The following is a 54852-nucleotide window of genomic DNA, read 5'->3' as shown; positions in this document are numbered from 1 at the left end:
TGACCGCGATCGGCATGCTGGTCGTCGACTGGATGCGACGGGAGCACGAGCGCCTGTACACGCCGCTGGTGGTCGTCGCCGTCCTGGCCTTCGGGGGACTCCTGCTGGGGGCGGCGGTGCCGGGCCTGCTCGACGTGCCGGGCTTCGAGGCACCCGGCCGGCTCGCGAACGAGCTCAGGACGTGGTGGCCTGCCGTCGCGGTCGGCGCGGCCCTCTTCACCGCCGTCGCGGTCGGCGCCGCGGTCCTCCTCGCCCACCTGGTGTTCCTGGGCGCCTACTCGCTGATCGCCGACCCCAAGGCGTGGCTGAGTCCCCGCTACCGCCCGGGCGTCCCGGCGCACTACGACTTCATCAGCGAGGCGGATGCGACCGCCATCATCGAGGCCGAGCAGGAGGAGACGGGTGGCCTATCAGCAGTGATCGAGGGCGTCGACTGGCGGACCAGACGTCGGGCGCAGATCGCCTTCCCCGGCCTTAACCCGCCCTTCGGGCCGATCCAGCGGTTCGTCTCCGAGATCTACTCCCTGGACGAGCCGCCGTTCTTCAAGCACTTCCTCGAGTTCGAGACCTCAGCCACCGAGGTCGTGGTGAAGATCCACCGGGTCCGAGGCGACCAGCCGGTCGAGATCGAAGAGGTGGCGAGGATCGGTCTTCCGGGCGTGGCCGCCGCACGCGACTGATCGCATCGGTCAGTCAGGAAGCCGCTTCCACGTTCCTTCCGACACTACGTCGACAGATCCGTCCACGACCGCGATCGCGGTCTCGTCGTCGATCACGTACTTCGTGGCTGCCACACTAGCCAGAATCGCCGCCACGATGAGGCCTCGAGCGTGATGACGATGAGGTAGACCGACGTTGTCAGGGCGCCGGCGATGGCGCTGGCAAGACTCCAGGCGCGCGGTCCCTTCATTCCGCAACGGTACGCCGAGCCCGCCCGTGGACGGGCTCGGTCGGTGTCGTCGTCCTCAAGCCATCTCGGGGACGTGCAGGTGTGCGTACGCGAGGTCGAACTCGTGCACGTCGACGATCTCGCCGCCGGCGTCGCTGGCGGTCCGGCTGCGCATCTCGTCAGCCGCCGCGCGGCTGGCCTCCATCGCCTCGCGGGTCTCCCAGGTCGTGGTCGCGCAGCCGAGGCCGGTCGACCGGTTCACGAGCAGGCTGGCGCTGCAGAATCCGGGAGTCTGCTCGAGCTGGGGGAGGATCGCGACGCGGAAGGTCTCGGTCATGGTGTCGAGGTCACCCTGCAGCCAGCTGGCTCGGCAGCACTCGCCGTGGTGGGTGCGGTGCATGACCTCGATCTCCCACTCGTCGACCTGCATGGAGCCGCCCAGGATGTCGCGCCCGCGGTCGCGGATCGGGCGAAGCTGGTCATCGCTGGCGCGCATGGCCTCCTCGTTCTCCCAAGAAGTCGTTGCGATGCACTGCCCGGTCTCGCGGTCGACCAGCATCGAGAGACCGCGACAGCCCTCGATCTGGTCGAGCATGGGCCCGACCTCGGTGTTGACGAATGCGATGCCCGCGTCGACGTTGGCGGGCCTGCCTTGGAATGTGGTGGAGCGTGCGTACACGGCCCACTCCTCTCGGGACGGGGCAGTGCCCGGTCCGGCACCGCCGGTTGATTCCCTGCCTACGCCTTTCGGCGCGAGGATGCAATAGCCCGCTCGTCGGTCCCCGGCCCCACTTCGGGCCAGCGCGCACCGGCCCATCTCGGTAGACGTCGCTCGGCACGTACCTATGGGGAAGAAGGGGTCACGCTCGGATGAAGTCTGCGATGACCCGGCCCAACTCTTCTCCAGCGTCCTCCTGCAGGAAGTGGCCGGCATTCTGGATGGTCGGGTGGCTGAGGCCTCGGGTGCCGGGGATGAGCTTTCGCAGAACCGGTGCCATCGCGCCGGTGATCGGGTCGCTGTCGCTGAACGCGACCAGGAACGGCAGCTCGCTGGCCGACAGGACTTCCCATGCGGCGCGGTTGGCCTCGCTGGCCGGATCGTCGGGTCGGGTCGGCACCAGGCCGGGCATGGCTCGGGCCCCGGCCTTGGCGCGCTCCTCGGGGAAGGGCGCGTCGTACGCGGCGCGGACCTCATCGGACATCGGGCGCGCGCAGCCGGAGGCGACCAGGCGGGCGACGTCGAGCACCTCGGCCTTCTCGACCGCGCGGCGGAACTGCCACCACACCTCGGGCATGTCGAAGTCGCCGGTCGGAAGCCCGGTGTTCGCCGCGACCACGCGAGCGAATCGGCCCGGGTGCTCGGCGACCAGGCGGAGCCCGATCAGGCCACCCCAGTCCTGGCCGACCAAGGTGACCTCGCGCAGGTCGAGGTGGTCGAAGACCAGCTCACGGGTCCACTCGACCAGCCGGGCGTAGGAGTAGTCGGCCTGGTGCACCGGCTTGTCGGAGCGCCCGAAGCCGACCAGGTCCGGCAGCACGCACCGAATGCCGTCCTCGGCGAGCACCCTGGCCACGTGTCGATACAGGAACGACCAGGAGGGCTCACCGTGCAGCAGCAGCGCGACCGGTCCGTCGGCCGGTCCCACCTCGACATAGGCCATGCGCAGGGTGCCGCCGTCGGGGTCAGCGACCTCGGCATACGCCGGCTCCCACGGGAAGTCGGGCAGGTTCTCGAAGGCGGCATCCGGGGTGCGGTAGACCTCCATGCCGGCCAGTCTGGCACAGGCTCTTTGCGTGACGTCGCGAACAGCTGATGTCTATGCCTGGAGGGCGCGGCCGGCAGCACGGGGACTGATGTGGCCGGCCTCGACGAGCCAACGAACGGTGTCCCGCATGGATTCAGCCAGAGATCGTCCGCTGACCCCGAGTTCGTCGGACGTCGCCGAGTAGTCGACACGGGTGTGGAGCGCGATGAGCCGGGAACCCTCCAACGCGTGCGGGAGGAACGACCAGTCGGTGCTGTAGCCGAGCTGCAGCACCGGAACCGCGGCCCAGAGCGGCAGGCGTACGGCGGGGAGTCGGCGTCCCGTCACAGTGCGGAGTGTCTCGTGCGGGGTCGTGACGTTCTCACCGGGAACGAGGTAGCGCCGTCCGGGCCGGGTGAGTGCGGCGACCACCACCTCGGCGGTGTCTCGCACGTCGACCCACTGCATTTCGCCTCGCGGCCAGGTGGGAAGTCGGCCGCAGAGGATGTCACGGACGACCTGGTCGCTCTCGCCGAGGTAAGGGTCGTAGGGGCCCAGGATGCCGCCCGGGTAGACGATGGCGACGGGAGCGCCATCCTGCTGTCGCTCCCGGGCCGCTCGCTCGGACTCCACCTTGCTCTGGGTGTATGGGCCGAGGATGACACCCAAAGGGCTCTGCTGGTCCAGAGTCGCGCCGGGTCGCAGTAGCGCAGCGATCGAGGACACGTGGACGATGCTGCTGCAACCGGCGTCGATCGCCGCGTCCAGGACCGTGGTCGTGCCGAAGTGGTTCTCGCGGATCATCCGGTCGGCGTCTGCGCGCCGGTAGGAGAACGTGGCGGCTGCATGGATGGTGTGGTCGCAGCCGCTGACCGCTTCCTTCACGGCTCCGGCGTCGGTCATGTCTCCGTGGACCACCTGGATGCGGGGATCGTCCGGGTCCACGCCGAGCGGCGCAAGGTTCTGGCGCAGCTTCGAGGGGGTCCGTACGAATGCACGGACCTCTTGGCCCTGGTCGAGGAGGCGTTGGAGGATGTGGATACCGAGGAACCCTGATGCGCCGGTCAGCATGACAACGCTCATGAACCGCAGCCTAGGACCGTCCTGGCCGCGCCAGCATCGCTCATCCGGGGGATCAACAGAGTCGCACAAGACCTCGTCGAGCGTGCGCTTCAGCCGTCGAAGCCTTCGGCCAGATCGGCTGGGGCAGCGGCCAGCCAGGCGTCCACAGGTAGAGGCGAGCGGTCATGGTCGGCGGCGGGTGCGGCTGTCCAATCGCGTCGTTCAGTGCAGAAGTCGAGGGGCAGAGCGCTCGCTCCTCGGCTTCGGCGCGTGTCCATTGCCGTCCTCTTCTGCGCCGGCCGCGGAAGGCACCTGCAAATTCACCGCGGGAGGTATCACGCCCCGATTCGGCCGACTCATCTATCCAAAGGCTCTGTCTCGGTCGGGGTGGGGCGCATACGGAGCTGATCGGAGTGGAAACATGCCGCAGACCGTGCGGAAGTACTGGGGTCCTTTCCAAGGGCGGGTGACCCTGAATCTCAACTGGGACGCGATCAACCATGACTCCGTCGTGCTCGTCACGGCGTCGGAGTACCAGGTCACCACGCCGGTGACCTCCGAGCATCGCTTCATCGGTGCCGCGAACATCACCGTCGACAACATCGCGCCGCACGGACCGCCGTACGACAACAACCACGGCGTCACCTTCGTGGTCAACGTCAACTGGGGCAGCCCGTTGAACATCGTCACGGACATCACCGTCCTGGACGCTGCTCCCATCGAGGTCCAGGTCTAGGACGGGGCGCCCTGATGCAGACGATTCGGAAGGTCTGGGGTCCTTTCCAGGGCCGCGTGAGCCTCAACTTCAACTGGGACGCGATCGACCAGGACTCGGCCGTGATCGTCACGGTCTCCGAGTGCACCCCAGACGGTGTTCGCTTCATCGGCGCGGCGAACATCTCTGCAGACAACATCGCGCCGCACGGACCGCCGTACGACAACAACCACGGCGTCACCTTCGTGGTCAACGTCGACTGGCCCGAGCCGCTCCACTTCGCCACAGACATCACGGTCCTTGACGCAAAGCCGGTCGACGTCCAGTTCTACGAACCCGACGTCAGCCACAACCTGGGCATGCGCACCCAGTACCAACAGAGCGGACTGTGGTGCTGGATCGCGACCGCGGTCAGCGTCGACCGCTTCTACGACCCGGCGAGCACGTGGACACAGTGCCAGGTCATGACGCAGATCGGGCAGGAGATCAACGGGTACCCGACGGACACCAGCGCCTGTCCCACGGACGCAGCGCTGCGGGCCAACCCTGGCCTGGCGACACGGCTCGCCGATCCGTACGACATCGCCGCCCGGTACGTCATGGATGACCCCGCCCTCGGCGTCGACCGGCGCTACCTCAAGTCCGGCGGCGTCACCGACGCCCTGAAGAAGACCAACAACCTCGCCGGTTGGCGCGGCCCGGACGTGACCCTGGACCAGCTGGCCCAAGAGGTCAACGCCGGGCGGCCCGTCATCGCCGGGATCACCTGGAAGTCCGGCGGCAGCCACTACGTGACCATCGCCGGCGTCCAGGGTGAAGGCCTGCTCATCCTGGACCCGGTCAACGGCCAGTCGCTGACCGAGCTCGGGGAGTTCCCAGGCACCTATTTCGGCGGCGCGACCCTCGACGGATATGCCTTCACACGACCCTGAGAAGCCTTTCGGGCGGAGGGCCGCGGGATGAACCGACTGGTCAGGTCGATCGCGACGGCACAACCACGCGAGCGCTGATCCGCCACCCATCCGCCGTCCGCACGACGTTGTCCTCGTACACGACGGTTCCCGCTCGCCCGTCCGCCATGATGGAGAGTCCCTTCGAGCGCACCTGGGCGCGGTCGTCGAGATCGGGATCCGCGGTGACGATCACGTTCGTCACATGGTGTCCGATCGGTTGGTCACCGGGCGCGGAGGAGAACAGCTCGATCAGCGCCGGCAGCCCCTGGACGACCCCCAGTCCGTAGGCGGACACGTCATACGACGCGTCGGGCGTCAGCAGTAGGTCGAGGTCCTTGGACCGCCGGTCGTCGGCCAGGTGCCCGTGCAAAGAGACCAGCTCATGAATGGCCAGCCGGTCCGTGGTGGTGAGTGGCATCGGGGTTCCCTGCGATCGGTGGAATGATGCGGATGATGAGTGATCCTAAGCGGGGCGTGCGCCCCGTTTCAACCAGACCGCGACGGGCGGACGCTGTCGCCAACCGTGCCAAGGTCGTGGCCGCGGCCCGTGAAGCGTTCGCGACTGCTGGGCTCGAGGTGTCCCTCGACGAGATCGCCCGGCGCGCGGGTGTCGGCGCCGGCACCGTCCATCGGCACTTCGCGACGAAGGCTGAGCTGGTCGACACCGTGCTTGCCGCGGCAGTCGAGGATCTGGTGGTCACGGCGGAGTCGTACGCCGCGTCCGAGGACGCGGGTGGAGCCCTGCGGGCGTTTCTCCGGCATCTGGTTACCGAGGGAGCCGCGGCCCACGAGCTCGCCGCCCGGCTACACGCTGGCGCGGGCGATGTCGACGCCGCGGTGTCCAGGCCTGTGGCGGAGCTCAACCGCGCGTTGGGTGTCCTGCTGTCCCGCGCTCGCGACGCCGGCGCTGTCCGTGACGACGTCGATAGGCGCGACCTGGCTGCGATCGTGGCGGCTGCGCACGCGGCGTACGTCCATCCTGCCGGCGGCGACCGCGCGGTGGCGTTGGTCCTGCGAGCGCTCGACTGATGTGCAGGGGGCCTTGTCAAGGGGCATGGTGAGGCGCCCGTCGCTCCGGATGAGGCCCCGAAGTTCCCTTGCGCGTTGAACGGGATCACCAACTTGGGCGATCGGGCACGCGGCTCTCCGGACCTCGGCACGATGGACGTGATCATGGGGCTGGCGGCGGCGCAACGATTCGGCGGCGCGAACGAGCTGCTCGGAGCACACATCCTGCCCTCAGCACTTGAGAGTGCTACGGGCGATCCTGACCCACGCGGCCGTGACCAAAGGAGCTGGGCGATGAATCTCTCTGAAGTCGTGCTGACGTCGTTGCTGGGGCTCCTCGCGGGGTCGGTCACCGCTTGGCTAGGAGCCAGGTGGTCGTACCGCCGGAAGTTGCAGGAGCTCAAGTTCCAAGCGGCGCACGAAGCCAGGCGCGGGACGTACGAGGCCACCCTGCAGTGGGTTCGAGCCGCGTCTCTGGCTTCCCGACTGCAGGCGGAGCAAGGTCGGCACGGAGGCGCCGAGGAAGTCGACTACGAGAACTGGCCGCAACCCAGGCCGGAGCAATGGGAGCTATACGTGTCCGATCGCGTGAAGGACCTTCATCAGAGATTCCTTGCGGCCGCCGGACGCGTGCACACGACCGCGGGACGTCTTCGTGCGACGCGCGAACTTCTCGAGGTCGCCTCGGGTGTCGATACCCCTGATCCGACGCCACTCGCAGACGTGGTCACCGGACGCGACTCGCTCGACGCCGAACTGACCGAGAGGTTGGTAGAGCTCGACGACTCGCAATCGGCTCTGCTGAAGGCGATGAGGTCAGAAGTGATCGGCGACAACTAGGCTTCGATGCCGGGAGCCGTCAGTGGGTTGCGAGCCCGAGATCAGTCGATCGTCGTTCGACAGTGCCTCAGCCGTCGAACGCTTCGGCCAGATCGGGTGGGGCGGCGGCCAGCCAGGCGTCCACGAGGAGGTCGCGGAGGTCGCCTGAGGCGATGACGTCGAGCTCGATGAGCACGGCGGGGTAGTTGTTGAAGTGCTCGATGGTGAAGACCCCGTCGATGCCGGCGGCGAGCACGCCTTCCTTCTCGTGCAGGTCGGCGGTGTTGACCGCGAGGATCGGTTGGGCGGGTGGGGTCTGGTCGCCGAAGCGCTTGAGGTCGGCCTTGCTGAACGGGCGTAGCCAGGCGATGCTCTTGCCGCGTACGGACCACGTCGGGTGTCCGTGGCGCTCGCCCTCGGTGACCTCGGGCAGCTCGCCGATGATCCGCGCGAGGTCTTGCAGCGTTGCCATTCCACGAGCGTAGTTGTTGGCGCTGCTCGCTCGACCCGGATCGACCAAGTCGGTCGATAAGGTCCGTAGGGTGTCGTCCAGGATCGATTCGGCACACCGACGACTCATAGGAGACCGAGATGCGTCGCAAGTGGCTGTGGTTGCTGAAGAACACGCTCAACCGGGTGACGACCCGAGCGGCCCGCTCGGGTCGCGGCCCGTTCTCGCTCGTGCGGCACGTGGGCCGGAAGTCAGGGAAGACGTACGAGACGCCGATCGTGGTCGCGCGGGTGCCGGAGGGGTTCATCGCGGAGCTGACGTACGGCGAGGACGTCAACTGGTATCGCAACATCGTCGCCGCCGGTGGCTGTGAGCTGATGGTCGACGGGCAGTGGCACCAGGTGTCCGCAATCGAGCCCTATCCGTCCGAGGCCGGCCGGGACGCCTTCGGCTATCCGGCCAAGCTGGTGCTTCAGGTGCTGCAGCGGCACGAGTTCAGGCTGCTGCGTACGGCCTGATCAACCGGTTACGGCCCGCCCTTGCCGACCGGCGGGCACGAAACCCAGCTCGGGTGAGGCACGCACACCATCTATAGTCGCGGCCTGCGACGGGTGAGGACCGTCGGACGCCGAGGGCTAGGAAGTGGGTTGATGTGACCACGGGAGTCGATCTGCTGCAGCAGGTTCGTGGCGTCCAGGCGGATTCCTGGTCGTCGTTGCTTGGGCCAGGAGTCTCCGAGTCGGTCGAGTCGGTGGTCAGGCCGGCGGTCGTCGCCACGTTGCTCACTGAGCGGGACGCGAGTGATGTCGACCTGCTTCGTGCGGTCACCGCGTACGAGACGGCTTCACGCGCCGAGGCAGGCGACGGCTGTGGGGATGTCCTGCTGGCCTGTTGCTGGATGCTCTTCTGCGATGGACATCTCGACGATGTTCCGTTGATCTGGCAGGCGAAGAAGGCCAACTTCGACGCGTACTGCTACATCGACGGTGTCTTCCTCATGCCTCATGGTCTCGACGCCTCTCTGGCCCTCGCTACGCAGACAGGACACGGAGACCTGCTTGCCTATCTGCAGCAAGCGGGGCTCGGCGATTCGGCCGACGAGATCGAGGCGTGGCGTACGTCCACGTTCTTCGCTGCGTGCCCTGCGCCGACATCGCCCATCGACGACCTGGCCGCGTGGTTGCGCGGATGAGCGTTCCCGGTCTGAGCAATGGTTGCGGTGAGATCGACCAACAATCCGCGCAGCTATGTTGCAGGAGCGCTGAGAGTACGTAGGTGGCTGCGGAACTCGGCGCCGTCGGCAGGGGAGCGGTACTCGAGCTCGTGAGCAACCTCGCTGGCGACGAGCAGAAGGCTGGGTTGAGACCGTCGCGCTTGGTTCAGGGCGGCGCCTGCGAGCTCGAGCGCGGTGACCGGGCTGCCGTCGCGGGCGGCGATTACGAGCGGTGGACCGTTGGGATCAACGGTGATGCTCCCCATGGTCGACTCGGCAATTTCACCGCATCGCCGCGATCGAGCCCTATCCCTTCAAAGCCGGCCGGGCGGCTTGATCATCTCAACTAGGCTTCCGCGGGTGTCCAGCATGCTGAGCAGTGCCCGCAGCGAGGCGCGTCGGCTGGTGGAGCCCCTGGGGCGTCGCTGGTTGCACGTGCAGATGGTGGCGGCCTCGGCTGTTGACGTAGCGGCCAAGCTGGGGTTGGACTCGGAGACGCTGGTTGCCGCGGCGTGGCTTCATGACATCGGCTATGCCGACGAGCTGCGAGAAACGGGCTTCCATCCCGTTGACGGCGCCCGTTTCTTGAGGCGCAGGGGGTGGAGCGAGGAGGTCGTACGCCTCGTGGCCCACCATTCGTGCAGCAGATTCGAGGCTGGGCTGCGCGGGATGGGCGACACGCTCAGCGAGTTCCCGCGCCCCTCTCCTGAGCTCGAGGATGCGTTGTGCTTCTGCGACATGACCACGGGGCCAGGTGGAGAGCGTGTGACGGTCGTGGATCGGCTGGCCGAGATCAAAGCGCGCTACGGGGAGGACGGCGTCGTCGGGCGTTTCGTGGAGGCAGCACGTGACGAGCTCGTCGGGACGGTATCCCGGGTCGAGGACCGTCTTCTGACCGTCGGGTGATCAGGGGTTGGGATCCAGGTGTGGATAGCTGCGGTTGAGCGCCCAGTCAATCCTGATGCGCTGGCTGCGGTCCATCTGAAGACTCGGCACTCTGTCCGGGGAGACCCACTCGACGTGAGTGCTCTCCGCCGACGGGGTGGGTTCGCCCGTGAGGTAGCGGCCGGCGTAGATGATGGTGAACTCCTGACGGACCTCGCCGTCGGAGGTGTACTCGATGCGATGGCGAGGATCGGTCCAGATCCCGACGAGGCCCGTCACCTCGATGCTGATGCCGGTCTCCTCGAGGGTCTCGCGAACCGCGCAGGCCGTCAGCGACTCACCCGGGTCCATCGCCCCGCCCGGCATGGACCAGTTGCCGTTGTCGTCGCGGCGGATCAACAGGATCCGGCCAGGGTCGTCGCGTACGAAGGCGCCGGCGCTGGGTTTGATGCTGTTGACCTCGGGAGCGGAGGGGTCGTCGTACCAGTCGATTCTGCGGCCCATGTCGATTCACCCTATGGGGGCCGGGGGAGTGGCCGTCTCCCAGACACGGTCGAACGCCTTCTCGTAGTAGCCGAAGAGCCCGCCGGACCCGACCCGTTCGTAGTGAAACACCGGTGAGTCCTTGGCACCGATCCCGTGGGTGTGCGGATTGACGAGCATGTGGTCGTCGAAACGGTAGAGCGAGACGTACAGCGGCACGTCATGGACCCGGATCTCTACTCCAGGAAGGTCGCGTACGTCCCGGAGATAGTCGAGGGTCGAGGCTGCGCGCGCGGGAAGGGTCGGGAGGCCCTCGGCCACACCTCGCCGCCGGACCTCTTCCGAGTCGGCATCCCCGAGCAAGATCCGGACGCTGCCGTCGTCGGCGGCCATCCGTCTGATCTCGCGAGGTAGCCCGAATGCCTCGACGACGAACCCGCCGGAGTAGACGAGCACTTCGAGTCTCTTGCTGACTCGTGAGGAAAGGGACCGCCACACGTCGCCCGGGACGCTGTCCCGCGTGGGCCACATGCTGACCAGCTCCGACGCGGTCGCCGCCGTCGCGCCCAGCCCGTCCCGGAGGCTCGGCCAGAGGTACGTCTCTTCGTGGCCGAGCACAGTCGCAACGCGGGCGCGGGTGCCTCGGTGTGGGACGCGGTCCTGAGTGAGCCAGCGCTCCACGCTCTTCGGATCGACTCCGACGGTGGCGGCCAATCCTGCGGTGGTCATGTCGCGAGCGGCGAGCGCGGATCGGAGCCTGTGATTCGGCATGCCGCCAACGTACCGGACAAACGTCCCCATATGTCCCTAACGGGAGGTGCAAACGTCCCGTGCTTCGAGGTGATGGTGGTTCACGCCCCCGGCGCGCCGGGCTGCGAACGGCGTCGGAGCGCTGGGGGCTTCCAGCCAGACATGACTCTCTGCGAAGGAACCCGATGAGCACGTACGCGCTTGCAGGCGCTGCACCTCCCGGCCGGCCCCGTGTGATCCCTCGTGCGGCGAACGGGGCCGCGCCTCGCGATGAAATCCTTCAGGCTGCGGCGCAGCTCTTCGTCAACCGCGGGTTCGCGGCGACGTCGACCCGGGACATCGCGGAGAAGGTCGGGATCCGGCAGGCGTCGCTCTACTACCACTTCGCGGGCAAGCCCGGCATCCTCGCTGAGCTCCTCGAGCTCTCGGTGCGGCCGAGCCTGGAGAAGGTCGAGAGGATCGAGCTGGAGTGCCCGGCCGACGTCCCGGAGGCAGCGCTCTACCTGCTCGCGCTGATCGACGCGGACACCCTCGCGACGGTCCCGCACAACATCGGCAGGCTCTGCCGGATGCCGGATGTCAGGAGCAGCGAGGTCTTCGCGGAGTTCGAGCCGGCGCTTCAAGAGCTGGTGGCTGCGTACGGTCGGCTGGGTGCCGGGGTCGTCAGCGGCCCGGTCGCCGCGACCGTGGGAGTGGACCAGTTGGGTGGGCTACTGGTACAGGCAGTCGAGGTGGTGATCCGGATCCGTTCTCGTGGCGAGGAGGTCACCCGTGGTCAGGCACAGGCGATCGCAGCCACCTGCCTGCGGATGTGCGGCGTGTCCGAGAAGAGGATTGCCCGCGCGGCGTCGTCTGCCGAGGACCGGTGGGCGTGACAAGGCCTTTCGACCGGGCCGAGGGAGGCGCTTGGCCCTGCTGCGCCGAAGGCGGGCTTCCTAGCGTGGAGGCAACCGAGGAGGTCGCATGAAGTACGACGTCACGATCGAGCACGAGAACGGTCGGTTCCTGGCCGTGCATGCCTTCGATGGCCGGCTGGACGAGATGGCCGAGAAGCAGGGACAGGCCTTCGGGACAGTTGCTGCTCACCTGGCAGCCATCGGTGTCCCGATCGAAGGGGCGGCAGTGTCCTGCTACGAGATGTCCGACGACACCTTCCACGTGTCCTCGGGATTCGTCGTGGGCGGGCCCATCGCATCCGGTGACGGCGTCGAGTCGCTCCAGCTCCCTGACGTCGATGTCGCCAGTACGACGCACATCGGTCCCTACAACCAGTTGGGCATGGCCTATGAGGCGTTGAAGGAAGGCGCCGAGGCGAAGGAGCGCCACGTCGACGCGTCCGCGATGATGTGGGAGGAGTACCTCACCGGTCCCGACTCCCCACCCGATGAGATCACCACGGTGGTGCACTGGCCGCTCGAACCTGCCGGGGTCTGAGTCGGCGGTGCGTCGAGCCGGGACCAGGCACCGCCGTGAACCCGCGCTGAGGAAGCGAAGCAGATGGACCCTGCAACCGTGGGAGACAACCGGCGCCGTGCCGTCGAATGGCTTCTTGCCGGCGACCCTGCGATCCGCTGGCAGACCTTGGATTCCCTGGTCGACGCGCCTGCAGCCGATGTGGACACGGCACGGGCCGCTGTGACCACGGAAGGTTGGGGAGCCCGCCTTCTGGCTCACCAGGATCCCGAGGGCACCTGGGCACAGGGCCTCTATTCGCCCAAGTGGGTGTCGACCACCTACACGATGCTGTTGCTGCGCGAGCTCGGCCTGCCGGCCGACGATCCGCAGGCCCACCACGCGTGCGCCGTCCTGCTGGACAGTGCCGTGGGACCCCAGAGCCGGGGCGGGATCGGGTGGGCGTCCGAGACGTGTATTACCGGACTGGTCCTCTCGATCCTGTCCGCGTTCGAGTTCGACGACGATCGGCTCGAGCGCTTCGTGGACCACCTCCTCGGCGAACAGATGGACGACGGGGGATGGAACTGCCGATACCGCCGGGGCGCACACCACGCCTCGATGAACACCACCATCCTCGCCTTGGAGGCACTGGTCCGGTACGAACGGCACCGAGCCGAGAAGACGGGAAGGCAGGCTGCGTTGCGGGAGGCTCAGCTTCGTGGCCGGGAGTTCCTACTGGTCCACCACCTGTACCGCTCGCATCGCACGGGCGAGGTAATCCAACGCAACTATGTGCGATTCGCATTTCCCCCGCAGTGGCACTTCGACGTGCTGCGTGGCCTCGACTACTTTCGCGATGCCGGGGCCGATCGGGACCCGCGTCTCGTCGACGGCATCGACCTGGTCCGCTCGAAGCGTGGCTCCGACGGCCGGTGGACGCTGGAGCACCGCTACAAGGCGCGTGACTGGTTCCAGATGGAGACTGTCGGACGCCCCTCGAGATGGAACACGCTTCGTGCCCTGCGTGTCCTCGACTGGTGGGAGAACCCGGCCTCCTGAGGCCTCTGCCTGCTGATCGGGCCACCAGTCATGTTGAGGAGTCGAGCAGCGATCTACAGCGTGGCCGGTCACTCGTCCCTCGGGGCTCGGCGACCTTGGTCGCTGACGTGACCTTCCGCTGCATGCACTCGACGCGGCGAACGGCCCGTCTGGCTCCATGACGCCCTGAAGCCGAACACTGCTCCGGCCACGAGGAGGGCGATGTCGGCCAGGGCGAGTAGGACCGAGTGGTCCCAGACCTCCCGTGCGTTGGCGGCATAGCCCTCCTCCAAGCCCGCGAGGATGTGCAGGTTCAGCACCACGATGACGGAGACGATCAGCCCTACCGCCACCCCTGCCAGGGCGAGAGCCACCCTCCTGAACAGATGGTTGGCACGCGTCTTCATGAGGCCTCCGTCGGGCAGGCAGGCCGATTTCACGCCGGCCGCACCCATCCATGGTTGGCCGCCCAGGGCGTTGGCTACAGAGCTGGACGTCAGCTCTCATCGTGACCAAGGACCCGGCCGGCTCACCGAACCTGAGGCGGCGGATCCTGTCAGGGGTTGGGGTCGAGGTGGGGGAAGTTGCGGTTGAGGGCCCAGTCGATCCGTACGCGCTGGCTGCGGTCCATCTGAAGGCTGGGAACGATCGTGGGATTCACCCATTCCGCGTGGGTGTTCTCGGCTGAGGGAGTGGGCTCGCCGGCGAGGTAGCGGCCGGCGTAGACGATGCTGCACTCCTGGCGTACCTCGCCGTTGGTGGTGTTCTCGATGCGGTGGCGCGGGTCGGTCCAGATCCCGACCAGGCCGGTCACCTCGATGGTGATGCCGGTCTCCTCGAAGGTCTCGCGGACCGCGGCCGCCGTCAGCGACTCGCCGGGCTCCATCGCTCCGCCGGGCATCGTCCAGTTGCCGGTGTCGTTGCGGCGGATCAGCAGGATCCTGCCCGGGTCGTCGAGCACGAAGGCCGCGGCGCTGGGTCGGATGCTGTTCACCTCGGGAGCCGAGGGGTCGTTGTGCCAGTCGACTCGGCGGCCCGTGCTGCTCACCTCAGGGGAGCGAGGACGTGGCGGTTGTGCAGACGCGTCGATGGCTGGCCGAGATCCCACGCTGGCGAGCATAGCCGAATCTGCCGAGGTCAGGCGCACACAAGCAGGGCCGTTCCCGCCACCAGTTCGATCCCGAAGTAGAACCAGATGGGATAGAAACGTACGGGGGTATCGAGCAGGCGCGAGACGAATCGGCCGCCGGCCATCCCGATCAGAGCGAGGCCGACAGCGGTCACGGCGCCGGCCCGGATGTCGCCGATGTCGAGGGCGGCGGCGCCGAGCACCGCGGCCATGGCGATGCCGAACCCGCCGTAGACCGCCCGGATCTCCGATCGGGACTCGGGCGTCTGAGCCGAGAGGTGGAACGGGGCGGCGAGTGCGCCCGGGGCGACCAGGGCGTACGTCCCCATCGCGAGGAAGAAGACGCCGACGACGGCGATGGTCAGGCTGGCCACGGTGTTCACCGTGGGATCATGACGCGCATGGCGACCGAGCCGCTTCCGGATTCGTGCTGCGACGACGCGCGGCCGACGGTGTGGCTCTGGTCGGGACATGCGGCGTACCGCGGTCCGTCGCTGCGGCTGGGCAGTCATTCCGGGTCGGTCACCTGCTTCGCGCTGGGCCTGGACGCTCCCTTCCTGCTGCGATCAGGTCAGGCGGCGCCACGGTCGGTGCGGAGCGCGCTGATCCCGGCGCGTACGCCCCATCAGATCCTCTCGGGCGAGGGGGCGAGGATGCTGTTCTTCTACGTCGACCCGAGTGTGGCGGGGGCGGCGTCCCTGCTGGACCGGATGACCGACCGGGCGGACGCGGTCGCCTATCGGCACCGCGACGAGGCTGCGCTGCTCGCGGACTGGAGCCATGCTCCCGTGCCGGATCCGGAGATGCTGCGACGACGTCTCCTGGATGTCGGTGAGGCGGAACCGGCCGACGAGCGGATCCGCGTCGCGATGCAGCTCCTTCGTGACCGACCCGGTGAACGGGGGAGCGCGGCGGAGATGGCCGCCGCGGTCAACCTGTCCCCGTCTCGCTTCCTGCACCTGTTCTCGGCCCACGCGGGGACGAGCTTTCGCCGCTATCGCTTGTGGGCCAGGATGCGTTGCGCGGCAGCGGCCGTCGGCCAGGGCGCGGACCTGTCGACCGCTGCGAGTAACGCAGGGTTCGCATCGCCGAGCCATTTCAGTGACACCTTCCGGGCTATGTTCGGACTCACTGCCACGGAGATGCTCGCCAACGGGCTCCGCATCGTGGTGATGGATCCCTAGGCGATCGAGGAAACCTGGTTGCGGTGGAAACCTCGAGGATCGGACGATGCGTACCGTGAAGAAGATCGATTGGGCCGTCGCAGGGGCGACGGCGGTCACCACGAGGGTGACCGGATGAGTGCGCGGCTGCGCGCGCTCGCGCGGGAGAACGAGCACATCATCGAGGCAGGGTCCTACCGGCGTACGGATGGCACGAAGGTGGTCATCGGCGAGGCCGTGCGGGCGGCGCGGGAGGGGACGCGGCTGTTCGGGCCGGAGCCGGTCGAGGTGCCTTCCATCGCGCCGGTGAAGACGCGGTTCGCGGTCACCGGCGGGAGCAGCCTGTGGGAGGCGCGGCGGCTGCCCGGCCCGGTGGCGGTGCTGAACTTCGCCTCGGCGAGGAACCCCGGCGGCGGGTACGTCAACGGAGCTCAGGCGCAGGAGGAGGCGTTGTGCCGGGCGTCGGCGCTATACACCTGCCTGCTGGAGGCGCCCGCCTACTACGTGCATCATCGCGCCATGCGGGACCCGTTCTACAGCGACCGGGTCATCCACTCGCCGGGGGTGCCGGTCTTTCGCGACGACCGCGGCCAGCTGCTCGACGAGCCGTTCGAGGTCGGTTTCCTGACCTCGCCGGCGCCTAACGCAGGCGTCATCCGCACGAAGGCTCCCGAGCGTGCGGACGAGATCCCGGCCGTGCTCGAGGGCCGTGCGGCCCGGGTCCTGGAGACCGCGGCGGCCAACGGCTATCGCAGCCTCGTCCTCGGCGCCTGGGGATGCGGCGTGTTCCAGAACGACCCCGCGATGGTCGCCGGATCGTTCCGCGACCTGCTCGGTCCGGGAGGCCGGTTCGAGGGGACCTTCGAGCAGGTGGTGTTCGGGATCCTCGACCGTACGCCGGGAGCAGTCGTCCGGCGGGCGTTCGAGGATGCCTTCGCGGACCTTGTGTCATGACCTCGACGGAGCGTCAGGGCACGCGCTTGTAGAGGATCGTTTCCTCGACTTGGTCTCCGCCGGTGATGAGGTAGTTGTCGGAGTAGGTGATCGGCTCGCGATCGTCCTCGGTGACCATCGGGTGGGCGATCTCGAGCCTGTCGTTGGGCGGGAAGGCTACCTTGCGCGGCTTGAGCCAACCCTCGCATGTGATCCCCCGAGCATGTAACCGTAGGCATCCAGCGTGCCCCTGGCGCAACGTAAAGGGTCGACTCGGGCTGGTCAAGCCAGCCGGGCTATGGCAACCCGTGAACCTGGGGAGGGTTGTCCGAACCTGGCTCGGACAACCCTCCCCAGGTTTACTGCCTCTCGGCGACATGGGGGCGCGCGTCAATCGGCTGGTGCGTCCTGGCCCACATCGACGCCGGTCGGCAGCGACTCGACGTACTCCTCGCTCGGCCCGAAGTCCGGGTCCGGGTGCACCTCGACGCACGTCGCCGGGGCGGTCAGGTCGAGGACGGCGACCTGGTTGGCGCCGGCGCGCCACAGGGGAGCGGGGGCGTAGAGGCGTCGTTGGGGACCGCGGCTCCACAAGCGGCCGAGCAGGGTGCCGTTGAGCCAGACGAAGCGGTCTCCGTCGCCGGGGACGGCGAGCCAGCCGTCGGCGGGGGCGTCGACGTCGACGACGGCATGAGCGACCCCGTTGAGGTCGTCGTGGTCCCAGCGGTCGAGGGGAGCGAGGTGGTGGTCCCAGCCGTGGACGAGGCGCCGGTCGACCTGGACGCCGCCGAGGATCCCCTTGTGCTCGCCGAGCAGCGGGCCGTAGTTGACCCGGCCGAGCGCCTCCACGACCAGGGTCAGCTCGGCGACCCGGCCGAGGCCCGGAAGCGTCAGCACCGCGGGCTCGGCGTCGTCGCGCTCGAGGGTCCCGAGCGGATCCCCGTCCAGAAAGACGTACGCCCTGTCGTGCAGTCCGCGCACGGTGAGATGGACGTCGTGGCCGGGGAGCGTGACCGAGGACCGGTACGTCACCAGGCCGGCGTCGATGCCGAGCTCCTCGAAGCTCAGCGGCCGTGCCGCGCGGGTCGCCGGCCCCCGGGTTGTCAGGGAGGGCAGGCCGGCGCCGGACGGCGAGAGCGGCGCCGAGCAGAACGCGTGACGCTCAACAGTCGGCGGAAGCGCAGGCAGCGCGTCGACCGTGCGCCCGCTGGCAGGCGCCAGGATGTCGCGGTAGAGCCGGAACTTCTCCGAGACCCGGCCGTCCTCTCCGATCGGAGCGTCGGAGTCGTAGCTGGTGACGGTGGGCTGGATGCGGCGGCCGTCGTGGTTGGCGCCGGCCCAGAGCCCGAAGTTGGTGCCGCCGTGCGCCATGTAGACGCTGACCGAGCCACCGAGGTCGATGATCTTCCGCAGCGTCCCGGCGGCGCTGGCGGGGGAGCGCATGTGGTGGTTCTCGCCCCAGTGGTCGAACCAGCCGTTCCAGAACTCGGCGCACAGGAACGGCTCGCCGGGCCGTCGTGACCGCAGCATCGCCTGGGCCTCGGTGGCGCGGCTGCCGAAGGTCGCCGCGGCGAGCGTGCCGTCGACCATGCCGGTGTCGAGCATGACCTCGGTCGGACCGTCGGCGGTGTAGAGCAGCTCGGTGATGCCGCGGTCGAGGAGCCCCCGCCGGAGCCAGGCGAGGTGAGCGGCGTCGTCGCCGTAGGAGCCGTACTCGTTCTCCACCTGCACGGCCACGACCGGGCCGCCGTGAGCGGCCTGGAGCGGGACGAGCCGGGGGAGCAGGACGTCGAGCCAGGCCGAGACGGCCGCCTGGTAGACCAGATCGGTGCTGCGCGGTGCGCGGGTGTGTGCGGTCAGCCACGACGGCAGGCCGCCGTTGGTCCACTCGGCGCAGATGTAGGGGCCGGGGCGGACGATCACGTCGAGCCCGAGATCGCCGGCGATCGTGATGAAGCGGGCCAGGTCGCGAGGCCCGGTGAAGTCCGGGGACCCCTCGTCGGGCTCGTGGAAGTTCCAGGCGACGTAGGTGTCGACGGTGTTGAACCCGGTGGCTGCGACCCGCCGCAGCCGGTCCTCCCACTGGTCCGGGTGGATGCGGAAGTAGTGGATGGACCCGGACCGGATCCGGTGGGGGACGCCGTGCTTGAGGAACTCGCCGTCGCGCCAGGTCAAGGTGGGGGGCACCCGGCCGAGGTTATGACACCTTTTGAGCATAATCTAGCCAATTCGCGCAAAACTCTGCATGATGGAAGGTCGCACCGTCGGCCGATGCGGCCGAGTCGAGCTATCGGCTCACCGGCTCCGCGACGTACGTCGGTGATGCCGGTGAGGGGAACGGAAACGACCATGCCGATTGGGCCGACGCGGCCTTCCACTGCGCGGGCTGAGATCTGCGTAGGCTGTCCGGGACCCAGGAAGGGGGCCCATGAGGCAACAGCGACTCAACCAGCTGCTCGAGCTGATCAGCGAGCACGGCCATGTGTCGATCGCGGAGGTGGAGAGCGCGCTCGGTGTCTCGGCGGCGACCGCCCGCCGCGACATCGGGCATCTCGCCGACCAGCGGCTGGTGACCCGGACACACGGCGGTGCGACGGCGCTCGGGTCGGCGTACGAGCTGCCGTTGCAGTACAAGATCAGCCGCCAGGCCGAGGCCAAGCAGGCGATCGCGGCCGCCGTCGCCGACCTGCTCGTGCCGGGCGAGACGGTGGCCCTCAACGGCGGGACGACCACCAGCGAGGTGGCGCGCGCGATCGGGCGCCACCCCGACCTGGCCGAGGACGACAGCATCACGGTGGTCACCAACGCGCTCAACATCGCCTACGAGCTCTCGATCCGGCCCAACGTCAACATCGTGGTGACCGGCGGCGCCGCGCGCACCCAGTCCTACGAGCTGGTCGGGCCTCTGAGCGAGGGGGTGCTGTCGAAGATCCACATCGACACCGCGATCCTCGGCGTCGACGGCATCAGCACGCGCGCCGGCCTCACCACGATCCACCCGGCCGAGGCCAAGATCAGCGCCGACTTCATCGCGGCCGCGCAGCGCACCATCGTCGTGGCCGACAGCACCAAGCTCGAGCATCCGACCTTCGCGCGCATCGGCGACCTCGACCGTGTCTCCATGCTCGTCACCGACCGTGCGGTGCCCGAGCCGCTCGCCAAGGCGCTGGCCGAGCGAGGGACGGAGATCGTGATCGCGACTGAGCGAAAATGATCATTTGAGCATGGTTATTGACATAAACGATCACTACGTTGGATGATTCAGCCATGACCGCATCCGCACCGACGACGCATCTCGCTGCCGAGATCGCGACTCAGCCCGCCAACTGGATGGCCGCCAGGAGCACCGCCGAACGCTTCGCGGACGCGCTGCCGAAGGCGGGGGAGAAGGTCGCCGTCGTCGGCTGCGGCACCTCGCTCTACATGGCGCAGGCCTACGCCGCGCTCCGTGAGGAGCAGGGTCTGGGCGTCACCGACGCCTGGACGCCGACCGAGGCCCGGATCGACCGGGGCTACGACCGGCTGCTGGCGATCAGCCGCTCCGGGACCACCACCGAGGTCATCGACCTGCTCGCCCGCGTCGAGGGCAGGATCCCGGCGTCGGTGATCTCGTCCTCGCCCGGCACACCGGCACTCGAGGTGGCCGAGCCGATCCTGATGCCCGAGGTGGACGAGAAGTCGGTGGTCCAGACCCGCTTCGCGACCACCGCGCTCGCGATGCTGCGCTGGCACCTCGGTGAGGACCTGAGCCTGGCCGCCGAGCAGGCGCAGCGGATCATCGACGCCGGCGAGGACACGTTCGGTCCGGCGCTGACCGCCGACCAGCTCACCTTCGTCGGCCGCGGCTGGACCAACGGCCTGGCGCAGGAGGCCGCGCTCAAGCTGCGCGAGTCCGCGCAGCTGTGGACCGAGTCCTACCCGATGATGGAATACCGTCACGGCCCGGTCTCGATCAGTGCCCCCGGCCGGGTCGTGTGGGCCTTCGGCGACCTGGTGGAGGGCTTCGCCGAGGACGTCGCCGTCACGGGCGCCGACCTGGTGCATCATGAGGTCGACCCGCTCGCCGAGCTGGTGCGGGTGCATCTGCTCTGCGTGGCTCGGGCTCACCTGGTCGGTCTCGACCCCGATGTGCCGCGCAACCTCACGCGCTCGATCATCCTCAGTCCGGCCGCTCCCCCGTCCGCGTGATGCGATCGCTCGCCCTTGCGTTCGACGTCGGCGGCACCTCGGTGCGGGGGGCCGTGGTGGGGGCCGCCGACGTCGTGATCGCCGAGTCGCGGGTGGCGACCCGGACCGGTCCGGCCGTGCTCGACGACATCGCACGGATGGGCGAGGAGCTGCTCGCCGGCCTGAGCCACGCCGCTCGGGCGGAGGTGGCCGGGGTCGGGGTCGCCTTCCCCGGTCTCGTCGACACCGAGGCCGGCGTCTCCCGCCGGGCGGTCAACCTCGGTCTCGTCGACACCCTCGTCGCGGCCCCGCTCGCCGAGCGACTGGGCCTTCCGGTCACGGTCGTGCACGACACGGTCGCCGCCGCGGCCGCGATCTGGGCCGATGCCGGTTCGCCGGCCTCCGCGTTCGTGGCCGTGCTGGGGACGGGTGTCGCCGGGGTGACGTACGTCGAGGGGAGGGCGGTCGTCGGGGTCTCCGGGCAGGCCGGCGAGATCGGCCACCTGGTGGTCGACCGGGCTGGGCCGCGGTGCGGCTGCGGGCTGCGCGGCTGCGTGGAGGCGTACGCGGGTGGGCGCGCGATGCTGGAGAGGTACGCCTCGATGGTCGGCGACACCACGATCTCGGGCGTCGCCGACCTGGTCGCGCGGATCGGGCACGACCACTTCGCCGCCCAGGTCTGGTCCGACGCGATCACCGCCCTCGCCGACGGTTTCCTCGCCGTGGGAGCCCTGCTCGCGCCCGGCGAGATCATCCTGGGCGGCGGTGTCGCCGAGGCCGGGCAGGACCTGCTCGACCCGCTGCGGATCCGGATGCGCGAGCGGGCCGGCGTGACGGCCGTCCCGCCCGTACGACTCTCCACCCTCGGTGGCCGCGCCGGCCTGGTCGGTGCCGCCAGGCTCGCCCTGGATGCGGTGAGGACGAACCCATGATCATCACCGTCACCCTCAACCCGGCGATCGACGTGACCTACCGGCTGCCCCGGCTGACCGTCGGCGAGGTCCACCGGGTCACCGAGGTCACCACCCGGCTCGGCGGCAAGGGCGTGAACGTCGCCCGGGTGCTGCACCAGCTGGGCGAGCCGACGCACGCCGTCGGTCTCGCCGACGAGCGCTTCGCCGAGGCCCTGGCGAGCGAGCTGCCGTCGACCTTCCTGCCCGAGCTCGAGGACGTACGCCGCACCGTGGTCGTCGTCGCCGACTCGACGACCTCGCTGTGGGAGCCGGGGCGGCAGGCGGCGCCCGGCGCCGACCGGCGACTGCTCGACCTCCTCGAGGCTCGGATCACGAACGCGACCGCTCTCACCGTCTCCGGCAGCCTGGCGCCCGGAGTGCCCACCGACCTGCCGGCGCGGATCGCCCGGCTCGCCGCGGCCGCCGGCGTCCCGGTGCTCCTCGACCTGGACGACGCGGCGCTCGCGGCCGCGGTCGGGACCGGCGCCGTCCTGACACCCAACGAGGACGAGGCGGCACGCCTTCTCGGGCACGCCCCCGACGACCCGGTCGCGGCCGTCGCCGAGCTCGCCGCCCGCCACGGGGGACCGGTCGTGCTGACCCGCGGACGCCTCGGGCTGATCGCGTACGCCGGCGGCGCCTGCTGGGAGGTGCGCCCGCCCGCCGGGATCACCGGGAACCCGACCGGCGCCGGGGACGCGGCCGCCGCGGGGCTCGCCCGCGGACTCGCCCATGGCAGGCCGTGGCCGGAGATCCTGCGCGATGCCGCCGCGCTGGGCGCCGCCGCGGTGGCCGCACCGGTCGCCGGCGAGATCGACGCCGAGACGTACGCGTCGGTCCTGCCGGACGTCCGGGTCGGACGGGTCGGACGAGTCGACCACGAGGAGGCCTGAGATGCCCCTGGTACCGATGTCGCTGCTGCTCGACAACGCCCGTGGGACCCGACGCGGGCTGGGCGCGATGAACGTCATCCAGCTCGAGCTGGCCGAGGCGATCGTCGCCGGCGCCGAGCAGGCCGGCCGCCCGGTGGTCCTGCAGATCTCCGAGAACACCGCCGATTACCGCGGAGCGCTGGCGCCGCTGCTGCGCGCCACCATCGCGATCGCCGAGCGCGCCACGGTGCCGGTCTGCGTACATCTCGATCATGCGACCCGCGTCGAGCTCGTCGAGGAGGCCGTCGAGCTGGGCTGTCCCTCGGTGATGTTCGACGCCTCCAAGCTCGACTACGACTCGAACGTGGCCGCCACGGCCAAGATCGCGGCCTGGTGCCACGAGCGCGGCGCCTCCCTCGAGTCCGAGCTCGGCGAGGTCGGCGGCAAGGACGGCGTGCACGCGCCCGGGGTCCGCACCCAGCCGGCCGAGGCCGCGGCGTACGTCGAGGCCACCGGTGTCGACGCGCTCGCCGTCGCGGTCGGCTCCTCGCACGCGATGACGACGCGTACGGCCTCGCTCGACAACGAGCTCATCGCCCGGCTCGCCGATGCCGTCGACGTGCCCCTGGTCCTCCACGGCTCCTCCGGGGTTCCCGACGAGCGCATCGTCGCGGCGATCGCCGCGGGAATGACCAAGATCAACATCGCCACCCACCTCAACGCGACCTTCACCCGGGCGGTCCGCTCGGCGATCGCGGACGAGGCGAAGGTCGACCCCCGCAAGTACCTCGGCGCCGGCCGCGACGCCGTCGCCGGCGAGGCGGCGCGCCTGCTCGCCCTGATCGGTGGACCGAGGGTGGACCGGGCCGTGTGACGAGCCCGAAGGGTGGCGGGCCGACCGGTCGCACTGCTTACATGACCCTCAGGAGCCGCGTCGTGCGGTGACCGAGGAGGGCGGTGGGCGGTGCGGCCGGGGAGTCGTGGTGAGGTCGCGCTCTGCGCCGTCCTCGTGCTGATCGCCCTGGGCTGGATCGTCACCGGGCTGCGGGCCGACTCCGGTGAGCTGCACGAGGCGCCGGTGGTGCTGGTGGGGCCCGACGTCGTCACGGCACCGCTCGTCAAACAGGCCGAGGCGCTGCCCGGTCGGCCGTTCTCGGCGGGCGCGGTCGAGGACCGGGGCGAGGCCGCAGAGCTGCTGGCGAGCGGTGAGGCCGTCGCAGTCCTCACGCTCGATCTGTCCGGGACCGAGGACGAGCTGCGGCTGGCCGCCGCTCACCGGCCGGAGCTCGCTCGTGCGGTCCGGGCGGAGGTCGGGCGGATCGAGAGAACCCATGGACGTACGGTCGCGCTCGTCGGGGCGGAGGACCGGTTCGAGGAACGGTCCTTCGCCGGGATCACCTTCGCGACCGCGCTGGCCGGCTTCCTGCTGGTGTGCCTCGTCTCGCTCGTGTGGGGCCCGCTCGCACGTACGCTGCCCCGGCTGCTCGCGCGACTGACCGCGCTCGCGTCGCTGGCGGTGGGTGCGGGCGTCGGTGGCTGGTTGCTCACCGCAGAGGCGCCGGCGGGCGAGCGCATGCTGGTCGGATCGGTTCTCGCCGCCACCGTGGTCGCCGCGGGTGCGCTGACCTTCGCCTGCGAGGTCGTCGGCGGATTGCCGGGCCTGCTGCTCGCGGCGACGGTGATCGTCGCCGGCCCGGTCCCTCTCCTCCTCGCCGGTGACCGGCTGCTTCTCGACACCACGTGGTCGGTCGGCTCCCGCTGGACGATCGCGGGAGCTGCCGAGTCGCTGGTGTGGGCGGCGGCCGGACACGGCAGCACCGGCATCACCCAACCGTTGGTGACCATCGCGGGGTCGGCGTTGCTCGGCCTGATCGTGCTCGTGGCGACCCGGTGGCTGCTTCGAGGTCTCGTCGCGCCCGAGCACGGTCCGGTCTCGGTGAGCGGGTGGCGGAGGAGCCTCGGCGTGGTCCTGGCCTCGGCCACCTGCCTGACGGTGCTGGCGACCGCGGCGACCTCCGCCCTGCACGCCGAGGCGGTGCCGCGCCCGCTGGCCAGCCTCGCCTCGACGACCCAGTGCGTACCGTCCGGTCCCGTCGAGGACGTCGACGACCTCAACCGGATCACCCGGCTCCGCGCCGAGCCGGCCCTCCAGGGCGGAGACGTGGGGGTGAGCGCCGCACTGGGCGACGGGCGCAGCATCTGGATGTTCGGCGACACCCTGCGGGACGAGGACCTCCCCGGCGCCGGTTTCGTACGCAACTCGATGCTGCTCGTCGAACCCGACTGCCTGCGCGTCGTCCTCCCGGAGTCCGGGGGCGCGATCATCCCCGACCGCGACGACGGCGTGGGCTACTGGCCGATGTCGGTGACCACGCTCGACAAGCCGGGATACGCGCTCGTGGTCGTGGCCGCGCAGCGGGTGCGTACGACCTCCAAGGACGTGTTCGGGTTCGAGGCGCTCGGGCCGGCGATCGCCCAGTTCGTCGTCCCGGACGGCGGAGTGCCGCAGCTGATCGCGGTGACCGACATCGGTGCCGACGATACCGACACCCGCCGGCCGATGTGGGGCGCCGCGGCGGCGATGTCGGGGGAGTGGCTCTACCTCTACGGCACCGCCCGCGAGCCCCACCCACAGCTCGGCACCGGCTTCGCGCTCCACGTCGCCCGGGTCGAACCGGACCAGGTCGCCGACCCCGTCCGCTGGACCTACTGGGACGGCAAGGCCTGGACGAAGCGGGCGGCATCCTCGAGCGAGCTGATCCCTGCGGCCGACGGCGTCTCCCAGACGCTGAGCGTCTTCGAGCGCGCCGGCCGCTGGTACGCGTTCAGCAAGAGCAACGAGTTCCTCGGCGACGAGCTGGTCTTCTGGACCTCGTCGTCGCCGAGCGGTCCGTTCCGGGCGCAGCCGCCGGTCGGCACCCTGCCCTCGGGCGTCGCGCGCGGCGAGCTCCGCTACATGCCGCTGGCCCATCCCGACATCCTCGAGGAACCCGGCTCGGTGATCGTCTCCTACAGCCGCAACAGCACGGACTTCGGCGCGGTGCTGCGCAACCCGCTCCTGTACCGGCCGAAGTTCATCCGGGTCGACCTCCCGCGAGGCTAGCGCCGGGGCCGGTGGCTGAGACGCGGGTCGCCTGCCCGGATCAGGATGTCCTGGAGGGTGAAGTTGGCCGCGATCGCCTCGCGCAGCTTCTCCAGGCTCTCGCGGATCGCCCGCATCTCCTCGCGCGGCTGCCTGCGTTCGAGATAGGTGCGGATGCGGCGTACCTCGTCCTCTCGGGTGGGGTGATCCCGGCCGAGCTCGTCGCGAAGGTTGTCGAGCACCGTCCAACGGGCATGGTGCGCCGGCCGCACCTCCGGCCACCGGATTCCGTCGTCGTCGACCTCGACGGTCGTCGTCCCGAGCGGGAGGTGGTCGAGAGTGAGCGCGTACGAGAGCTGGTCCAGCGCCGAGCTCTTCATGCCGAGCAGGAACTCGAGGGAAGCGGACGACTCGCCGTCGAGCACCCCCAGCTCCCAGTGCAGCGCCTGCAGACGCCCGGTGATCTCACGGAGGTCGGAGATCTGCTCCGGCACCAGCCGGAGCAGTGTCCCGCGCGCCGTGGCCAGCTCGAGGTCCGTCGCCCGGTCGTAGCGCTCCATCTGGGTGACGATCAGCTCGGCGCGCACGAGGACGTCGTTGATCTGCACGTAGAGGAGGAACAGATCCGCCCCGAGCCGCGCCGCCTGGTCGCGTTCGTTCTTGCTGAGGATGCCGGGAACGGCCTTCACAACCAGGTCGACGACCAGCTTGACGAACTCGATCATGCGGCGATGGTAGTGCTGGGTCGGCCCGTAGGCTGGCGATATGAGCACGGCAGTGGTGGTGGGCAGCGGACCCAACGGACTGGCCGGCGCGATCCGTCTCGCCCAGGCCGGGATGGACGTCACCGTCGTCGAGGCGTACGAACGGCCCGGGGGTGGCACCCGGACCAGCGAGCGCACCGTCCCCGGTGTGCTCCACGACGACTGCGCGGCGTTCCACCCCACCGGGGTGGCCTCGCCCTACTTTGCCTCGCTGGGCCTGGAACGACACGGCCTGCGCTGGCTGTGGCCAGAGATCGATCTCGCGCACCCGCTCGACGACGGCCGGGCGGGGGTCGCGGCCCGTGACCGGGAGCTGACCCGGCGCTCGCTCGGTGACGATGCCGACCGGTGGGACCGGCTCTTCGCCAACGCGACGGGCAACTTCGAGGCGCTCATCGCGGAGGTGTTCCAGCCGGTGGTGCACGTGCCGCGCCACCCGGTCGTCCTGGGTCGCTTCGGCGTCGACGCCCTGCAGCCGGCGACCTGGGCGGTCCGCCGGTTCCACGACGACCCGGCTCGCGCGCTGTTCATGGGGGTCGCCGCCCATGCGTTCGGGCGCCTCGACACCCCGCTCAGCAGCTCGGTCGGCCTGATGCTGACCGCGGCCACCCACGCCGTGGGGTGGCCGGTCGCCGAGGGTGGCAGCGAGAGCATCACGCGTGCCCTGCTCGCCGAGCTGGGCACGCTCGGCGGGAAGGTGGTCACCGGGGTCCGGGTCACCTCGCTCGACGAGCTGCGCGACCTCGCCGGTGGCCGTCCCGACGTCGTCCTGCTCGACACCGCGCCGGCCGGCGTGCTCTCGATCATGGGCGACACGCTGCCCGCCCGCGTACGTCGCGCGCTGGGCCGATACCGCTACGGTCCGGCGGCGTTCAAGGTCGACATCGCGATCGAGGGCGACATCCCGTGGACGAACGAGGAGTGCCGCCGCGCCGGCACGCTGCACCTGGGAGGTACGGCCGCCGAGATCGCCGCCATCGAGAAGGAGACGACGCGCGGCGTGATGGCCGAGCGGCCCTTCGTCCTGCTCGGACAGCAGTACCTCGCCGACCCGACCCGGTCCCACGGCTCGATCAACCCGATCTACGCCTACGCCCACGTCCCGCACGCCTACGACGGCGACGCCACCGAGGCTGTCCTCGGCCAGATCGAGCGCTTCGCGCCCGGTTTCCGGGAGCGCATCGTGGCGGTCTCCACGCGCACGCCCGCCGAGTTCGAGACGTACAACCCCAACTGGGTGGGTGGCGACATCAGCGCCGGCGCGAACACCGCTCGCCAGATCGCCTTCCGGCCGCGTCCCGCCCTCGATCCGTACGCCCTCGGCGTCCCGGGCGTCTATCTGTGCTCCTCGGCGACACCACCGGGCGGCGGAGTCCACGGCATGGGCGGCTTCCATGCGGCCGAGGCCGCGCTGAAGCGGCTGCGCTGACCGGGCGCGTCAGCGGGCGAGGGTGTGGAGGAGGCCGGTGACGGCGGCCGCGGCGGCGCCGGGGTCCTGGGCGCGGATCGCGTCGAAGACGGCGGCGTGCTCGTCGGCGATCTCGGCCGTCTCGTCGTCGAGGTGGATGGTCGCGCGCAGAGTGTCCTCGAAGCCGGCGTAGAGCTCGATGAGCAGCGGGTTGTGGGTCGCGGTGACCACCCCGAGGTGGAACTCCGCGTCGGCATCCGCGAAGGCGCCGGCGTCGCCGGCCGCGACGGCGGCGGCGCGCCGTTCCATCACCGCGGTCAGCGCGCGTAGGTCGTCCTCGGAGCGGCGCTCGGCGGCCAGCGCCGCGGCCCGGGTCTCGATCGCGTGGCGGACCTCGAGGACGTGCTGAAGGTCGACCCGGCCGACCTGGCGTCGCATCATCGCGGCGACCTCGTTGGACGCTGACACGTACGTCCCGTCCCCGCGTCGCACCTCCAGCACGCCGTTGTGGGCCAGCGCCCGCACCGCCTCGCGCACGGTGTTGCGGCTGACGCCGAGCGCCGCGGCGAGCTCGGGCTCGGGCGGGATGCGGGCGCCGACGGCCCACTCGCCGTCGGCGAGCAACGCGCGCATGCCGTCGATCGCCTGGTCGACCAGGGAGCGAGGCGTGGTGGTGGAGAGCGGCACGATGCCGTCCTTTCATCCAATCATCCGATGTCTGGCATTCTAGAGGGTGTGACCTCCCGACTCCAGAACCGCCCCGAACCCACGACGTCGAGCTCAGCCCTCCGGTCGACCGGGTGGCTCCTGGTGGCGGTCCTGCTGGTGGCGGTGAACCTGCGTGGTGGCATCACGTCCCTCGGCGCCCTGCTCGACGGGCTCGACGGGCTCTCGGCCGGCACCAGGTCCTTCCTGACCTCGCTGCCGGTGCTGTGCTTCGCGGTCGTCGGTGCGACCGGGATGACGCTCGCGCGCCGGCTCGGTGTGCACCGCGGCATCGGCGTCGCGCTCGGCCTCCTGGTGGCCGGGCTGCTGGTCCGGGTGATCGGCGACCCCTGGCTGCTGCTCGCCGGCACGTTCGTCGCCTGCGCCGGCATCGCGTTCGCCAACGTGCTGCTTCCCGCCGTCGTCAAGGAGGGCTTCCCGAACCGCGTCGGCGCCGTCACCGGTGCCTACAGCGCGGTGATGTCGCTGGGCGCGGCGATCGCTGCCGGGGTCACCGTGCCGATCGCCGAGGCGGCCGGAAGCTGGCGGGTCGGGCTCGGCGTCTGGGCGCTGCTCGCCCTCCTGGCGCTGCTGGCGTGGATCCCGCACCTGCGCGACCACGGCCGGCGCCGCGACGGTGGGCCCAGGGTCTCGCTGTGGCGCGAGCCGGTGGCCTGGGCCGTGACGGTCCTCTTCGGCACCCAGTCGCTGTTCGCGTACGTCGTGATGAGCTGGCTGCCCAGCATCTACGCCGACGCCGGCTTCAGCCATGCCACGGCGGGGCTGCTGCTCGCGGTGAGCATCCTGGTCGGCGTACCCGTCTTCTTCCTCGCCCCCTCGCTCGCGATCCGATCCTCCTCGCAGGGGCACCTCGTCGCGGTCCTGACCGCGCTGCTGGCGATCGGCTTCGCCGGGCTCTGGCTCGCCCCCGTCGCGGGCGCGTGGCTCTGGGCGGTGCTGGTCGGCATCGGCGGCGCGGTCTTCCCTGTGGCGCTGACCCTGTTCAGCATTCGCACCGCGACGACCGCCGGCACCACCGCGCTGTCCTCGATGGCGCAGAGCATCGGCTACCTGCTTGCCGCCGGCGGCCCGTTCGTCGTCGGCCTGCTCCGCGAGTCCACCGGCTCGTGGTCGGTCCCGATCGCGCTCCTGCTCGGCATCGCGGTCATCCAGATCTGTGCCGGGTACGTCGCCGGCCGCCCGGTCGTCATCGGGGACCGGGGCGGGGACTGACCGATTCGGTCGGTCGTTGGATCGGCCAGGGCCGGACCTGGGGAGGCCTGTCCGAGCCGGGTTCGGACAGGCCTCCCCAGGTTCGTCGAACTGGAATGCGTTGAAAGAGTCAGGCGGTGTGTCACGGCACGCGCTTGTCGAGGATGGTCTCCTCGGCTCGGCTTCCGGGGCGGACCGCCGTTCGCGTTCTTAGGTAAACCTTTCTAAGGTTTGGTTTGCCTTACTCGTCGAAAGGATGGCTGTGAAGCCTCTCTCTGCTGTCGTGGTCTCGGTCGGTGTCGCCCTCCTCGGGACGACGCTGACCTCCTGCTCCTCCGGTGACGCGCTCGTCGTCTACAACGCCCAGCACGAGCAGCTGATGGAGGAGCTGGTGCCGGCGTTCGAGAAGGAGACCGGGATCGACGTCGAGCTGCGCAACGGGTCCGACCTCGAGCTCGCCGCGCAGCTGGTCGCGGAGGGCAAGAAGTCACCGGCCGACGTCTTCCTCACCGAGAACTCCCCGGCGATGGCCGCCGTCGAGCGCGAGGGCCTGCTGGCCACGCTGCCGGACGACGTGACCGCGCCGATCCCTGAGCAGTACCGGCCGGCGAGCAACGCCTGGACCGGCTTCGTGGCCCGCTCCACCGTGCTGGTCTACAACACCGACGAGATCACCGAGGCCGAGCTGCCCGCCTCGCTGCTCGACCTGGCGAAGCCGGAGTGGAAGGGCAAGGTCTCGTTCTCGCCGACCGGCGCCGACTTCCAGGCGATCGTCGCCGGTGTCCTGGCCACCGAGGGCGAGGCGGCCACGAAGACGTGGCTCGAGGGACTCAAGGCCAACGGCACCGTCTACGACGGCAACAACGTCGTGCTCGAGTCGGTCAACGCCGGCGAGGTGCCGGTCGGTGTCATCTACCACTACTACTGGTATCGCGACCAGGCTGAGTCCGGTGACGTCAGCGACCACTCGAAGCTCCACTTCTTCGGCAACCAGGACCCCGGCGCCTTCGTGAGCGTCTCCGGGGCCGGTGTGCTGGCTTCGGCCAAGCACAAGTCCGATGCCGAGAAATTCGTCGGCTACCTCACCGGCAAGACCGGCCAGCAGGGGCTGGCGGACAGCTACGCCCTGGAGTACCCCCTCAACCCCGAGGTGCAGCTCGCCCCGCCGGTCAAGCCGTTCGCCGAGCTCGACCCGCCCGCCGTCGCGGTCTCCGACCTCGACAGCGACGCGGTGGTCGACATGATGACGGAGGTTGGCTTCCTCTGAGCACAGTGCATCTCGGCACGTTTCCGGGCACCGCCTCCGGGAGGTGGCTGATGCCGGCGCTCGCCGGCGCGATCGCTGCCGTCTGCCTGTTGCCGGTGGCGTACGTCCTGTGGTCGACCGCCTCGCTGGGGCCGGCCGAGGCGTACGACTTCCTGGTCCGTCCGCGCATCGGCGAGCTGCTGTGGAACACCGGCAGGCTGCTGGTCGGCGGGGTCGGGCTCTCGGTGGTCTTCGGGGTCTGCGGCGCCTGGGTGGTCGAGCGGACCTCCCTGCCGCTGGCCGGCTGGTGGCACGGGGCGCTGTGTGCGCCGCTGGCCATCCCGGCCTTCGTCAACGGCTATGCCTGGGTCGCGACGACCCATGCGGTCCAGTCCTACCTCGGGGCCGTCCTGGTCGTCTCGCTCTCCTACTATCCGCTGGTCTACCTGCCCGCGGTGGCGGCGCTGCGGCGCCTCGACCCGTCGCTCGAGGAGGTGGCGGCGGCGCTCGGGCAGCGGCCGCGAGAGGTGTTCCTCCGCGTGGTGCTGCCCACCGTCGCGCCCGCGGTGCTCGGCGGTGCGCTCCTGGTCGGACTGCACCTGCTGGCTGAGTACGGCGCCCTCCAGCTGCTCAACTACCCGACCCTGACGACCGCGATCCTGCAGCAGTACGGCGCCGCCTTCAACGGTCCGGCCGCCACCCTGCTGGCCGGGGTGCTGCTGCTCGCCTGTCTCGGGCTGCTGGCCCTGGAGATGCTGGCCAGGGGGCCGGCCCGCCGTGCCCGTGTCGGCAGCGGCACCGCCCGTCCCGCGACCCGGCTGCGACTGGGGCGGGGGACCGTGCCGGTCGTCATCGCGCTCGGGGTCTTCGTCGCGCTCGCCGTCGGTCTGCCCGCGGCGAGCCTGGTGCGCTGGCTGGTCCGGGGCGCCTCGGCCGAGCTCGACCTGGCCCGCCTGCTGCCGGCCGCCGGCACCAGCATCGCGCTGGCCGCCGTGGCCGGTGTCGTCGCGACCGCCGCGGCCCTTCCGGTCGTCTGGCAGGCGGTACGCCGCCGGACCCGCTGGTCGCTGGGTGTCGAGCGGGTCGCGTACGTCACCAGCGCGCTGCCCGGCGTGGTCGTCGCGCTCGCCCTGGTCACCGTCGCCATCGGCTGGCTGCCCGCGCTCTACCAGACGCTGCCGCTGCTCGTGGTGGCGTACGTGATCCTGTTCCTGCCGCGCGCCCTGGTGGCGGTGCGCGGTGTGCTGGAGCTGGTGCCGCCGCGGCTGGAGGAAGTCGCGCTCAGCCTGGGGCTGAGCCGGGCCGGGGCGATGCGGCGGGTGACCCTGCCGCTGCTGCTGCCCGGGCTGGCGACGGCGACCGCGATGGTCGCGCTCGCGGTCTCCACGGAGCTGACCGCGACGCTGCTGCTGGCCCCGATCGGGACCACGACACTGGCCACCGAGTTCTGGAGCGAGGCGTCCTCGGTCGCGTACGGCGCCGCGGCGCCGTACGCGCTGGCGCTGGTGCTGCTCGCGATGCCGGCGACGATCCTGCTGGGTCGTTCGTCGAGAGGGGAGGCCCGATGAGCGAGCGTCAGCGAGCGAACATCGGATACATCATCGGGCCGCGTCCGTATTCTGGCGCTTGCGCTACGGATGTGGCCCGATGACCGCGGCGTTGGAGGTGCGCGGGCTCCGTGCCGGACACGGCGGCCAGCAGGTCCTCGACGGGCTCGACCTGACCGTCGAGCGCGGCGTGACCGCCGTGCTCGGAGCCTCGGGCTGCGGAAAGACGACGCTGCTGCGGTGCGTGGCCGGGTTCATCACCCCGAGTGCCGGGGAGATCAGGATCGGCGGACGTTCCGTGGCCGGGCTGGCGCCGCGCCGGCGCGGGGTCGGGTACGTCCCGCAGGAGGGCGCGCTCTTCCCGCACCTCGACGTCGGCGGCAACATCGCCTTCGGGCTGGGGCGGAAGGTGGCTCGGGCCGAGCGGCAGGCTCGGGTGGCCGAGCTGCTCCGCCTGCTCGAGCTGCCCGCCGAGCTGGCCGGACGTCATCCCCACGAGCTCTCCGGCGGCCAGCAGCAGCGGGTCGCGGTCGCCCGCGCGCTCGCGCCCCGGCCCCGGCTGGTGCTCCTCGACGAGCCGTTCTCATCGCTCGACGCAGGCCTGCGGGAGGAGTCCGGGCGCGCGGTCGTGCGGGCGCTGCGTACCGCCGGCGCGGCAGCGCTGCTGGTCACCCACGACCAGGGCGAGGCGCTCTCGCTGGCCGACCAGGTGGCCGTCATGGCCTCCGGGCGATTCCTGCAGGTCGGCTCCTCGGTCGACGTCTACCTGACCCCGGAGCATCCCGGCGTCGCCGCCTTCCTCGGCTCGGCGACGCTGCTCCCCGCTGAGGTCGTCGACGGCCGGGTCGTGTCGCCGCTGGGGGAGGTCACGCTCACCACGGCGCAGCCCGCCGGACCGGTGACGCTGGTCGTCCGCGCGGAGCAGGTGCAGGTCTCGGCCGACGCCACCTCCGGCACCAAGGGCGTCGTCGAGGAGGTCTCCTTCTTCGGCCACGACGCCACCATCCGGGTGCGGGTGAGCGATGACGTACGTGTGACCGCCCGTGTCCCGGGGACCGGGATCCCCGACATCGGCGCCACCGTGACCCTCGAGGTCGTGGGGCCGCTGGTCGGCTACCCCGGGGACGCTCCGTGAGTTCTGCGATCGAGGCGGGCGCCCACCTGCTCCTGAACGGGCGGCCGGGGGATCCGGCGGTGATCACCGCCGAGACGACCCTGACCTATGCCGAGCTGGAGCAGGCGGTGCTGGACCGGGTGGCCGCCCATCGTGGCTCCCAGGGCATCGTGCTGCTCGAGGCGGGCAACGACCTGGACTCGGTGATCGGCTACCTCGCCGCGCTCGCCGCTCGGCGTCCGGTGCTGCTGACGCCGCCGGGAGGCGATCTCGGCGAGCTCCGGAGGCGCTACCGGGCCGCGTTCCAGGGCGAGTCCGAGATCCACCCCGACCTCGCGCTGCTGCTGTCGACCTCGGGTTCGACCGGGTCGCCGAAGCTGGTCAGGCTGTCGCGGGACAACCTGGCCGCCAACGCGGCCGGCATCGCGGCCTACCTCGGGCTCACCTCCGCCGACCGGGCGATGAGCTCGCTGCCGCTGCACTACTGCTATGGCCTCTCGGTGCTCAACTCCCACCTGAGCGTCGGCGCCGCGGTGATCCTCACCGACCTCTCGGTCGCCGACGACTGCTTCTGGGACGTCGCCGCCCGCAACGGCGCGACGTCGTTCGCCGGAGTGCCCTACACCTTCGACCTGCTCGACACCTCGGGCTTCGCCGACCGCTCGCTGCCGTCGTTGCGCTACATCACCCAGGCCGGCGGCAAGATGCCGCCGTCGACGGTCCGTCGTTATGCCGAGCTGGGTGCCTCGCGCGGATGGGACCTGGTCGTGATGTACGGCCAGACCGAGGCGACCGCCCGGATGGCCTACCTCCCTCCGGACCTCGCCGCGAGCCGGCCGGAGGCGATCGGCATCCCGATCCCCGGTGGCCACTTCCGCCTCGATCCCGTCGACGGCCTGGAGGAGGGTGTCGGCGAGCTGGTCTACACCGGCCCGAACGTGATGATGGGGTACGCCGATAACGTCGGCGACCTCGCCCGCGGGCCCGAGCTGACCGAGCTCCGCACCGGCGACCTCGCCCGTCAGGCCGACGACGGGCTCTGGGAGATCACCGGCCGGCGGAGCCGGTTCGGCAAGATCCTCGGGCTGCGTATCGACCTCGACCGGATCGAGTCCGAGCTCGGTTCCGGGTCCGTACGTGCCGTCGCACCCGGCAGCCGCCTGCACCTGTTCACCGACGACCACCAGTCCGCCGGCCAGCTGCCGGCGCTCATGGACGGCATCGTGACCCTGCCGCGAGCCGCGGTCGAGGTCCACCGGATCGCCGAGGTGCCGCGTACGCCGAACGGGAAGGTCGACTACGCCACGCTGAACGCCTGGGCGAGCCTGGCCGAGGCGTCCGGGGAGCCGGGCGGGGCGTTGGGCGCGGGGCCGGTCGAGGGTGCGGACGCCGAGGCGCTGCGTACGGTCTATGCGGCGGTGCTGCGGCGCCCTGACGCGACCGTGTCGGACAGCTTCGTCTCGCTCGGCGGCGACTCGCTCTCCTTCGTCGAGATCGCCACCCAGCTCGGCGAGCGGCTCGGCACCCTGCCGGCTCGCTGGCAGCACCGGAGCATCGCCGAGCTCGCCGCGGGCGCGAGGAGTCCCCGGCGATGGCTGCGCCCCGTCGAGATCCCCGTCGTGCTGCGCGCGGTGGCCATCGTCGCCATCGTCGGCAGCCACGCGGACGTCTGGACCCTCCTCGGCGGCGCGCACATCCTGCTGGCCGTGGCCGGCTTCAACCTGGCCCGCTTCGGGCTCACCGCACCGACGCGGGTTCTGCGTACGCGTCGGCTGCTCCGGGGCGCGGCGGCGGTCGCGCTCCCGGCGGGGCTGTGGGTCGCCGCGGTGGCCCTGGTCAGCGACCGCTACCACTGGCCGACCGCGCTCGGGCTCAACCAGGCACTCGGCAGCGACGAGTGGACCCGCGACTGGCAGCTGTGGTTCCTGGAGGTCATCACCTGGTCCTTCACCGGCCTCGCCCTTCTGCTCCTGGTGCCCGCTCTCGACCGGTGGCAGCGGCGCCATCGTTTCGGAGCGGCTCTCGCCGTCGTCGGCGCGACCCTCGCGATCCGGTATCTCTGGGTCGGCCTCGAGGCCGGTGCGACCGAGCGCTACACGATCGGCTGTGTCCTGTGGTGCCTGGCGCTTGGATGGGCGGCGGCCGAGGCACGGCGACCGTGGCAGCGTGTCCTCGTCGCGGCTCTCGTCGTGGTGGCGACGTACGGCTTCTTCGGCGATTCTGTCCGCGAGGCCACGGTCGCCCTCGGCATCCTCGTCCTGCTGGTCCCGTGGCCGATCCTGCTGCCCTGGCCGCTGGCCCGGCCGGCCGCCGTGCTCGCCGCCTCCTCGCTCTGGATCTACCTCGTCCACTGGCAGATCTATCCGGGTCTCGAGGCCGCCGGGCTGGGGTGGCTGGGCGTCCTCGCCTCGCTGGCCGCCGGCGTGGCCGTCGCGCGCGGTCCGGCAGCCTGGGCGGCCAGGGCCCGAGTCCCTGGCGCCCGGCTCGCTAGATTGACCGCGTGAGGATCACGGTCGTACGTGGGGACATCACCGAACAGCAGGTCGATGCCGTGGTGAACGCCGCCAACTCCTCGCTGCTGGGCGGGGGAGGGGTGGACGGGGCGATCCACCGGCACGGCGGCCCGGCGATCCTCGAGGAGTGCCGGGCGCTGCGGGCCGGACGTCTCGCCGGCGGCCTGCCGGTCGGGCGGGCGGTCGCGACGACCGCCGGCAACCTTCCGGCGCGGTGGGTGATCCACACGGTCGGGCCGATGTACACCGACGGCCAGGACAACCCTTCGACAGGCTCAGGACATCGCATCGCGCTGCTGACCTCGTGCTTTCGCGAGTCCCTCCGGGTGGCCGACGAGCTCGGCGCTCGCACCGTCGCTTTCCCGGCGATCTCGACCGGCGTCTACCGCTACCCCCTCGAGGAGGCCGCGTACGTCTCGCTGTGGACCCTCGCCCGCACCCCGACCGTTGTCGACGAGGTGCGCCTGGTGCTCTTCGACCAGAAGGCGTACGACACCTTCGACCGCGCCCGCGGGGCCCTCGATCCCTCGGACGCCGAGGTCGAGGACGAGCTGCGGCGCGTGCCGGAGAACAAGTGGCGTGAGCTCTTCGAGCTCGCCGACGGCTTGACGGCCGAGGACCGCGAGTTCACCTGGGGCGGCGGTGAGAAGAACGAGGACGGCGTGATCCAGTGGCCGTACCCGAGATACAGCGATCGGTTGCGGCAGCTCTATGTCGCGCTCCCGAGCGCGAACGCTGACTGGATGAAATGGATGAGCGGCAACCCGCTGCGCACCGAGCCTGCTCGTCTCGCAGCAGCGCCGGTCGCCGATGCGGCGCGGCTGGCGACCGTCTATGTGCGGGGCGAGCGGTTCAACGACGGGGTGTTCGGGCGTGCGTTCCAGGACGGCTCCATGGACGCGATCATCGCCCGGCTGCGTACTTGGTACGACACCGAGCGCTGACATCATGACCCTTGTCTCGGGACCGAAGGCGAATGTCATGAGCTCTCGTGTCGCCGTCATCGGCGTCGTGATCGTGCTGCTGTTGGCGGGCGGTGGCCTCTTGAAGTGGCGCAGTGGCCTGACGCCTCATTACGAGAAGGCGACGGTTTGCGGCGTACGGGCCGCCCTCGTCGAGGACCTGCTCGGGACGGACAGGTTCGTGGAGCGGTACGGCTTCGGCAAGCGCTGCTCGGCCCTCGTCGGCGGAGAGGGGTCTGACGACGGCGAGCTCGAGTTCATGGCGCTCACCGATGATGCGGCGAGCTGGCCGAGGCGGCTCCGGACGGTCGAATCGAGCTCGCACCGAATGAGCTTCAACGACGGCCGCGCCGGTTTCGATCGCACCGACGGCAGTTTCGAGGGCACCTGGGTGTGCTCGCGATACTGGCCGGGGATACCGGCGATCTCCGTCTGGTCCTCCTCCGAGATCGAGGGATCGGCGAAGGCGTTCGGCAAGGTGTTGAGGGCAGCGGCCGAGTATGCCGCCGGTTGCGCCGCCGATCCCCTGGACGGACCGTTCGAGACGTACGCAGAGCCGACCGCCTGTGGGATGAGCACCGGCCGTGTCGTATCGGTGCTCGGCACCGCCTTGTTCAGAGCCGTCGATCCCGAACCGCTGCCCCTCGAGGATCGGGAGAGCTGGACCTGTGACCTCGTCACTGACAGCGTCGGCGGAGAGGTCGGCAGCCTCGTGGCCACGGCGTCGGTCGAACAGAACGACTGGGACGACGAAAACCGTCGCATCGGTACCGTGAAAGACTCGTTCGCCGTCGCCGGCGGGCGGGCGTACGTCCGTGGCGGTGGTCGCAGCGCGCGGGCATTCTGGGCGTGCGAACTGGGACCGGACGTCGCCGGCGGTGGCACGGTCGCCACCATCGGTGCCGCGGGTGTTTCGCAGCGGCCTGTTGCTCTCGGTGATCTTCGGGTGATGGTTGCCGAGGTCGCGAGGGCTGTTGGTTGCGGGGTGCGCGACGCATGATGACGATGCCCCGGTGGTCGAGCTTGTCGAGCCCCGTCTGTGTGGGAGCTGTTTCTTCGGGGTTGGGGTGGGCCGCCGACCCGTTCTCGAGGGTCTTCTCGGCGGACCCCGGAGTCAAGGACGGCCTGCGGCCGCCGGCTTCGCCGGCCGCTTCGCGGTCATCTCGACAAGCTCGATACATCGCCTTGACACCGGGGCCCGTCGAGAAAATCTTGGCTGGCTATCGGGGCGGCGGCCCGGGTGTGGCCGCGGGAGAGTCTTGCCTGGGACAGGTGGTGTTGGTGGGGTGGAAGTAGTGGCCCTTCGGGCCACTTACCATCCACAGGAACGACACCGTTCGCTCACCGCGAAAGTGTTTCTGACCAGGGAAAATAGATAGTCAGAGAGGTGGTTGGCGAGTAGAATCAGGACCATCACAGCACACCTCTGAAGGGGAGGGATGGCGATGAGTCTCGGCCGCTCGATCGACCACTGGGGCACCAACCCCGGCGATGCGATCGACGCCGCCCTGGTCGCCATCGAGTCCGCCCTCCACGACCTGCTCGCCACCGACCCGTCTTATTGGCGCATCGGGCAGAAGAAGGACCTGCTCGTGCGGTTGGAGAGGCTTCAGGCCCAGCAGGCCGCGTTGAAGCTCCGCGTCCTCGCTGCTGCCGGCGACATCGCCGAGGAGACCGGCGACAAGGACGTCTCGGGGTGGATGCGTGCTGAGCTGTTGGTCGACAAGGGTGCGGCGCGTTCGCAGATCAAGCTCGCGACCGGGGTCGCGAAGTACGACCTCGTCAGTGCTGGTCTGGCCGAGGGTGTGGTGTCTTTGGACAAGGCTCGGGTGATCACGGCGGCGTTGGACAAGATCGATGCCGATCCTGTGGCCAGCCGTGAGGACGTGGTCCTGGCTGAGAAGCTGCTGGTCGAGTACGCCACCCGGCTGACTGCCAACGGGCTGAGGGTCGTGGGGAAGCGGATCCTGGCCGAGATCGACCCGGCCCGGTTCGAGGACGCCGAAGCCAAAGCACTCCTGGCTGAGGAGGAACGGGCTCAGCAGAGGACCGCACTCCGAGTCTGGGACAACCACGATGGCACCCTCGGATTCGAAGGTGTGTTGCCGCTCTCGGTCGGGATGAGGTTCAAGCGACTGGTGGAGGCCTACGCCCAGCCCCGCAAACAGCAGCTGTTGGACAAGGGTGCGTCGTTGCCGCCCTGGCAACGGTTGATGGGGCAGGGGTTCTCGCGGTTGTTGGAGACCCTCGATCCCGCCGCCCTGCCGAGGCACGGTGGCGACGCCACCACGATCAACGTGGTCATCTCCCTCGAGGAGCTCCGCAAGGACCTCGGGGTAGCGACCCTCGGGTTCGACGAGACCAACGGCACCACCATCTCAGCGGCCGAGGCCCGGCGGATGGCGTGCAACGCCACCATCATCCCCTGGGTGCTCGGTGGTGACAGTGAGGTCCTCGATGCCGGCCGGGGCAGCAGGTTCTTCCAGCCGATCCAACGCAAAGCACTCAGGCTCCAGCAGAAGTGCTGCCAGGCCGAGGGCTGTGACGTGCCCCCGGAATGGTGCGACGCCCACCATCTGGATCCCTGGGCAGCAGGCGGCAAGACCAACCTCAAAGACGGCGCACTGCTGTGCCTCCATCACCACCGGCTGGCCCACAACCCTGCGTACGTCCATGGCCGACTACCGGACGGCACGATCCGCTTCACGCGCAGACCCTGACGGCACGCACGCCCCGAGCTCTTGATCCGCCGTCTCAGGAGCCGATCTTGATGAGCTCGTCCTCGGTCACCACGACAGCGCCGCCGAAGTCGCCGTTGGCGGTGGCCAGGATGTTGGTTGCCGCGACGCCGGAGGTCTTCTCGCCAGTCTTCGTGCTCCAGGCCTCGATCTGGTCGTTGGGGATCTCACCATTGTGCAGGGCGAGGTGGTGCCAGATCGGGTTGTAGTCCTTCGTCACGGTCAGGGTGCCGCCGTCCATGGAGACGTCGGCCCGGTCGGGCAGTTGTTTGCTCCACAGTTCTTCACCGGTCGAAACCGAGAAGGCGGTGAGGGTGCCATCGACTCTTCGTACGGTCTCCTTCTCCGTCATGAAGGTCTCGATCGTCGTGGCGTCTTCTGGGTACGACGGAAGCTCCACCAGGCGGGCCTTCCCGGTCTCGACGTCCAGCTTGACGATCGCGTGGCCGTGCGGGCCGTCCCGATAGGAGAGCATGAGGCCGTTGCCGAACACCTGTATCCCGGGCCAGCTGAGATGGTCGAGCGGGCAGGCGATGGCCGAGTCCCACAGGTGCCGGCCGTTCTTGACCGCGTCGTACCTGCAGCTGTTGCCGTGGTCGGTGATGCCGATCAGGGTCTGCCCGAACTGGACCGGTGAGCCGTACTTCTGCGAACGCACCTTCGCGCCCCACGGCTTTCCGTTCTCGAGCATGACCGCGTAGGTGTCGGTGACTTCGACGGGCATCGGTGGGACGCGACTGAGCGCGGGATCTCGGTCACCGTCGGGCGTGAAAGTGCTTCGGACGGCGCTGCTCAGGTCGGCGGAGCTTGTCGAGTATCTCCAGGTCTCGCGGCCGTGGGCAGCCAGATGGACGATCTCGCATGCCTTCTGGCCCGGGCAGCTGAGGTAGCTGAGATCGCCGTCTCCGATGGCGACGATCGAATTGAGGTGGGGCCTTCCGTCCAGGTCGCGCCGCCACAGCACGTTTCCCATGGGGTCGAAGAAGCTGATCGTGTCGGATCCGGCCAGTGCGAAGTGCCCGGTATCGCCGATGGCGGCGACGTAGGCGTCGCGGTGCTCGCCGACGGCGATCGAGATGCCGTCTGGCCCGTGGACCTCCACCTCGTCACGGGCATAGACGTAGGTGTTCTCGCCGACCACGACGGCACCCGCAGGGTCGGCGATGCCGATCGGTGCCCGCCACACGACATCGCCCGCCGTGTTGTCGTGGGCTCGCCCCTTCGCGACGACGACCACAGCGCCGATGAGGAGCGCGATGACGATCAGCGCGGCCGACAGATACGTAAGCATGCGGCGTCGCCGCGGCTCTGATGTCGTGCCCGCCCCATGAGGAGTCGTGCTCATCCTTGTCACCCTTGTCCCGAGAACGATGCTGCGCTCAAGTTACCCGGACCGTAGGGAAGGCTCGCGCACAATGCGCCGTCCGGTTCCCGCCGGACGTCGCCGGTCGTGCGCCCTAGGTTCGAGACATGGGAACGCATGTCGACATCGATCCGGCCATTCTCTACTTCGGCACGCCGGTGGTGCTGCTCTCGACTCTCAACGAGGATGGCAGCACGAACCTGATGCCGATGTCGTCGGTGTTCTGGCTGGGACGTACGGCGGTTCTCGGGATGGGGGCTTCGTCGCAGACGGCGCGCAACGTGCGGGAGCGGCCCGAGATCGTCCTCAACCTTCCCGGAGTCGACATGGTCACCCAGGTCGACCGGCTGGCGCTGACCACCGCCAACGCGGCGATGTCGGCGACGAAGGCGGAGCGTGGGTATGTGCAGGTGTCCGACAAGTACGCACACGCCGGGCTGACCGCGTACGGATCGGACACGGTGCTGCCGACGTCGGTCGCCGAGTGCCCGGTGCACATCGAGGGGACGATCTCGGCGATCCACGATCTCGGTGAGCCCAAGCTGCTCGCCGTGGAGGTCGCGGTGACCGCGGTGCGGGTCATGCCCGACGTACGCCTCGAGGGCCATCCCAACCGGATCGACCCGGACCGCTGGCGGCCGCTGGTGATGAGCTTCCAGCAGTTCTACGGGCTCGGGGAGCGGGTGCATCCGTCGCGGTTGGCGAGCATCGACGAGGAGCTCTACCGCTGATCCGCGCCGGATCGATACATCCGGGCGGCGAATTGTGGTCCGGGTCGACATAGACCCGTGGCGACCGTCACATCTACCGTCGATCTGCCCGCCGGGAGGCGGCGGGCGGGTCACCCTCAGGAGGATCGGTCATGCGTCTCGGGTCACGGATCTCACCCAGGTTCCGGCAGCGACGGATCGGTGCGGCGCTCGCGGGCCTCGGCCTGGTGCTGGCCGGTGGTGCGGCGCTCGCGGTGGCGCCCGCCGCCGATCCTGCCGTGGCAGCGGGCACGTGGACGGCCCGGACGGCGGGCGGGATGACGACCCAGCTGTACGTCCCCGGCACCGCTCCGACGCTCGGGACCGGGCGTGCGCTCATGGTCAATCTGCACGGCTGCGTCCAGACCTCGACCAACCTGCGCGACGGTGGCAACTGGGCCGCGACCGCGGACGCTCGCGGCATGGTCGTGGCGATCCCCGCGGCACCGAACGGCGGCGTACTCCTCGGCTGCTGGGACTACTACGACAGCAACCACTCGCGGACCTCGCCGGGGCGCCACGACGACAACCTCCTCCAGCTGGTCAGCGACCTGCTCGCCGATCCGGCGCTCGACATCGACCCCGACCAGGTCTACCTCTCCGGGCTGTCGTCGGGCGGCGGGGAGACGATGGTGATGGGCTGCCTCGCGCCCGACGTGTTCGCCGGGATCGGGATCAACGCCGGCCCGTCGGTCGGGACGACCTCGGGGCAGATCGGGTCCGTGGCGGTGACGCAGTCACAGGTCACCAACACCTGCCGGACCTTCGCCGGCTCCGCCTCCTCGGGCTTCGACAGCCAGATCACCTCGGTGGTCTACGGCTCCAACGACACCACCGTCGCGCCCGGCTACAACACCCTGAACGCGCAGGTCATGGCCGGGATCTACGGTGCCGGGTCATCCTCGTCGTTCTCGCTGTCGGGCCTGGCCGGCAACAACACCGCCGGGTCCGGCACGCTGTGGTCGGACGGCAGCGGTCCGCGGGTGTCGCTGATCCAGAACACCGGGATGGGACACAACTGGCCCGCCGGTGGCGGCCCCGGTGGTTCCTACATCACGACGAACTCGATCGACTACCCGGCGTACGTCACGGACTTCTTCTTCGACAACAACCGCCGAGTCCAGCGGGGCACGGAGCCGACCGACCCGCCCACGGAGGAGCCCACGGACCCGCCGACCGAGCCGGGCCTCTACTGCGGTGCTGCGACCAACGCCCAGCACGAGGCCGCCGGGCGCGCGCACTCCTATGGCACCAACCCCTACAACCCGTTCTACGCCAACGTCTCGGAGGACTATCTGGGTCAGGGCGACGCCACGGTCACCACCCTCCGGGAGTCTGCGGGCGGCCGCTTCGACGTGGTCACGACGTGCTGACGTAGGCTTCGTCTCCCGACCAGAACGAGGTGCAGCATGACAGCGAGCAGGTCCGCTCGTGAGCGGAAGGCAGCCTCGCAGGCCGGGCCCCTGGCCACGGTGAGGATCGACCTCGGCGCGCAGGAGCAGTTCGTCTACAAGATCACCTGCACGGAGTGCGTCGCCAGGGACAGGATCAAGTGGGCGACCTACCGTGCCGGTGAGGACAACGGCTTCATGGCCGCGATGGACCGATGGATCTTCCACCTGACGCAGAAGCATCCCGAGGCGGACGCGCCGTGCCTGAAGTTCCTGCCCGAAGCGCAGCAGCGGCTCGAGGAGCGCCGGCAGGGGCGACCCGTCGACTGACGGCCTCAGCCCCGCACGGCGGCGGCCTTGATCTCCTCGAACTGCTCGCCCATCCGGGCGGCGAGGGCCTCGGCGGCACGCAGCGGGCGGACCATCACCTTGAAGTCGACGATCTTCCCCTCCTCGTCGTAGCTGAGGAAGTCGCAGCCGTTGAGCTCGAGACCGTCGACCTTGGCGGTGAACTCGTAGGCGTGGTGGGTGCCGTCGTGGATCTCGCGTACGTAGGTGAAGTCCTCGAACACCTTGACCACCGCGCGCAGGATCGCGGCGGTGATCGCCCGGCCGGGGTAGGGCTTGAACGCGACCGGGCTGGTGAACACCACGTCGTCGGCGAGCATCGCCTCGACGGCGTCCATGTCCTTGGCCTCGATCGCCTCGCGGAAGGTGGTCATCTGGGGCTCCTCCTGGGTCGGTTGCTGGGGGAGAGCCTAGAGGGACGGGTGGTGCGCCGTGTTCCGCGGAAGGCTCCGGCCACCGCTGTTGAGGGCGTAGCCGACCGCGATCCCCACCGCCGCGGGGGCGAGGACGAGCCCGGCGAGGAACGGGGTCAGGTTCCACAGGTCGCTCCGCAGCACGCCGAAGTCGCGACCCTCCTCGAACCAGATCCGGAACGGGCCGCTGAGGCCGATGACAACGGCCACCACCGCCCAGCGGACGAACACCGGCGGTAGCGCCTTCGCGTGGTAGCCGTCCCACAGGCCCCAGATCCCTGAGACGGTGAGCAGCAGCGCGAAGTAGATCAGGCCCGCGCCGATGTCGGCGTCCTCGCTGGGGAAGAGGTTGACCATCGCGATCGTGTAGAGGACGGTGCCACCCAGCATGGCGGCCAGACGTACGAAGAGCTTCATGTCTCCAGGCTCCCTGATCGGGAAGCCGGGCGCATGAGTGCGGATACTCATCAGGTTAGATTCGAGGCGTGAACAGCTCAGCGGGTCGGCGTGCTCTGGTGGTCGGTGCGGGGATCGGAGGGCTCACCGCGGCACTCGCGCTGTCGCGGACCGGATGGCAGGTCACCGTGCTGGAGCGCGCGCCCGAGCTCGGCGAGGTCGGCGCGGGCCTCTCGATCTGGCCGCGAGCGTGGAAGATCCTCACCGACCTCGGGGTCGCGGATCGGCTCGTGGACGGGACCCGGCCGGCGATCCAGGCGGGGTTGCGGCGGCCCGACGGGCGCTGGCTGGCGAAGGTGGGCGCCGACGCCGCCGAGCGGACCCCGGTGATGGTGCATCGGGCGCGGCTGCACGAGGCGCTGGTGGGCGCGCTCGCGGCGCGCGACGGGGTGGAAGTACGCACCGGGGTGACTGTCGCCGGGCTCGCCGATCTCGACGACGTCGACCCGCGCGGTCCGGCCGATCTCGTGGTCGCCGCCGACGGGATCCGCAGCACGATCAGGAACGAGCTGCACCAGCGCCAGGACGTACGTTATGCCGGCTACACCGCCTACCGCGGCGTCACCGCGGAGCCGGTGCCGGGTGACGCGTCCACCACGGGGGGCGAGACCTGGGGGACCGGGGTGCGGTTCGGGTACGTCCCGCTGGTCGACGGCCGGACCTACTGGTTCGCGACCGCCAACCGGCCGGCGGGGGAGAGCGGCGGGGACCACCATGCCGACGTCACCGCGCTGGTCGGCCACTGGCACGAGCCGATCCCGCAGCTGCTGGCGGCGACGCCGCCGAGCGCGGTCATCCGCGGAGACATCTGCGACCTGCGGCTGCCGCTGAAGCGGTTCGATCACGGGCGGGTCGTGCTCCTGGGGGATGCCGCGCACGCGACGACCCCCAACCTCGGCCAGGGCGCCTGCGCGGCGATCGAGGACGCCGCGGTGCTCGCTGCGCAGCTCGCCGGCCACGCTCGGATCGAGAGTGCGCTGGTGGCGTACGACCGCACCCGGCGTCCCGCGACCTCCCGCCTGGTGCGGGCGTCCCGGGTGGTCGGTGTGCTCGGCCAGCTCGAGAACGGCCCTGTGGTGGCGGTCCGCGACGCCGGCCTCGCCGGCCTGGGTGCGGTCGCGGGGCTGCTGAGCAGGTAGGTCCCCGTCACAGCCTCACGGTCGCTGGTGTCTGGATGGACATGACGGCTACCTATCTCACCGTGACCCTCATCGCCTCGATCGCCGCCCTCGGCGGGGCGGTGCTCAACCTGACCGGACACCGGATACCCGTGACCGAGGCCCAACGGCTCTCGGTGCCGGTGGAGTGGTTGAGGTTCCCGATCGGGGCGTCCTACGGGCTCGGCTTCCTCGGTCTGCTGGTCGGTCTCGCGGTCCCGGCTGTCGGGATCGTTGCCGCCGCCGGCTTCGTGGCCCTCTTCGTGCTCGCGATCGGCGCGCACCTGCGGGTGGGGGACCGGAGCCTGGGGCGCGCCGGGGCCGGTCTCGCGCTGGCGTCGGCCACGCTCGTCGTCACCGGGATGTACGCGGCGGGGCAGGACGATCTCGGCGGGGTCGTGGCGGCGTACGTCAGTGATCTGCCGGACCCGTGGTGGCCCGTCGTGCTGCTCGCGCTGATCCAGATCGGCGACGCGGTGATGTGCTTCAAGCCTCTCGGCTTCATCGCCCGGTGCTTCACCGACGTCGGGCTGCCGCGGGCGCTGTGGCCGGTGATGCCGTGGGTCAAGGTCGCCGCGACCGTCGGCCTGGTCGCGGGGCTGTGGGTGCCGTACGTCGGGGCGCTGGCCAGCGCGGCTCTGGTGGTCTATTTCGTGCTCGCCGTCTCCGCACACATCCGGGCCCGCGACTTCGGCCGCAATCTTGCCCTCAACGCCACGTTGTCGCTGGTCCTGTGCGTTGCCGTGTTCGTCTTCTGCTTCCTGCGCTGAGGCGTGACCGGTCAGCTGTCGGCCCGGCTCGGATTCCTCACGTAGTCGAGCAGGTCGGCGGCCGCCGAGGTGTAGCGGTCGACCTCCTCGCCGCTGTCGCAGGTGCACAGCACGATCGTCACCTCGTCGGCGCGCGGCCAGATCGCCTCCCAGGTCGCGCCGGCCTGCTCCCAGCGGAGCAGTCGTTCGAGGTCGTGCGTCATCAGCATGAGGTGCTCGCTCAGCTGAGGACGGCGTCGACGGACTGTGCCCAGAGGTCGGCGGCCTCGTCGATGGCGGCGGAGTCGACCACGAGGGCGGGGATGAAGCGTACGACCTGGCCCCAGGCGCCACAGGTGAGCAGCAGCAGGCCTCGCTTGACGGCCTCCTGCTGGGCTGCGGCGGCGGTGGCGCCGTCGGGCTCACCGTCGGGGGTGCGGAACTCGTTGCCGAGCATGAGCCCGAGACCGCGTACGTCGGTGATCGCCTCGTGCTTGCACGCGACCTGCTCCAGGGCGGAGCGGAGCTCGGCGCCGCGCTCGGCGGCGTTCTTCACCAGGCCCTCCTCCTCGATGACATCGAGGGTCGCGAGGGCGGCGGCGCAGGCGACGGCGTTGGCGCCGTAGGTGCCGCCCTGCGAGCCGGGCCAGGCCTTCGACATCAGCGCCTCGCTCGCCGCGATCGCGGACAGCGGGAAGCCGGAGGCCAGGCCCTTGGCCGTCATGATGATGTCCGGGCGCCCGCCGAAGTGGTCGTGTCCCCAGAACTCGCCGGTGCGGCCGAAGCCGGTCTGGACCTCGTCGATGATGAGCAGGATGCCGTGCTCGTCGGCTCGCTCGCGCAGGCCGTCGAGGAACGCTGCGTCGGCGGGTACGTAGCCGCCCTCGCCGAGGACCGGCTCGACGAGGAACGCGGCCGTGTCCGCCGGGGCGCTCTGGGTCTGCAGCGTGTAGTCGAGCTGGCGCAGCGCGAACTCGGTCGCCTGCTCCTGGGGCCAGCCGAAGTGGGGCGCGTCGGGGAAGGGGGAGACCACGACGCCGGCCATCAGCGGGCTGAAGCCGGCCCGGAACTTGGTGCCCGAGGTGGTCATCGAGGCGGCCGCGACGGTGCGGCCGTGGAAGCCGCCGTGGAAGACGACGATGTTGGGCCGGCCGGTGGCCTGCCGGGCCAGGCGGATCGCGGCCTCGGCGGCCTCCGAGCCGGAGTTGGCGAAGAAGAGACTGTCGAGGCCGTCGGGGAGCACCGGCCCGAGGCGGTCGACCAGGTCGAGGAGCGGGCGGTGCTTCACCGTCGTGTACTGCCCGTGGACCAGGTTCGCGATCTGGCGCTGGGCAGCCTCGACGACCTTCGGATGACTGTGGCCGGTGCTGGTCACTCCGATGCCGGCGGTGAAATCGAGATAGCGACGGCCGTCCTCGTCGAAGAGCTGGACGCCTTCGCCGCGAGCCGCCACGACCGGGGTTGCCTGCTTGAGGATGGGGGAGAGCTTGGCCACCATGAACTCCTGTCGATTGTTGACAATCCGACCCGCTACTACACTAGGCCAGCGTTGGCCGGCTGTCAGCCGGACGGCCGGATGCTGACCTTGGAGGCAGATGCGTGATGGGCGGAGAACCGAACGAGGCACGGGTCGTGGCAGAGGTGCCGAAGGGGCTTCTTGTCGCAGGTCAGTGGACGGACGCGAGCGGAGGCGAGACCTTCGACGTGCTCGACCCGTCGACCGGGGAGGTGCTCTGCGCTGTCGCCGACGCGACGCCGGAGGACGGCCGGCGTGCGCTCGATGCCGCCGCGGGCGCCCAGAAGGAGTTCGCCGCGACCGCGCCGCGTGCCCGGGCGGACATGCTGATGGCCGCCTTCGACCTCCTCCACGAGCGGATCGACGACCTCGCGCTGCTGATGACCCTCGAGATGGGCAAGCCGCTGGCCGAGGCGAAGGGCGAGATCGCATACGCGGCGGAGTTCTTCCGCCACTTCGCCGAGGAGGCGGTGCGGATCGAGGGTGGCTACCAGACAGCGCCGGCCGGCGGCTCCAGGTTCCTGATCACGAAGCAGCCGGTCGGCCCGGCGCTGCTGATCACGCCGTGGAACTTCCCGATGGCGATGGGCACCCGCAAGCTCGGCCCGGCGATCGCGGCCGGCTGCACGAGCATCATCAAACCCGCCGAGCAGACGCCGCTCTCGATGCTGGCGCTGGGCGAGATCCTGCGCGAGGCCGGCGTGCCCGAGGGGGTTGTCAACATTCTGCCAACCACCCGGCCCGGCGAGCTGACCGAGCCGCTGCTCCGTTCCGGCGTGATCCGCAAGCTCTCCTTCACCGGCTCCACGGCGGTCGGCCGCGTGCTGCTGGCCCAGAGCGCGGAGAAGGTGCTGCGTACGTCCATGGAGCTCGGCGGCAACGCCGGCTTCGTGGTCTTCGAGGACGCCGACATCGACGAGGCGGTCGCCGGCGCGATGGCCGCGAAGATGCGCAACACGGGGGAGGCCTGCACCGCCGCCAACCGGATCTTCGTGCAGCGCTCGGTCATCGACGAGTTCGGCGACCGGCTCGCCAAGGCGATGTCCGAGCTGCCCGTCGGTCGCGGAGTCGAGGACGGCGTCCGCGTCGGGCCGCTCATCGACGAGACCGCCCGGGAGAAGGTGCAGACCCTCGTGGACGACGCGGTCGCCGGTGGCGCGCGCGTGCTGACCGGCGGGGTCGCCCCCGACGGGCCCGGCTACTTCTACCCGCCGACCGTGCTCACCGGCGTACCGGTCTCGGCCCGGATGGGCAGCGAGGAGATCTTCGGCCCGGTCGCGCCGCTGACCCCGTTCGACACCGAGGACGAGGTGGTCGCGGCGGTCAACGACACCGAGTACGGCCTGGTGAACTACGTCTTCACCAACGACCTGCGCCGCGGGCTGCGGGTCGCCGAGGCGCTCGAGTCCGGGATGGTCGGGCTCAACCAGGGCGTCGTGTCCAACCCCGCCGCGCCCTTCGGCGGCGTCAAGGCCTCGGGACTGGGGCGGGAGGGCGGGCGTACGGGGATCGAGGAGTTCCTCGAGACCAAGTACGTCGGGATCGCGATGTGATGCGGGCGGCGGCCTGGGGCTAGACGTAGCCCTCGTCGTTGTCCTCGGCGTGGATGAGGCGCCGCAGCGCCTCGTCCATGTGCTGCTCGACGCGCTTGAGGGTCAGCTTCACGTCGCCGGCCTCGATGGCGTCGACGATCTGGTTGTGCTCCTCGACCAGCTCGAGCGGCTGCTGGTAGGTGCCCTCCAGGGCGGTCAGGCACATCCTGGTCTCCACGATCAGGGTCTGGTGCATCCGGGCCAGGCGCCGGCTGCCGGAGCACTGCACCAGCACGTCGTGGAAGTGGAAGTCGGCGTCGCTCAGCGCCGCCGGGTCGCTCAGCTCGAGAGACTTGGTCATCGCGTCGCAGGCGGCGCGGAGCTCGCGCAGCGCGGCGGGGACCCGAGCGCGGGCGATCATCGCGGCGGCGGCGCCCTCGACAGCTCCGCGGGCCACGTAGATGTCTCGGATGTCGGCCTCGTCGAGCTCGATCACGAAGAGCCCACGGTTGGGCTCGCTGCGGAGCAGGCCCTCCTGGACCAGGCGCTGCATCGCCTCGCGCAACGGGCCACGGCTGACGCCGAACTGGGTCGAGAGCGCGGTCTCGCTCAGCTGTGCACCGGGCTGCAGGGTGCGCTCCATGATCGCCGTGCGCAGCTGGCGAGCGATGACCGAGGCCGTCGACTCTCTGTGCACGGGTTCGAAGCTCGATGTCACTGTCAACGTGATCTCCGATGGGTCACCGAGAAAGAGTTTGATTGTTGACAATCATTGCATGTGGCCGGTCCGGCGGTGAGCGGATCGACCGAGTGTGCCGGGTACGCGGTTCGCACCCGGCACACCCGTTCGCGGACGTCGGTCAGACGGTCTTGTCGAGACTGTCGAGCTCGGCGAGCTCCGCCTCGGACTCAGGCGTACCCGGGATCTCGGTGCCCCGGATCGACTTGCCCGCCGTCTCGACGACGAAGAACAGCGCGATCAGACCGATCACCGACCCGGCGATCATGTAGTAGGCCGGCATCAGGACGTCACCGGTGGCGCCGATGAGCGCGTTGTTGACGTACAGGGCCGTGCCACCGAACGCCGCGGTGGAGATGTTGTAGCCGATCGCCATGCCGCCGTAGCGCACCTGCGAGGGGAACATCGCCGGGAAGGTCGCCGAGATGGTCGCCAGCTGGGCGACGTAGACGATGCCCAGCACGGTGAACCCGAGGACCGCCGGCCAGAAGCCCTGACCGATCAGCAGGAACATCGGCACGGACAGCACGATCAGACCGATGAAGGAGCCACCCCACATCGGCTTGCGGCCGACCTTGTCCGAGAGCGCTCCGGCGACCGGCAGGAAGATCAACATCGCGACCTGCCCGAAGATGACCAGCAGGTCGGCGTCGGCGCTGTCGAAGCCGGCTTCCTCCTGCAGGTAGGTCGCCATGTAGGCGAGCAGGGTGTAGTTGGCGATGTTGAGCGCGGCGACGAGGCCGATCAGGGTGAGGATCGGCTTCCAGAACAGCGAGAAGAGATCCTTCAGCGCGGCGCCCGCGCCGCCCTCGACGGCGTCCTGCGTCTCGAGCTCCTGGAAGACCGGCGTCTCCTCGAGCTTGGTCCGGATGTAGAGGCCGATGAGGCCGATCGGACCACCGATCAGGAACGGGATTCGCCAGCCCCAGTCGGTCATCGCTTCCTGGCCGATGCTCTTCTCGGTGATGAAGACGACGGCGATGGCGGCGGTGAAGCCGACGATGGTGCCGAACTCGAGGAAGCTGCCGTAGAAGCCACGCTTCTTGTCGGGCGCGCACTCGGCCATATAGGTCGCGGCGCCGCCGTACTCGCCGCCGGTCGAGAATCCCTGGATCACCCGGAGCAGCACGAGCAGGACCACGGCCCAGATGCCGACCGAGTCGTACGTCGGCAGGCAGCCGACCAAGAAGGTCGCGCCGGCCATCAGGATGATCGTCGTCGCGAGGACGCGCTGGCGCCCGATGCGGTCGCCGAGCGGGCCCCAGAAGATGCCGCCCAGCGGTCGCAGGATGAACGAGATCGCGAACGTCAGAGCCGTGCCGGCGAACCCCATCTCGGGGAAGAAGTTCGCGGTGATCTCGGTGGCGACATAGGCGAAGGCGCCATAGTCGAACCATTCGGTCGCATTGCCGACCGCTGAGCCGGTGATGGCTCTTCGGAGCATCGGTTTGTCGGGCTGTTCCTCGTGGGAGGGGATATTGGGGGTTCCGGACATTTCTTCTCACCTATTCGGTGTGATTGATGGCTGGGGACCGCATTTGACCCGCAGTGTCGACAGTAGGGTTGTCAACAATTTGCGCCACGTTAGCGCTGTCTGTACGCCCTGGCTAGGGCGCGTGCAAGGTGGCGCGGGGTGGGACGGGAGGTTTGTGCAAAGCCTCGACGCTACCTGAACAGGGCTCCGAGCCCGGGCAGGGGACGGGGCTTCCCGGCGATTCGCAGGCCTTCCCAGACCGTCACCTGGTTGGCCGTCAGCACGGGCTTCCCGAGCTCCTTCTCCAACGTATCGATGCAGGTCAGCGTGTGCATCGCGGTGTCGGGGACGAGGACGGCCTCGGCTTCGGGAACGTCGACGGCCGCGACCATCTCGGCGACCGCCTCCGGGCCGAGACGGCCGACGTCGACGGCGGTGAAGATCCCGCTGGCGCCGAAGGAGACCACCTCGATCCCGCCCGCGGCCAGGAACGAGCGGAAGTGCTCGGCGAGATCCGCGGGGTAGGAGGCCGCGACGGCGACCCGCTCGAGCCCGAGCGCCCGGGCCGCCTCGATGAACGCGATCGAGGTCGACGAGGCGGGGATGCCGAGGCGCTCGCTGATCGCGGCCGCCTGGGCCGCGGCACCGTCCGGGCCGTAGACGAAGCTCCCCGATGTGCATGCCCACATCACCGCATCGGGGGAGTGAGCCGCGATCGCGTCGGCGCCCTCGGCGAGCCTGGCCGCGGAGCCGGTGTCGAGGAGAGCTTCGACGGTGTGCTCGTCGCGCCCTATCGAGGTGTGGATCACGGGCAGCCAGATCGCGCCACCGAGGGCGTTCTCGAGCGCCGGGAAGTCGTCCTCGGCCGCATACCCGGGATAGAGCAGTCCGACGACCGGCGGCCGGGTCATGACGCGTGCCCCAACAGGTGCTCGGCCGTCGGCGGGGTGCGACCGACCAGGCGGAGCGCCGCCTCCATGGTCGCCCGGTTGGCGGAGATCACCGGCTTGCCGAGCTCGGCCTCGAGCCGGCCGATGAGGTCGTACGTCGCCAGGTTCGTGCACGAGACGACGACCGCCTCGGCGGCGTCGGTGTCGGCGGCCCGCACCAGCTCGAGCGTCGTCTCGTACGGAACCTCCCAGATGTGGTGGCTCAGGCCGAGGTCGCCCGCGCTCACCACGGAGATCCCGGCCTCGCCCAGGAAGCTGCTGAATCGGGCGGCGAGGGCGATGTCGTACGGCGTGGCGACCGCGACCTGGGTGACGCCGAGCGCGGACAGCGACTCGAGCACGGCGCCGGAGGTGGTGATCGCCGGCGCGCCACCTGCGCGGTGCATCGCCGCGGTCAGCCGGCGCTCGCCGTGCCGGCCGTGGACGAAGCTGCCGGAGGTGCAGGCGTAGACGTAGGCGTGCGGTTCGGCGGCCGACAGGTCGCGCACGGCCTGCTCGAGGACCGCCGTCTCGCTGATCTCCTCAGCCATCTCGAGCGTGACCGCGCGGTCGGTGTAGGGCGTCCGGGTGAAGAGCAGGCTGGTATCGGCCGGGGCCCACCGCCACAGCTCATGGTCGAGCACCATGTCGTGGGGCACGACCACGGCGATGCGTACTGTTGGGGACATCGCACCTCGCTAGGATTGTTGACAATCTGCAATCTTCCCTCCTAGCGTAGTCTCGGATTGTTGCCGAGGTGTGTCGAGTGCGACGGAGGATTTTCTTGGAGACGTCCCGGCGCCCCGCGATCACGATCCTCTGCCCGCCCGACGGCGGCAGACCCGCCGGGATGGAGCTCCTCGAGGCGGATGCCGAGCTCACCTACACCGATGCCGCCGGCCTGTCCGACGCGCTCCGCGGAGCCGACGCGCTGCTGCTGTGGGACTACTTCTCCGAGGCCGTCCGTGACGCCTGGGCGAGCGCCGACTCGCTGCGCTGGATCCATGTCGCCGCCGCGGGGGTCGACAAGCTGCTGTTCCCGGAGCTGGTCGCCTCCGACGTGGTCGTCACCAACGCCCGCGGGATCTTCGACCGGGCGATGGCGGAGTTCGTGCTCGGCTCGATCCTGGCCGTGGCCAAGGACATCCATCTCAGCCACGACCTGCAGACGGCCCGGAAGTGGCACCGCCGCGAGACTCGGCTGATCAGCACGGAGACCGCGCTCGTGGTCGGAACCGGCGCGATCGGCCGTGAGACCGCCCGGCTGCTGCGTGCCGCCGGGATGGACGTACGCGGCGCCGGCCGCACCGCCCGCAGCGGTGATCCCGACTTCGGTGAGATCGTCGCGAGCACCGACCTGGTCGCCCACGTCGGCTGGGCCGACCACGTCGTCGTCGCGGCCCCGCTGACCGATCAGACCCAGGGCCTGATCAGCAATGACGTGCTCGCGGCGATGAAGCCGGGCAGTCACCTGGTCAACGTCGGACGCGGCCCGATCGTCGACGAGACCGCGCTCGTCTCCGCGCTCCGGGAAGGTCCGGTCGAGGCGGCATCCCTCGACGTCTTCGAGGTCGAGCCGCTGCCGGCCGAGAGTCCGTTGTGGACGATGCCGGGAGTGGCCGTCTCGGCACACATGTCCGGTGACTACCAGGGCTGGCGGGAGGCGCTGGCGCGTCAGTTCATCGACAACGCCCGGCGCTGGCTGAACGGTGAGTCGCCGCTGAACATCGTCGACAAGCAACGCGGCTTCGTCGTCGCGGATGAGGGGGAGAGGCCATGACCGACCTCAGCGCGATGACCGCGGCCGAGCTCGTCGCCGGCTATCGCTCCGGCGCGTTCACGCCGCTCGACGCCACGCGTGCGGTGCTCGACACGATCGAGGAGCGCGACGCCGCGGTGAACGCGTTCGTCCGTGTCGACCCCGACGGGGCGTTGGAGCAGGCGACCGCGTCCACCGAGAGGTGGCGGGCGGGGCAGCCGCGAGGCGCCGCCGACGGCGTACCGACCTCGGTCAAGGACATCCTGTGGACAGCAGGATTGCCGACAATCCGCGGAACCTGGCTCATCGACGAGGCTGGACCATGGCCGGAGGACGCTCCCGCGGTCGCGCGGCTGCGCGAGG

59 protein-coding genes and 1 pseudogene (2 of these 60 only partly in view) are annotated in these 54852 nt (G+C 70.0%); 38 read left to right on the top strand and 22 right to left on the bottom strand.

Annotation, left to right across the window (positions count from 1 at the left end; all coding sequences use genetic code 11):
• A protein-coding gene (locus ACIA03_RS09960) for a metallophosphoesterase (protein ID WP_396981726.1) crosses the window boundary here: on the top strand, positions 1–680 show its 3' portion. It extends 2158 nt beyond the left edge of the window; the window shows 680 of its 2838 coding nt (coding positions 2159–2838); the start codon falls outside the window, past its left edge; the stop codon is at positions 678–680.
• A gap of 285 nt (positions 681–965) precedes the next feature.
• On the opposite strand, the gene ACIA03_RS09955 is transcribed toward ACIA03_RS09960, so the two are convergent.
• From ACIA03_RS09955 to ACIA03_RS09945, 3 genes are all read right to left on the bottom strand, one after another.
• A complete protein-coding gene (locus tag ACIA03_RS09955; RefSeq protein ID WP_396981724.1) occupies positions 966–1568 on the bottom strand; it encodes an antibiotic biosynthesis monooxygenase family protein in 603 nt (200 codons plus the stop codon).
• Positions 1569–1749: 181 nt separating this feature from the next.
• A complete protein-coding gene (locus ACIA03_RS09950; RefSeq protein ID WP_396981722.1) occupies positions 1750–2655 on the bottom strand; it encodes a haloalkane dehalogenase in 906 nt (301 codons plus the stop codon).
• Positions 2656–2706: 51 nt separating this feature from the next.
• On the bottom strand, positions 2707–3717 hold the full coding sequence (locus tag ACIA03_RS09945) for an SDR family NAD(P)-dependent oxidoreductase (RefSeq protein WP_396981720.1): 1011 nt from the start codon (positions 3715–3717) through the stop codon (positions 2707–2709).
• A 400-nt stretch (positions 3718–4117) separates the two neighbouring features.
• Between ACIA03_RS09945 and ACIA03_RS09940 the strand changes: the two genes are divergently transcribed.
• Positions 4118–4432 carry a hypothetical protein gene (locus ACIA03_RS09940; RefSeq protein WP_396981718.1) on the top strand — a complete coding sequence of 105 codons (315 nt, stop codon included), beginning with the start codon at positions 4118–4120 and terminating at the stop codon, positions 4430–4432.
• Positions 4433–4446: 14 nt separating this feature from the next.
• Entirely contained in the window at positions 4447–5343 is an 897-nt protein-coding gene (locus tag ACIA03_RS09935) for a hypothetical protein (protein WP_396981716.1), read from the top strand.
• A gap of 40 nt (positions 5344–5383) precedes the next feature.
• Here ACIA03_RS09935 and ACIA03_RS09930 read toward each other — a convergent pair whose 3' ends face one another.
• Positions 5384–5782: a nuclear transport factor 2 family protein gene (locus tag ACIA03_RS09930; protein WP_396981714.1), complete on the bottom strand. Its 399-nt coding sequence runs from the start codon at positions 5780–5782 to the stop codon at positions 5384–5386.
• Between the two features lie 35 nt (positions 5783–5817).
• Between ACIA03_RS09930 and ACIA03_RS09925 the strand changes: the two genes are divergently transcribed.
• A complete protein-coding gene (locus ACIA03_RS09925; RefSeq protein WP_396981712.1) occupies positions 5818–6393 on the top strand; it encodes a TetR/AcrR family transcriptional regulator in 576 nt (191 codons plus the stop codon).
• A gap of 75 nt (positions 6394–6468) precedes the next feature.
• Positions 6469–7212: a hypothetical protein gene (locus ACIA03_RS09920; RefSeq protein ID WP_396981710.1), complete on the top strand. Its 744-nt coding sequence runs from the start codon at positions 6469–6471 to the stop codon at positions 7210–7212.
• Positions 7213–7279: 67 nt separating this feature from the next.
• Here ACIA03_RS09920 and ACIA03_RS09915 read toward each other — a convergent pair whose 3' ends face one another.
• Complete coding sequence (locus ACIA03_RS09915; protein WP_396981708.1) at positions 7280–7663, bottom strand: MmcQ/YjbR family DNA-binding protein; 384 nt, start codon at positions 7661–7663, stop codon at positions 7280–7282.
• A gap of 119 nt (positions 7664–7782) precedes the next feature.
• Between ACIA03_RS09915 and ACIA03_RS09910 the strand changes: the two genes are divergently transcribed.
• From ACIA03_RS09910 to ACIA03_RS09895, 4 genes are all read left to right on the top strand, one after another.
• Complete coding sequence (locus ACIA03_RS09910) at positions 7783–8160, top strand: nitroreductase family deazaflavin-dependent oxidoreductase (protein ID WP_396981706.1); 378 nt, start codon at positions 7783–7785, stop codon at positions 8158–8160.
• Positions 8161–8294: 134 nt separating this feature from the next.
• A complete protein-coding gene (locus ACIA03_RS09905) occupies positions 8295–8834 on the top strand; it encodes a hypothetical protein (protein ID WP_396981704.1) in 540 nt (179 codons plus the stop codon).
• An 83-nt stretch (positions 8835–8917) separates the two neighbouring features.
• Positions 8918–9205: a hypothetical protein gene (locus ACIA03_RS09900; protein ID WP_396981702.1), complete on the top strand. Its 288-nt coding sequence runs from the start codon at positions 8918–8920 to the stop codon at positions 9203–9205.
• Positions 9206–9224: 19 nt separating this feature from the next.
• On the top strand, positions 9225–9761 hold the full coding sequence (locus ACIA03_RS09895; RefSeq protein WP_396981812.1) for an HDIG domain-containing metalloprotein: 537 nt from the start codon (positions 9225–9227) through the stop codon (positions 9759–9761).
• Here the strand turns inward: ACIA03_RS09895 and ACIA03_RS09890 are convergent, their stop codons facing one another.
• Positions 9762–10244, bottom strand: a complete 483-nt coding sequence (locus tag ACIA03_RS09890) for an NUDIX hydrolase (RefSeq protein ID WP_396981700.1) — start codon at positions 10242–10244, stop codon at positions 9762–9764.
• Positions 10245–10250: 6 nt separating this feature from the next.
• Positions 10251–10994, bottom strand: a complete 744-nt coding sequence (locus ACIA03_RS09885) for a multiprotein-bridging factor 1 family protein (RefSeq protein ID WP_396981698.1) — start codon at positions 10992–10994, stop codon at positions 10251–10253.
• A gap of 164 nt (positions 10995–11158) precedes the next feature.
• Here ACIA03_RS09885 and ACIA03_RS09880 point away from each other — a divergent pair, with 164 nt between their 5' ends.
• The 3 genes from ACIA03_RS09880 (at position 11159) to ACIA03_RS09870 (ending at position 13427) form a co-directional block, all read left to right on the top strand.
• The gene (locus tag ACIA03_RS09880) at positions 11159–11848 is read left to right on the top strand and encodes a TetR/AcrR family transcriptional regulator (RefSeq protein ID WP_396981696.1); all 690 of its coding nucleotides are present in this window, start codon (positions 11159–11161) and stop codon (positions 11846–11848) included.
• Between the two features lie 88 nt (positions 11849–11936).
• Positions 11937–12407 (top strand): hypothetical protein, encoded by a 471-nt coding sequence (locus ACIA03_RS09875; RefSeq protein ID WP_396981694.1) that lies wholly within the window; start codon positions 11937–11939, stop codon positions 12405–12407.
• Positions 12408–12470: 63 nt separating this feature from the next.
• Positions 12471–13427: a hypothetical protein gene (locus ACIA03_RS09870; RefSeq protein ID WP_396981692.1), complete on the top strand. Its 957-nt coding sequence runs from the start codon at positions 12471–12473 to the stop codon at positions 13425–13427.
• Between the two features lie 68 nt (positions 13428–13495).
• Here ACIA03_RS09870 and ACIA03_RS09865 read toward each other — a convergent pair whose 3' ends face one another.
• From ACIA03_RS09865 to ACIA03_RS09855, 3 genes are all read right to left on the bottom strand, one after another.
• Entirely contained in the window at positions 13496–13813 is a 318-nt protein-coding gene (locus ACIA03_RS09865; protein ID WP_396981690.1) for a hypothetical protein, read from the bottom strand.
• 149 nt (positions 13814–13962) lie between these two features.
• A complete protein-coding gene (locus tag ACIA03_RS09860) occupies positions 13963–14400 on the bottom strand; it encodes an NUDIX hydrolase (protein WP_396981688.1) in 438 nt (145 codons plus the stop codon).
• A 143-nt stretch (positions 14401–14543) separates the two neighbouring features.
• The gene (locus tag ACIA03_RS09855; RefSeq protein ID WP_396981686.1) at positions 14544–14918 is read right to left on the bottom strand and encodes a DUF4345 domain-containing protein; all 375 of its coding nucleotides are present in this window, start codon (positions 14916–14918) and stop codon (positions 14544–14546) included.
• Between the two features lie 9 nt (positions 14919–14927).
• On the opposite strand from ACIA03_RS09855, the gene ACIA03_RS09850 reads away from it, so the two are divergent.
• Positions 14928–15719 (top strand): helix-turn-helix domain-containing protein, encoded by a 792-nt coding sequence (locus ACIA03_RS09850; RefSeq protein WP_396981684.1) that lies wholly within the window; start codon positions 14928–14930, stop codon positions 15717–15719.
• Between the two features lie 114 nt (positions 15720–15833).
• Complete coding sequence (locus ACIA03_RS09845) at positions 15834–16652, top strand: TIGR02452 family protein (RefSeq protein WP_396981683.1); 819 nt, start codon at positions 15834–15836, stop codon at positions 16650–16652.
• A 369-nt stretch (positions 16653–17021) separates the two neighbouring features.
• Here ACIA03_RS09845 and ACIA03_RS09840 read toward each other — a convergent pair whose 3' ends face one another.
• Positions 17022–18818 (bottom strand): beta-galactosidase family protein, encoded by a 1797-nt coding sequence (locus tag ACIA03_RS09840; RefSeq protein WP_396981681.1) that lies wholly within the window; start codon positions 18816–18818, stop codon positions 17022–17024.
• Positions 18819–19059: 241 nt separating this feature from the next.
• Between ACIA03_RS09840 and ACIA03_RS09835 the strand changes: the two genes are divergently transcribed.
• From ACIA03_RS09835 to ACIA03_RS09810, 6 genes are all read left to right on the top strand, one after another.
• Entirely contained in the window at positions 19060–19845 is a 786-nt protein-coding gene (locus ACIA03_RS09835) for a DeoR/GlpR family DNA-binding transcription regulator (protein WP_396981679.1), read from the top strand.
• A gap of 53 nt (positions 19846–19898) precedes the next feature.
• The gene (locus tag ACIA03_RS09830; RefSeq protein ID WP_396981677.1) at positions 19899–20819 is read left to right on the top strand and encodes an SIS domain-containing protein; all 921 of its coding nucleotides are present in this window, start codon (positions 19899–19901) and stop codon (positions 20817–20819) included.
• On the top strand, positions 20819–21730 hold the full coding sequence (locus ACIA03_RS09825; protein ID WP_396981675.1) for an ROK family protein: 912 nt from the start codon (positions 20819–20821) through the stop codon (positions 21728–21730). The genes ACIA03_RS09830 and ACIA03_RS09825 overlap by 1 nt, the downstream gene beginning before the upstream one ends.
• A complete protein-coding gene (locus ACIA03_RS09820; RefSeq protein ID WP_396981673.1) occupies positions 21727–22644 on the top strand; it encodes a PfkB family carbohydrate kinase in 918 nt (305 codons plus the stop codon). The genes ACIA03_RS09825 and ACIA03_RS09820 overlap by 4 nt, the downstream gene beginning before the upstream one ends.
• Before the next feature lies 1 nt (position 22645).
• Positions 22646–23497, top strand: coding sequence for a class II fructose-bisphosphate aldolase (locus ACIA03_RS09815; protein WP_396981671.1), 852 nt, complete (start codon positions 22646–22648; stop codon positions 23495–23497).
• A 90-nt stretch (positions 23498–23587) separates the two neighbouring features.
• Entirely contained in the window at positions 23588–25726 is a 2139-nt protein-coding gene (locus tag ACIA03_RS09810) for a hypothetical protein (protein ID WP_396981669.1), read from the top strand.
• Here the strand turns inward: ACIA03_RS09810 and ACIA03_RS09805 are convergent.
• Positions 25723–26430: a hypothetical protein gene (locus tag ACIA03_RS09805; protein ID WP_396981667.1), complete on the bottom strand. Its 708-nt coding sequence runs from the start codon at positions 26428–26430 to the stop codon at positions 25723–25725. The two genes, ACIA03_RS09810 and ACIA03_RS09805, sit on opposite strands and share 4 nt — an antisense overlap.
• A 40-nt stretch (positions 26431–26470) precedes the next feature.
• Between ACIA03_RS09805 and ACIA03_RS09800 the strand changes: the two genes are divergently transcribed.
• Complete coding sequence (locus ACIA03_RS09800; RefSeq protein ID WP_396981665.1) at positions 26471–27898, top strand: phytoene desaturase family protein; 1428 nt, start codon at positions 26471–26473, stop codon at positions 27896–27898.
• A gap of 9 nt (positions 27899–27907) precedes the next feature.
• On the opposite strand, the gene ACIA03_RS09795 is transcribed toward ACIA03_RS09800, so the two are convergent.
• The gene (locus ACIA03_RS09795; protein ID WP_396981663.1) at positions 27908–28564 is read right to left on the bottom strand and encodes a FadR/GntR family transcriptional regulator; all 657 of its coding nucleotides are present in this window, start codon (positions 28562–28564) and stop codon (positions 27908–27910) included.
• A gap of 48 nt (positions 28565–28612) precedes the next feature.
• Between ACIA03_RS09795 and ACIA03_RS09790 the strand changes: the two genes are divergently transcribed.
• From ACIA03_RS09790 to ACIA03_RS09750, 9 genes and pseudogenes are all read left to right on the top strand, one after another.
• On the top strand, positions 28613–29815 hold the full coding sequence (locus tag ACIA03_RS09790) for a CynX/NimT family MFS transporter (protein ID WP_396981662.1): 1203 nt from the start codon (positions 28613–28615) through the stop codon (positions 29813–29815).
• Positions 29816–30050: 235 nt separating this feature from the next.
• Complete coding sequence (locus ACIA03_RS09785; RefSeq protein ID WP_396981660.1) at positions 30051–31061, top strand: iron ABC transporter substrate-binding protein; 1011 nt, start codon at positions 30051–30053, stop codon at positions 31059–31061.
• Positions 31062–31066: 5 nt separating this feature from the next.
• Entirely contained in the window at positions 31067–32608 is a 1542-nt protein-coding gene (locus ACIA03_RS09780; protein ID WP_396981658.1) for an ABC transporter permease, read from the top strand.
• A 79-nt stretch (positions 32609–32687) separates the two neighbouring features.
• Positions 32688–33722, top strand: a complete 1035-nt coding sequence (locus ACIA03_RS09775; RefSeq protein WP_396981656.1) for an ABC transporter ATP-binding protein — start codon at positions 32688–32690, stop codon at positions 33720–33722.
• On the top strand, positions 33719–36205 hold the full coding sequence (locus ACIA03_RS09770; protein ID WP_396981654.1) for an AMP-binding protein: 2487 nt from the start codon (positions 33719–33721) through the stop codon (positions 36203–36205). The genes ACIA03_RS09775 and ACIA03_RS09770 overlap by 4 nt, the downstream gene beginning before the upstream one ends.
• Positions 36202–36729: pseudogene (locus ACIA03_RS09765) on the top strand (O-acetyl-ADP-ribose deacetylase); the annotation flags it as partial. The gene ACIA03_RS09770 and the pseudogene ACIA03_RS09765, both read left to right, overlap by 4 nt.
• A gap of 45 nt (positions 36730–36774) precedes the next feature.
• On the top strand, positions 36775–37158 hold the full coding sequence (locus tag ACIA03_RS09760) for a DUF6508 domain-containing protein (RefSeq protein WP_396981810.1): 384 nt from the start codon (positions 36775–36777) through the stop codon (positions 37156–37158).
• Positions 37159–37225: 67 nt separating this feature from the next.
• The gene (locus ACIA03_RS09755; protein WP_396981652.1) at positions 37226–38176 is read left to right on the top strand and encodes a hypothetical protein; all 951 of its coding nucleotides are present in this window, start codon (positions 37226–37228) and stop codon (positions 38174–38176) included.
• A gap of 445 nt (positions 38177–38621) precedes the next feature.
• Positions 38622–39896: a DUF222 domain-containing protein gene (locus tag ACIA03_RS09750; RefSeq protein ID WP_396981650.1), complete on the top strand. Its 1275-nt coding sequence runs from the start codon at positions 38622–38624 to the stop codon at positions 39894–39896.
• A gap of 34 nt (positions 39897–39930) precedes the next feature.
• Here ACIA03_RS09750 and ACIA03_RS09745 read toward each other — a convergent pair whose 3' ends face one another.
• The gene (locus ACIA03_RS09745) at positions 39931–41205 is read right to left on the bottom strand and encodes a PQQ-binding-like beta-propeller repeat protein (RefSeq protein WP_396981648.1); all 1275 of its coding nucleotides are present in this window, start codon (positions 41203–41205) and stop codon (positions 39931–39933) included.
• A 179-nt stretch (positions 41206–41384) separates the two neighbouring features.
• Here ACIA03_RS09745 and ACIA03_RS09740 point away from each other — a divergent pair, with 179 nt between their 5' ends.
• The 3 genes from ACIA03_RS09740 (at position 41385) to ACIA03_RS09730 (ending at position 43747) form a co-directional block, all read left to right on the top strand.
• Positions 41385–42008, top strand: coding sequence for a flavin reductase family protein (locus ACIA03_RS09740; protein ID WP_396981646.1), 624 nt, complete (start codon positions 41385–41387; stop codon positions 42006–42008).
• 131 nt (positions 42009–42139) lie between these two features.
• Positions 42140–43399: a PHB depolymerase family esterase gene (locus tag ACIA03_RS09735; RefSeq protein WP_396981644.1), complete on the top strand. Its 1260-nt coding sequence runs from the start codon at positions 42140–42142 to the stop codon at positions 43397–43399.
• Between the two features lie 36 nt (positions 43400–43435).
• Positions 43436–43747: a hypothetical protein gene (locus ACIA03_RS09730; protein WP_396981642.1), complete on the top strand. Its 312-nt coding sequence runs from the start codon at positions 43436–43438 to the stop codon at positions 43745–43747.
• 5 nt (positions 43748–43752) lie between these two features.
• Here the strand turns inward: ACIA03_RS09730 and ACIA03_RS09725 are convergent, their stop codons facing one another.
• Positions 43753–44139 (bottom strand): nuclear transport factor 2 family protein, encoded by a 387-nt coding sequence (locus tag ACIA03_RS09725; RefSeq protein WP_396981640.1) that lies wholly within the window; start codon positions 44137–44139, stop codon positions 43753–43755.
• Positions 44140–44175: 36 nt separating this feature from the next.
• Positions 44176–44646, bottom strand: a complete 471-nt coding sequence (locus ACIA03_RS09720) for a hypothetical protein (RefSeq protein ID WP_396981638.1) — start codon at positions 44644–44646, stop codon at positions 44176–44178.
• A gap of 17 nt (positions 44647–44663) precedes the next feature.
• Here ACIA03_RS09720 and ACIA03_RS09715 point away from each other — a divergent pair, with 17 nt between their 5' ends.
• A complete protein-coding gene (locus ACIA03_RS09715) occupies positions 44664–45773 on the top strand; it encodes an FAD-dependent oxidoreductase (RefSeq protein WP_396981636.1) in 1110 nt (369 codons plus the stop codon).
• A 35-nt stretch (positions 45774–45808) separates the two neighbouring features.
• On the top strand, positions 45809–46561 hold the full coding sequence (locus ACIA03_RS09710; RefSeq protein ID WP_396981634.1) for a DoxX family protein: 753 nt from the start codon (positions 45809–45811) through the stop codon (positions 46559–46561).
• Positions 46562–46572: 11 nt separating this feature from the next.
• Here the strand turns inward: ACIA03_RS09710 and ACIA03_RS09705 are convergent, their stop codons facing one another.
• Both ACIA03_RS09705 and ACIA03_RS09700 read right to left on the bottom strand, forming a co-directional pair.
• A complete protein-coding gene (locus tag ACIA03_RS09705; protein WP_396981632.1) occupies positions 46573–46770 on the bottom strand; it encodes a hypothetical protein in 198 nt (65 codons plus the stop codon).
• A gap of 11 nt (positions 46771–46781) precedes the next feature.
• Positions 46782–48035, bottom strand: a complete 1254-nt coding sequence (locus tag ACIA03_RS09700) for an aspartate aminotransferase family protein (protein ID WP_396981630.1) — start codon at positions 48033–48035, stop codon at positions 46782–46784.
• A gap of 107 nt (positions 48036–48142) precedes the next feature.
• On the opposite strand from ACIA03_RS09700, the gene ACIA03_RS09695 reads away from it, so the two are divergent.
• Positions 48143–49609, top strand: coding sequence for an NAD-dependent succinate-semialdehyde dehydrogenase (locus tag ACIA03_RS09695; RefSeq protein ID WP_396981628.1), 1467 nt, complete (start codon positions 48143–48145; stop codon positions 49607–49609).
• Positions 49610–49628: 19 nt separating this feature from the next.
• Here ACIA03_RS09695 and ACIA03_RS09690 read toward each other — a convergent pair whose 3' ends face one another.
• From ACIA03_RS09690 to ACIA03_RS09675, 4 genes are all read right to left on the bottom strand, one after another.
• Positions 49629–50285, bottom strand: coding sequence for a GntR family transcriptional regulator (locus tag ACIA03_RS09690; RefSeq protein ID WP_396981626.1), 657 nt, complete (start codon positions 50283–50285; stop codon positions 49629–49631).
• 163 nt (positions 50286–50448) lie between these two features.
• A complete protein-coding gene (locus ACIA03_RS09685) occupies positions 50449–51822 on the bottom strand; it encodes an MFS transporter (protein ID WP_396981624.1) in 1374 nt (457 codons plus the stop codon).
• A 170-nt stretch (positions 51823–51992) separates the two neighbouring features.
• On the bottom strand, positions 51993–52712 hold the full coding sequence (locus tag ACIA03_RS09680; RefSeq protein ID WP_396981622.1) for a maleate cis-trans isomerase: 720 nt from the start codon (positions 52710–52712) through the stop codon (positions 51993–51995).
• Positions 52709–53419 carry an Asp/Glu/hydantoin racemase gene (locus ACIA03_RS09675; RefSeq protein ID WP_396981620.1) on the bottom strand — a complete coding sequence of 237 codons (711 nt, stop codon included), beginning with the start codon at positions 53417–53419 and terminating at the stop codon, positions 52709–52711. The genes ACIA03_RS09680 and ACIA03_RS09675 overlap by 4 nt, the downstream gene beginning before the upstream one ends.
• A 95-nt stretch (positions 53420–53514) precedes the next feature.
• Here ACIA03_RS09675 and ACIA03_RS09670 point away from each other — a divergent pair, with 95 nt between their 5' ends.
• Positions 53515–54510 carry a D-2-hydroxyacid dehydrogenase gene (locus tag ACIA03_RS09670; RefSeq protein WP_396981618.1) on the top strand — a complete coding sequence of 332 codons (996 nt, stop codon included), beginning with the start codon at positions 53515–53517 and terminating at the stop codon, positions 54508–54510.
• Positions 54507–54852, top strand: partial view of an amidase gene (locus tag ACIA03_RS09665; RefSeq protein ID WP_396981616.1) — the 5' portion only. The gene runs 1070 nt beyond the window's last position; 346 of the gene's 1416 nt are visible here — the first part of the coding sequence; the start codon lies at positions 54507–54509; its stop codon lies beyond the right edge, outside the window. The genes ACIA03_RS09670 and ACIA03_RS09665 overlap by 4 nt, the downstream gene beginning before the upstream one ends.

Origin of the sequence: Nocardioides sp. NPDC051685, assembly GCF_044453405.1 — a bacterium.
Classification (GTDB): domain Bacteria; phylum Actinomycetota; class Actinomycetes; order Propionibacteriales; family Nocardioidaceae; genus Nocardioides.
The sequence above is the reverse complement of the archived record's forward strand: the minus strand, read 5'-3'. Positions and strand labels throughout refer to the sequence as shown.

Bases quoted from the DNA above. Each gene is read 5' to 3' on its own strand.
- ACIA03_RS09950 (WP_396981722.1), bottom strand. From the start codon at position 2,655: ATGGAGGTCTACCGCACCCCGGATGCCGCCTTCGAGAACCTGCCCGAC.
- ACIA03_RS09945 (WP_396981720.1), bottom strand. From the start codon at position 3,717: ATGAGCGTTGTCATGCTGACCGGCGCATCAGGGTTCCTCGGTATCCAC.
- ACIA03_RS09940 (WP_396981718.1), top strand. From the start codon at position 4,118: ATGCCGCAGACCGTGCGGAAGTACTGGGGTCCTTTCCAAGGGCGGGTG.
- ACIA03_RS09935 (WP_396981716.1), top strand. From the start codon at position 4,447: ATGCAGACGATTCGGAAGGTCTGGGGTCCTTTCCAGGGCCGCGTGAGC.
- ACIA03_RS09930 (WP_396981714.1), bottom strand. From the start codon at position 5,782: ATGCCACTCACCACCACGGACCGGCTGGCCATTCATGAGCTGGTCTCT.
- ACIA03_RS09925 (WP_396981712.1), top strand. From the start codon at position 5,818: ATGAGTGATCCTAAGCGGGGCGTGCGCCCCGTTTCAACCAGACCGCGA.
- ACIA03_RS09915 (WP_396981708.1), bottom strand. From the start codon at position 7,663: ATGGCAACGCTGCAAGACCTCGCGCGGATCATCGGCGAGCTGCCCGAG.
- ACIA03_RS09910 (WP_396981706.1), top strand. From the start codon at position 7,783: ATGCGTCGCAAGTGGCTGTGGTTGCTGAAGAACACGCTCAACCGGGTG.
- ACIA03_RS09895 (WP_396981812.1), top strand. From the start codon at position 9,225: ATGCTGAGCAGTGCCCGCAGCGAGGCGCGTCGGCTGGTGGAGCCCCTG.
- ACIA03_RS09890 (WP_396981700.1), bottom strand. From the start codon at position 10,244: ATGGGCCGCAGAATCGACTGGTACGACGACCCCTCCGCTCCCGAGGTC.
- ACIA03_RS09885 (WP_396981698.1), bottom strand. From the start codon at position 10,994: ATGCCGAATCACAGGCTCCGATCCGCGCTCGCCGCTCGCGACATGACC.
- ACIA03_RS09880 (WP_396981696.1), top strand. From the start codon at position 11,159: ATGAGCACGTACGCGCTTGCAGGCGCTGCACCTCCCGGCCGGCCCCGT.
- ACIA03_RS09875 (WP_396981694.1), top strand. From the start codon at position 11,937: ATGAAGTACGACGTCACGATCGAGCACGAGAACGGTCGGTTCCTGGCC.
- ACIA03_RS09870 (WP_396981692.1), top strand. From the start codon at position 12,471: ATGGACCCTGCAACCGTGGGAGACAACCGGCGCCGTGCCGTCGAATGG.
- ACIA03_RS09865 (WP_396981690.1), bottom strand. From the start codon at position 13,813: ATGAAGACGCGTGCCAACCATCTGTTCAGGAGGGTGGCTCTCGCCCTG.
- ACIA03_RS09850 (WP_396981684.1), top strand. From the start codon at position 14,928: ATGACGCGCATGGCGACCGAGCCGCTTCCGGATTCGTGCTGCGACGAC.
- ACIA03_RS09845 (WP_396981683.1), top strand. From the start codon at position 15,834: ATGAGTGCGCGGCTGCGCGCGCTCGCGCGGGAGAACGAGCACATCATC.
- ACIA03_RS09835 (WP_396981679.1), top strand. From the start codon at position 19,060: ATGAGGCAACAGCGACTCAACCAGCTGCTCGAGCTGATCAGCGAGCAC.
- ACIA03_RS09830 (WP_396981677.1), top strand. From the start codon at position 19,899: ATGACCGCATCCGCACCGACGACGCATCTCGCTGCCGAGATCGCGACT.
- ACIA03_RS09825 (WP_396981675.1), top strand. From the start codon at position 20,819: ATGCGATCGCTCGCCCTTGCGTTCGACGTCGGCGGCACCTCGGTGCGG.
- ACIA03_RS09820 (WP_396981673.1), top strand. From the start codon at position 21,727: ATGATCATCACCGTCACCCTCAACCCGGCGATCGACGTGACCTACCGG.
- ACIA03_RS09815 (WP_396981671.1), top strand. From the start codon at position 22,646: ATGCCCCTGGTACCGATGTCGCTGCTGCTCGACAACGCCCGTGGGACC.
- ACIA03_RS09805 (WP_396981667.1), bottom strand. From the start codon at position 26,430: ATGATCGAGTTCGTCAAGCTGGTCGTCGACCTGGTTGTGAAGGCCGTT.
- ACIA03_RS09800 (WP_396981665.1), top strand. From the start codon at position 26,471: ATGAGCACGGCAGTGGTGGTGGGCAGCGGACCCAACGGACTGGCCGGC.
- ACIA03_RS09785 (WP_396981660.1), top strand. From the start codon at position 30,051: ATGGCTGTGAAGCCTCTCTCTGCTGTCGTGGTCTCGGTCGGTGTCGCC.
- ACIA03_RS09775 (WP_396981656.1), top strand. From the start codon at position 32,688: ATGACCGCGGCGTTGGAGGTGCGCGGGCTCCGTGCCGGACACGGCGGC.
- ACIA03_RS09750 (WP_396981650.1), top strand. From the start codon at position 38,622: ATGAGTCTCGGCCGCTCGATCGACCACTGGGGCACCAACCCCGGCGAT.
- ACIA03_RS09745 (WP_396981648.1), bottom strand. From the start codon at position 41,205: ATGCTTACGTATCTGTCGGCCGCGCTGATCGTCATCGCGCTCCTCATC.
- ACIA03_RS09740 (WP_396981646.1), top strand. From the start codon at position 41,385: ATGGGAACGCATGTCGACATCGATCCGGCCATTCTCTACTTCGGCACG.
- ACIA03_RS09735 (WP_396981644.1), top strand. From the start codon at position 42,140: ATGCGTCTCGGGTCACGGATCTCACCCAGGTTCCGGCAGCGACGGATC.
- ACIA03_RS09730 (WP_396981642.1), top strand. From the start codon at position 43,436: ATGACAGCGAGCAGGTCCGCTCGTGAGCGGAAGGCAGCCTCGCAGGCC.
- ACIA03_RS09725 (WP_396981640.1), bottom strand. From the start codon at position 44,139: ATGACCACCTTCCGCGAGGCGATCGAGGCCAAGGACATGGACGCCGTC.
- ACIA03_RS09720 (WP_396981638.1), bottom strand. From the start codon at position 44,646: ATGAGTATCCGCACTCATGCGCCCGGCTTCCCGATCAGGGAGCCTGGA.
- ACIA03_RS09710 (WP_396981634.1), top strand. From the start codon at position 45,809: ATGGACATGACGGCTACCTATCTCACCGTGACCCTCATCGCCTCGATC.
- ACIA03_RS09705 (WP_396981632.1), bottom strand. From the start codon at position 46,770: ATGCTGATGACGCACGACCTCGAACGACTGCTCCGCTGGGAGCAGGCC.
- ACIA03_RS09695 (WP_396981628.1), top strand. From the start codon at position 48,143: ATGGGCGGAGAACCGAACGAGGCACGGGTCGTGGCAGAGGTGCCGAAG.
- ACIA03_RS09685 (WP_396981624.1), bottom strand. From the start codon at position 51,822: ATGTCCGGAACCCCCAATATCCCCTCCCACGAGGAACAGCCCGACAAA.
- ACIA03_RS09680 (WP_396981622.1), bottom strand. From the start codon at position 52,712: ATGACCCGGCCGCCGGTCGTCGGACTGCTCTATCCCGGGTATGCGGCC.
- ACIA03_RS09675 (WP_396981620.1), bottom strand. From the start codon at position 53,419: ATGTCCCCAACAGTACGCATCGCCGTGGTCGTGCCCCACGACATGGTG.